A 57671-nucleotide genomic window follows, 5' to 3' on the forward strand; every position below is an offset into this window, starting at 1 on the left:
TTTGTTGCGGCGCCGCGGGCCCCAATCTCGTTGTAACAACGCCCATTTGGGCTTTGTTGCGGTGCCGCGGGCCCCAGGCTCTCTGCAACAACGCCCATTTGGGCTTTGTTGCGCTGCCGCGGGCCCCAGGCTCGTTGCAACAACGCCCATTTGGGCTTTGTTGCGCTGCCGCGGGCCCCAAGCTCTCTGCAACAACGCCCATTTGGGCTTTGTTGCGGCGCCGCGGGCCCCAGGCTCTCTGCAACAACGCCCATTTGGGCTTTGTTGCGGCGCCGCGGGCCCCAGGCTCTCTGCAACAACGCCCATTTGGGCCTTGTTGCGCTGCCGAGGGCCCCAATCTCGTTGCAACAACGCCCATTTGGGCTTTGTTGCGGCGCCGCGGGCCCCAGACTCGTTGCAACAACGCCCATTTGGGCTTTGCTGCGGTGCCACGGGCCCCAATCTCGTTGCAATAAAGCCCATTTGGGCTTTGTTGCGCTGCCGCGGGCCCCAATCTCGTTGCAACAACGCCCATTTGGGCCTTGGTGCGCTGCCGCGGGCCCCAGGCTCTCTGCAGCAACGCCCATTTGGGCCTTGGTGCGCTGCCGCGGGCCCCAATCTCGTTGCAACTACGCCCATTTGGGCATTGGTGCGCTGCCGCGGGCCCCAATCTCGTTGCAGCAACGCCCATTTGGGCCTTGGTGCGCTGCCGCGGGCCCCAATCTCGTTGCAACAACGCCCATTTGGGCCTTGTTGCGCTGCCGCGGGCCCCAGGCTCGTTGCAGCAACGTCCATTTGGGCTTTGTTGCGGTGCCGCGGGCCCCAATCTCGTTGCAACAACGCCCAATTGGGCCTTGTTGCGCTGCCGCGGGCCCAAGGCTCTCTGCACAACGCCCATTTGGGCTTTGTTGCGGTGCCACGGGCCCCTGGCTCGTTGCAACAACGCCCATTTGGGCTTTGTTGCGGTGCCGCGGGCCCCAGGCTCTCTGCAACAACGCCCATTTGGGCTTTGTTGCGGCGCCGCGGGCCCAGACTCGTTGCAACAACGCCCATTTGGGCTTTGTTGCGGTGCCGCGGGCCCCAGGCTCTCTGCAACAACGCCCATTTGGGCTTTGTTGCGGCGCCGCGGGCCCAGACTCGTTGTAACAACGCCCATTTGGGCTTTGCTGCGGTGTCACCGGCCCCAATCTCGTTGCAACAACGCCCATTTGGGCCTTGGTGCGCTGCCGCAGACCTCGCCTAACCTCCAAAGAAATAAAATACCGCCCAGCTTCATGAGCCGGACGGACATGGTTGACGTCTATCAACTATTAACCAGCACTAACGGCGGCGCCTGAAGCCCGGCAAGCTCATAGCACTGCGTACGGATGAGCACGGCTTGCGTACCGGCGTTCATATCGCCTTCGATCAAACCGAGACCCAGAGGTACAGGCTTCGGCATGTCGGGGTAAAACTCGCCTTCCTTGACCTGCGCCACATTCGGCGCCACCGGAGAATGGGCCAGCTCTCTCGAGAACCCTCCGTCCGGACGAAGCAAAGCTTTCATATTGCGCAGCGTGATCGAAGCGATCTCCTCCATCTCCGCCTCGGGAACTTGAGCGTTCATCGAAGACAGCAGATTGATCGGATTGCGGATATAACACATATCGATAGCTTGTTCGTTTCGCAATGTGTACAAAATACTGCGGTACATCGCTTCAGGCCTCGGCATCGGAACGTTGAACGTGCCGTAGAACGTATGCAGCTTGAACGTTCCTGAGATTCTCACGTACCATGAGCCTTCGCCCCACAAGCCGGTCTCCGGGTCCTGGATCCTTTCGAAGAAGCGAAGCGCCTCTTCCAAGTAAGGCTTGCGGGCTTCAGCATCCATTTGACGCAAATATGGTGCCGAGTTGCACAGCCGGTCGCAGCCCCGCCAGCTGTTCGAAAGCTCGATGCTCTCCAGCCAAGCAGCATAATCCTTCGGCGAACGCATATAGGCCGGCGCATCGCGGAACGGATCGGGCAGCGGATATAGGGGACGGCCCCCCAGCTGCCTCAATGCGTTGGAGGAATAGCTGATCGCCCGCCCGACCATGACGTCGTCTGCCCTCATATTCGGGTCTTCATCGTAAAAGTATCCGCTGGCCGCATCCTGTTTATTTTGAAAAAAACGAATCGCCTTCTCTTTGTAAGCCGGATTCCACTCTTCCAGCATTCCGACGCGCTGCAAAATATTGAGAGCCTGTGCCGTCGATTCGATATCGGGCGTAAATTTGCCGGACTCTTTCGAGCTTCGCGCATAGAAGAAGCCCCCGGTGTCCGGATCGTATTGATCGTCCAGCCAAGTGAAAAAATGTTCAAACAAGCCATCCATTTCCGTCAGTATTGCTTTCAACCGAACTCTGTGCTCACCTGTTGCCATTCCAGCCGCCTCCTGCAAGCGCATTCATAAGCCTGTCCAAAGCATGCTCCCAAGCCGTAACGAAGCAATTTCTTTGGCTTCTCTTATTGTAATGCATATAACGGTTCATTTCTTGCAGTATATTGTCCGGTTTATCGTAAAATTATCTATTTATGCTCTTCTACGATTTCCCGGGGAATATAAGTTGGCAGCGAGACCAGAAATTAAGAAACGGCTTTGCTTGTTCTACTGCAGTCATGCCCATTGCAAGCTTGAAAATATCCCATAAAATCAAGACGATGATCAGTAACAATAAACCCGTATTCGCGTGCCAATCGGTTTTCCAGCTCGCTCAGCCAGTCGTCCTTGATCTCTTTCAGTTTTCCGCAGGATGCGCAAATCAAATGATGATGCATATGGGCATGCCCTTCGCTGCGGAGGTTAAACCGGGCCACACCGTCGGCAAATATCATTTTTTCTACAATGTTGAGCTCGTTCAATAGTTCTAACGTCCGATAGATTGTCGCAAGACCGATTTCGGGAAACGTCTCTTTCTGGATCATAAATACATCTTCGGCGCTTAAATGCCCGTTCTCATTCTCCAGCAAAACTCGTACGACAGCTTCCCGCTGCACCGTTAGCTTATGGCCCTTGTCCTTAAGCAGCCGGCCAATGTTCTCCAGCCTCGTCGAAATACTCATATCCGGTCCTGCCCCTTTCTTCAATTGTTAAAGAGCCATTTTCATCCCTGCTTCGACAAGGAAAATATCGATAATGGTTATTATTTTATAATTATTATAATATAAGCGCAGCGTTTTGACAAGACAAGATTAGGAACTAGCCGAACGCACATACACCTCATTCAATAGAGTCGCCCGAACACTTGGGCAGTTGAAATTATGACGGGATACAGCGAAAGGAAACAAGTCTCGAGGGAATGCTCCGGAGAACTTTCTAATTGAGAAGAACAGATGCTCATGAAGCTGAAAGTTTACATTGCATGCTCTTCAATTCTTGCATATTATTTTCTTCATTCACAATTTCCAGAAAATGGTCCAAGACGACCGGATCGAATTGCGTTCCTCGTCCGGATTCCATGATATTCAGGGCCTCGTGATGCGGGATCACATCTCGGTAAGAGCGTTTCGAAGTTATGGCATCCCATACATCGCAGACAGCAATAATACGAGCTTGTAATCCGATATTGTCTCCCGACAGACCAAACGGATATCCTTGGCCGTCCAAGCGTTCATGGTGGTGGAGTACGCCGTCCAAGATCCGGTCTGCGTACGGGATTCCGGCAAGAATTTTCGCACCGAGCCTGGGATGCTGTTTCATCATATCGTATTCATAGGCAGTCAGCTTCCCGGTTTTATTGAGGATATCTTCCGAGATTCCGATCTTTCCGATGTCATGAAGCATGCTGGACCACTTGACATATAGCAGTTCCTGCTGATCTAACCCCATACGTGCTCCAATGCAAACGGAAAGATACGATACACGATGGCTGTGTCCGCTCGTATACGAATCCCTAAGCTCCAGCGACTGGGCAAGCGCTTCGATAATCCCGGTGCCCAGCGCTTTATTTTCTTCCTTCCTCAGCTTGAGATCGTTGCGCTGCTTCTCGATTTCATTTTTCTGTTGAACAATTTCTTTATGTTTGCGGTCCAATACAGCAAAGAGCCTTCCTGTAAAAATCCCAATACTCATAAAGAAAAATAAGCGGATAAACCAATCCATCGGCGCTTCATGAGTACCTCTTGAAACATCGTCCGGCATAATAGGGCCACAAATAATGCCTGCAATGATAGCGGTAATGATTCCGCCCTTCACTCCCCAAAACCGGCTTGCAAGAATAATGGGACAGTAAAAAATTGGTGCAATAGGAGTGCTTGTACCGTTCATCACATACACTGTTAACCAGTTGATGCATAGTAAAACACTGATCGCTGCACTCCGAAGCTTTCCCGATCGTATCGCCATCTCACTCTCTCCCGCCGTTTATCTCATAAGTAAACTTTAGCGGAGATTTGTTAGATAGTTTTCAGTAAAATATTAGGAATCATAAAGTTCCTATGAACAAACGTTAATTTTTCCATATCCAAAGCTCGTATGTTTGCCGACATGAATCCACTCGGCCAGCTGTAAATACGGGAGGACAGCGGAGAGCTCTTCTTCCTCTCCTTCCCATACCCATTCCCCGACAAGGCCGCCAATTTTCATTTTGGTATGTTTCCTATATGAAAATCGTTCGATGTCGACCCATTGAAAGTCCTGAGATTTTACCCGGATCCGCTGTGATGCCTGTTGAATATGGTCCGTATCGATTTGCAGTTCCCCCAACCCATACATATGATGAATCACTACAATTCGCTGCATCAGTAACTTTAGGAATTGTTCGATGGAAGGGGATTGAAGCAGCGTTCCTTTCTCCTGCAGCCGTACCGGAGTAACGAATTTCAAGCATAATGGGTTCGTCGCTAACGCCTTCGAATCTGGGGGCATGTACAAAGTGCGAACGGGAGCCGATAGAAGCTCCTGATCCCTGACCAGATACGTCCAGGTCGAAGTCTCGAAGGACCATTGTTCAACATGAACAAGTTCGGCCGTAAGCTGCTGCGGTCCCATTCCATATTGAACCATTCTGCGAAAAGTACGAAGAAACGGCGGGTACCATTCCAGTGCATGTGGACCGATACACTGAAACTCAAACGATAGCGTGTGACCCTTTTTCATAAATTCTTCATCGGATTCGCATAAAATCATGTACGGCTGCGGGGGGGTGGCGCCTCTCTGGAAATGATTCTGTCTCTTTTCGTTAGTTTCAAACACATGCGTATACATACATTCATGCTGAAGGCTGCATGTACCGCAATCTTGATGGTTTACGTCCAAGCAGACCGTCTCCTTCAAGGCACGTCCAAAGACGCCTCTAAGGAGAGATCCTTTATTCCGGGGTATGCCCCCGCTCTGATTCATCCGCATCGTTAGACGAAGCCGGAAAACTGGAAGCCTGATCAAAGAAGCACCTGCCTTAACACAAATAAGCCTCTAAAGTTCCCTGAGTCAGGCAACTTTAAGGCCTCGTGGTCACTGCCTCGAATCAATCGATGAGTTAACAATAAATAATGGGAGGAATCAAATGTGCTTTAATACCCTGAATCGGGTCAACGAAATAAATAAAATGGAGCATGTTTATATGTGCTTTAATACCCTATGACGGGTCTGCATATCTTCTAGTTTATCATATCTGCATGTACTTGCAAGAGGAAAGAACTGCATAACCGGGAAGCAAAGGAACAATCCCTCTGCTTCCCTTCTGCCGCTATTTTCCCGGGGAGCTTGCATCGTCATCGTCAGCGTCTGCATCAGCTTCAGACTTCGCGAGAGCGATCAGTTCCTCCACGCCGGGAAGAGGAGTCTGATTCTTCAACATGTGCGTGAATTCTTTTTTCTTTAATTCCATATACCGAATGACATCGTCCGGCAGTAATACGGACTTCATGGCCATCCATTCCTTCACGTTATTCGCTTGGGACAGATCAATACCGTCTCTGGCCTTTACCGTATCCTTATATCGAGTAATCAAACTCCCGGCATCGATCTCTTCCGCATATGCGGAACGCCCCTCTTCGAAATCGAATGTATCGTACCACTGATCGAGCTTGTACACTTCCACCTTTACGGCATCAACCCTCACTCTCCCATAGCCGTATGGCTTGCCCATGCCAATCTGATGATAGCAATGATCTTCTTGCATCAAAGCCCATAATAGCAAGCCAAGTTCATCCTCATACAAATTGGTGAAATGGATCTTCCCATGAAACACGGCCCCCTTCTCCAGCGGAACAAAGACGGTGTTGAGCTTATGGGGTTAACCGTCACGGTCTAAGACTGCTTCGGGAGCCTCTGCCTGCCGCATCCAATATTGTTTCATTCCACGCAGCTCAAAGCCGGAATCATTGTAAGAAGTCCAGACGTCATTCTGCTTGACGTACAACGGATAACTGGCAGCACGGGGTTCAAACAGCATCATGGACTGCTCCTTCATCGTTTTACCCTCTGTACAGTGCAAGTCCATCACGGAAATTCTGCCGCGGTAACTGGCCTTCTCATCCCCGCTCCGTCGATTGACAAAGCCGAATATGGACTGAGCATAATCCATCTGCTCCCCGCTAATCCGGGCCGCAGGAGGGACTCCTTCACGAACAGAATGATTATAAAACACTCTTAGATAAGGCATGAAGCCAAAATCGACCCGTTCGCCATTCGTGATATAAAATACGGGTTTCAGCATATGTTCATCTCTCGGCAATCGGTAATACTCTTTATTCCCCTTCTTCAGCCGCAAGTCCCGTTCATATGCTTCGATATCGGACTTATCGATAGGTATTCCCGGTACGTGAGCATCAGGTTCGCGAACTACATAATGGTGAATCTTCCTTTGCACAAACCCGGTACAAAGTATCGTACCTTGCAGCGGCAGCTTCGACGCTTCAGCCAAATCGGTAACTTTATCGCGGCCCGTATCAAAGGAATAACTGATGGAAGTCGAATACGGTTCAAACGTTTTTTGTTCGATCCTTTTCAGCTGTTCATACCATTCCCAGTCCTTGGCGATTAACCTTTTTCTTGCATGCACGTGATTGGCAATGTCCTTGGAATACATCCATTTAATTTTGTCTTGGATAGCGGCAATGCCGGGCATTCGACGCATTTCAAATTCTTTGACCTTATAATATTGGCGTCCTTGATGATCTACCTTCGCGGGAATAATGACATAAGAGTCTTTTCCCGTCTTTTTTATATATCCTGCCTTTACATGAGTCAGCACTGTTTTTGCAGACGTAAAGCCCCCTATATCTTGCTCCTCTACGGAAAAACCGATGTGCTGCTTATATTGATTGCCAAGAGACTTATTCGCATTGGAAAACATCCGGTACAAGTACCGCTGGTCTTCAATATCGGCGGAAATGTCGCACTGCCCCAGCACCTGTACCGCTGTACGCAGCAATCCCCGCATCGTATTGCCCGGAATGATAAAGTCTCCTTTTTCATTTCGAAGGAACTGCTTGGGGGAACTGATTCCGTTCGAAACCATGATGGGGGTTTCCGCGACAATCGAAAATTGTATATTGCCTGTATAGGCTCCCTCGACATATCGGTCATGTCTGGGCAATTGGCTGATGTCATCGTATCGAACGATTACCTTATCCGGAAAAGATACAAAGTTATATGGTGCACCTACGTAAGTCAATTTGTTCGCCCCCTACTTATTGCAAACCGCTGGGATGGGAATACGAAATATAGGCTTGCCCGTCGGAATCATGCTCTACATATTGCGTACTAACCAGGCTTTCCCTTCTTCCGAGCAGCCTTTGTTTCCTTGTGATTTGAACACGGGGAGCATCTTGAAACCGGCAGCGCGTTGTAACCCATTCCTCATCACGCTTCCAAACGAAGTAAGCGGCTTCTTTGCTTACGACATGCATTTGGATCAGATCTTCCATGAAGTACGGATCCTCCAGCATTGCCTTCCAGCTTTCATCATCTTCAATCAGTTGAATGCCTTTGCTATACCCCATAACAAGACGTAAACAACCTTGTTCGACAAGTTCGCCGATGTCAAGAGGATACACGGATAAAAAATTCATAGCTTCGTTACCTCCCGCCATGCATGAAGCAAGTTGTCGAGCAAGAACGCTTTGGAGCCGGTTACTTTCCCGTCATGTGTGACAACCACCGCATGTTCCCTATGAGTCATCGTCAATTGTTGTGCGGATAACCGGCCGAATCCTCTGGCTCCGCCGCCTCCTATGTTGACATGTCCGAACGCCAGATCCCTTATGGCGAACAGCAAAAGAGTCATCGCTGCGTGTTCAAGGAACGGAGAGATGCTGGTTCTCGCCGGCCGCAGAATGATCTCGATTGTACCCTCACCGGCAATTCTCTCTGACGTAAACATACCGCCTTTCATTCCTGTGCTTGTAAGTTTATTCATTCTGATCCCTGTGATCACCGTGCTCGCTTCATTACGGATCCTTACATCCCCGATAAAGACATGTCCGGCAACCGGTCTCTCCCCTGTGGTACTATTGTCAGCCCCAAACAGAAAATCAACCAGCTGCTCAGCGGTAGCTTCATTGGAGCACCTCGCGAATGCAATCCGTGTCGCTTGATGCCGCAGCAGCCCCTTTAAGGAGGAGCCCGGTATGATGGACGTTTGTCCATGATCCGTCCGCATATTGGCGGTATCCGTCTTGTTCGAACTGTTATCCTGCGCGCCTATAAGCACCGCCGGAATATGGACATCCAGCTGTACTTTATAAAACGCATGCGTATGACCATTACCAATAATTTGCTCGGTAATCTCATGTGTTCCTCCGATTTGCAATGAGCTTGCATAGGAGAGCAAATCGGCTTTGCTTCTCAAATCGTATTCCATATGGTGGATCTTACGAATGTGAAATCGGCCGGCACCGTTCGAGAGATCGCCCCCAAATCGAACCGTACCGTGATGCAGTGCGGCGAGGAGATTCGCTACCAGGCTTCTTTTCCGTTCATAATCCTCCTCATCGCGGGCAAAAAGCCGCAGACCGAACGTAAGCACGATGCCCGGTGACATGTATTCGCGTTCAAACCGTTTTCGATTGGCGGCGTTCCCCGTTACCGGATTCAGGCTTACACTAGGCCGAATCTCTTCCGAGATTGTGGACAAAGATTCATTGACTTCAGCGTCGTACACGTAAAGGGAGGACTGTACGTCCCGATTCGTACCATCCAATGACAAATAGCCGAACATTTCGCCGACTGCTTTAGTCTCGGCAAACTCCATCGTGGAGGCCGCCTTGCGAAGAGCGCCGGCAATCGTCGTACCGGGAATCCACGGCTTCCCATTCTCGTCATACAAGAGCTCATCGCCGTTTTTCACACGCCATACGGAATCCGATGCGATATCGACTCTCCATTCGCCTACGAAGGTTGTTCGTTTAAATAAGGGAACTTTGTCCTGGTTCTCCATCAAATTGTGCCCACCCCGTCACGAACATCTTGATGCTTGCGATTTCTTCGGACAAACCGCAAATAGTGCTGCAGCAGCCATAAAGACTGAATATACTTTTCATCTTTCGTCAAAGAGCCGTCGTGGCCGGTACCAAAATATTGATCGAAGATCGGCTCGTCTGCACCTTGAATGAAATTGATCATAAAATCAATGATGGTCTTATGATCAACCTTAAACCGTTCCAGCTGTTCTCTAGCCCTCTGATTGCTTCTTTCCGCGCCGTCGCGTCTTACAGTTAAATGCCGGAAGTAGTCCAGAACATCCTGTCGAGTGTTCTCAATCGCGGATTCCCCATGTAATTCCACCTTGTATAGAGCGGCATTGATCAGGTCAATCAATTTCGAAATTTGGGAGTTGTTCACTTGTTTGCCGATCACTGTTTTTCCCCAGAGAACGAGAACCCCTTCCTCCCTCTTCCCCTGCAACAGAACCTGCTGTCCCCGCTTCAGAATCCGCGCCAGGCGCATACGATCATCTTCATTTTTTTGCATCGTTAAGGCAGGCGAGCCTTCGAACGTTGCAGACGGGCTCGTTTGGGAGCGGATGCGGATGATACTGGAAACCGTTAAATCGGCCGCACTCCTCACCATGATCTCGCCATAGCCTTCAACCCGCCGATCGCCGATGCCTCGGAGAAGAAGACGATGAACTTTGGCCGGGTCAACGGTTCCCTGCACAATCTCATAAGCAAAAATAGAACCGCGCTGCACGCCGGTGACAATCGGCATAGGCGAACGCCACTTATCAATATATCCGCCAATCGATGCGGTTTGGACCGCAGACTGGCTTGCACGTAACACGAGATCTTCACTGCCGATGAGTTTTGCTGCCCGTTCAGCCGTTAAATCGGTGGCAGGCCGGCCGAATTCATCTCTCAGCAGCCAATCGGATACTGCATAGATGTACATTTTATTTCCTGCCGGCGAAACGGTGTCGATCGCCTGATCCCAACAAGTGACTTCACGAATGATGCAATGCCCGTACCCGCTCGTTCGGGATCCGCCAATAAAAAGAGGCTGCCCTTGCATAGTCGAAAGAAATTGGACAAGCGCATCATCCGCATTCACGACCATGCCCTGAAACGTCTGGTTAGGCTCTATCGTTTCAAATCGAAACAGCTGATACACTCGTTCCTTTAAACTGACGTGCAAATGAAACTTTTTTCGTACCGTATGATGAACCAACCGTCCGTCGCTTCCAAATTCAACGAACCCGCCGTAAGAAACCCGTTTATCGTTATCCTCCAGCCGATTCTCAAAAACATTATTCACTGGAAGCTCCATGCTGGAGCCCGAATCAAACAGTTTCATCAGAGGCTTCTGAGCATACAGATGGCAAGGCATCGGAATGGTGCGAGCCCCGTTCCGCTCCGGGTACGCATGTAAGAAGCGAGTGTCTCCGTTCAGCCAGCGTCTTCGCTCAGTCACATTGGTGTCTAAATCAAGTCCCATCTTCCGGGCATATACGGCTAATAAAGCACCTCTTATTGAAGTTCCGGGGAGGAAGTCGGGGGCATGCTGGACGTCCGTTTGGGAAGCTTGCGAGCCCACTTTAACGGGTTGTACGGTTTCAATCGTGTACGTAATGGTTTTCACTTCAACTCCCCGCCCCCAGCTTGATCTTATTCATATAGTACGGCGTCACATTTTGATCATTCTCATATAATTGCATCCAAACATGACCTTTGCCTCTGCTCTGCATTGAGCCAATATGCTTGGTCATCGATATGACCAATGCCATAAAGGCGATTTCCTCTTCCTGGAGCCGCTCCATGCCATGCAGCTGACTATAGAACACGGCATCCTTGGTTAAAACACGTACTTGTCTCGAGGAATTTTGAATCATAGTACCCGTCTCGGGATGAAGACTCGCTATGATACGGACAGCCGTTAGCCGTGCCTTAATTTCGTCATGCCGGAAATGTGCCAATTCCCGGTACCATTCATAGGGCAAATAAGCGTTTCCGAATCTAAGCCTTCCTTCCTGCATCGAGCTGCGCGAAGTGCTGCTTCCAAACAGCCGCTCGACCGTTGCGGTTTCCCCGTATAGCTGCCCCACCAGCTCCGCTTGCTCTCTTAATTTGCCCTTAAGCGTCTTGCCCTTATAGTACGGGATACCGTGCTCGTCATAGGTCAACTCCGTATCCGTTTCACCGGCCATCGCTTGGCCGCTGCCAAGCGCTGCCTCCGATAGAAGCGCTATCCGTATGCACCATGTCATGGTTACACTTCCTTCTCGATGTTTCTATCCCTCACACCCAATATGCTTAACAATTCAATCGCATCATAATAGATGGCGTACCGAATCCCGTCCCGGGTAACATGGAGCGAATGTTTAGGTAAATCTCTTCGCTGCAGCAAAACGGTTTCCATAGCTTCCTGAACGATAAAATAGCGCTGCTCCGACTCTGTCTTATGATGCACGTCAATCCATACCTTCAATTTCTTCGCACTCAATTTCATCGATTGAACACGATTACATATAGCTTCGAACAGCTCAATGTCCGGAAACGGCTTTACTTGATCAAATCCTCTCTCCATTTCCTTCATCAAGGCCTCCCGTGACGATCGCGGAAGCTGTTTCACACTGGCTCCATCAGGCAGCAGCGAATCATGCAGATATGTCGAGCCTTTTTCCGGAAGCGTTACGTAGTAAGGCTTTAAACACAAAGTCGTGTTGGCCGAAGGCGAATATTGCTGTTTGCGAAGATTCCGCAAGCTCTCATCGGAATCCCCGCTAAGGATGTGAAAATCAAGGGCGCTAAAGTCAAAATTTTGCTCCTCCGGTATTCCTGCAGCCCTGTTCTGTTCCAAAATGCGCGTCTTGGCATTGGTGCACAGCTGTTCCGCCAATTGATGCGCCCTGGAGAACGGATAGCCCTTCTTCACAAAAGCAATTCCTGCGCAAGCATGCATGGTCATATATTGAGAGCCCACATTAACCGCCTCAAGCTGCAATTCCTCCAGGAACATCCGGGCAGCTCTGATTCCGATTGGACCGCTGGTGACAAAAGAAATATCATCCCCCGCGGCAATCAAGGGGCGCAACGGAAAGATAGGCAGTTCGTTCGATTCCGTATCCGAATCGTTAGGCTGATTATTCAAGTATTTATGAAGCTTCGCGGTCATTCGGGTGAAAGCGCGCTTATAGCAGTCATCCACCTCTTTGCTGAATTTGCAAAACTCGTTTCGGTATCTTTCATTAAATTCGGGAACGGATTCCTCTTCCGTTTTCTTATAGTGATTTTGAAACGCCGTCAATTTTTTACCCATCTGATTTCCGTCGATATGAATAACAGCCAGATCGTCTAGTTGTTCTAACTCGGTTGGAATCTCATAGCCTTCCGGAATCAATGAAGCGTAAGCCTTTTTTTGTTCCCTCTTGGCAAATTGCCGCTTCGCATAGATTTCATCGCTGATGAATTCGTTGTCGTCCGTATGGGAAGCAGGCATCCCCGTGCGGGTGCACACTTCATGAAAGCCGTAGCTGGTCTGAACCGCAACGTTGCTGCGCTCCCCCTTCTTTACCGCCATCTTCCGAAACGCTTCGGCAAGCGCATCCGTGATTAGCGTCGATTCGTTATCGAAGGGATGCACAATACAGAACATCTCCACGCCCGGATAGGCCTGTAGAACAAAGCCGGTCACGTTTCGATTGAAGGCGACCGCTTCTTCCTCGCAGGGAAATACGTAAACGGCCTGTCCGCCGCCTTCCATAAGCGTATAGGAAGAGCACTGCTGAAGCGGATCGTCGCACTTCAGCCAATTCCGATCATAGGCCAATTCCTCACTGATATAACGTACAATCAATGAAGCGCCAATGTTGTCCTTTAATTTGTTGCTGTTAAAAATATAGGCTTGTTTCTTGGATACTTCCAGGATGCTGATACACTTCATTCCCATCACCGCGTCCCTGTTTAGTTTGCGTCTTCGAGGTCCATAAAGGAATTCGGCAAATCGTTATAGAAACGAAGCCCGATTTTCGCTTTCGACAAAGCTGCGTCAAGCGCATCGCATTCGGAAATAAACGACCAGATCGCTTCCTTGCATTCCAGATACTCATGTTCCTTAATCGGATTCATCCCGTGGGCCAGGAAGCTGTAATTTCGCAGCTGAAGCACTTGGATGATCTTCTTCTTCCATCTTTCCCATACTTCGCCGACAGGCTGACCCAGATCCTGAAGCAAGTCGTAGCCATCCTTCATCCCAATCTGGATTTTGCCTTTCTCGTTTCGTTTTTCCTCATAATAAGCTTTGCGTTCCGCAGGCAGCCCCGGCAATTCGTCCAGGTTCACGTCGGCTGTAATGACTTGGCAGCGCAAGAGTGCGAACTGCGCATACATTTCCGCCGCCCGGTATAGCCGCGACACGGCGTCGTCGTAGCAGCGCTCGGCAGCTTTGCGGCTGGCATTCATCAACAGGTCATTGATCAGGACAAATCCGTTGGCGATCCGCTTGGAGGAGTAGGATTGCTGTTTAAACTGGACATACATTTCTTTGGCGTCAACCAATCTTTCCAGCGTCATCTTGTATTGAACCAAATCCCGGTCCGGACGATACAGCTTGCAATAAACCTCCATCGTTTCGAGGGCCGCTTCGTACTCAAAGCGGTCCCAGTCCCGGTAAACGCTCACCAAGTATCGAATTTGATCCAGCTTTTCGTTTTCGCTGACCCCTTCCAAAGAAAGCATATCGTGAAGCAGCACATAGGCACTATCGTACTTTCTATCTGACAGCAGCGTTTTTGCCGATTGAAGCAGCCTTTTACCCAAAATGACATTACGCTCAAAGCGTTGTACCCGGCTATGCTCGCCTCTCACCTTTTCCAAATTGATCCGCGGCCCTTTCACGATAACCAAGCTGCAGTTGGAAACCTCGGTGCTTGCACCCCAAAGACCGGCCGACATCGATTTCGTTCCGCCGGTATAGTCGATAATGAAGTCTTCTCCCGGAAAATCCTCCATCCGCTTCAACGCTTTGTCATACGTATCAAACGGATTATCCGCCTCCACTTCCTCGACGTACACTTGGCTTGGATTCAACTGCGTTTGGACGACGATATTCGGTCTCGTGTTGACCCGCTTGCCGTCTTGAAAGTCCCCGCACACCAGGCCGTCCCCGTCAACAGTTACCCGGCTGCCAAGCTTGTCGCCTGTACAGAAGAAAATCACTTTATCGGGACGAATACTTTTAATGGAAGTGACTACCGGAATATCGCTGCCCCCAACGGAAATCAGCAAAATTTTCATATCAACATCCCCCTCGTCTCAGATCGGTTCCATCATCGATTTTTCGTCTAGAAAGCCTTGAACCAATATACCAACGAATCCAATAAGCAAAGATTGGTAGAACAAAACGAGTGGCGCCACATAAACGGTCTCATGCAGCAAGATGATATCATGAGGCTGAATCAACGGCTGCATGCCCAAATCGGTTACTGTCCTGACAGCACTCGAATAAAGAGAGGGAAACACAAACAATTGAGTCAAGCAGGTCACAATGAAGGAAGGAACCCATGCAATAAGCAAAAATCCTACCGGTGCACCGATCAAATCTCTCCAGCGGCGCTTCCGCTCGCGATGGACATGCAGCCGGCGACTTGCCTGTTCAAAATAAATCAAATTTATATATACGCACAATCCCAATAGAGCAATGAGGCAGGCGAGCCGGATATGGGAGGAGGAATAAAAAAATCTCCAATACTCATCTGCAAATAAAAGCAGCAAATTTCCCGCCATAATGGTCATCACGAGCCGGATATAAAGAAAATATTTGACCAGCGGCCCAACGTACCGATACATAACGACCAGCATCAAGACAGCTGCCGCAAGAATAACAAAGGCCAGGTTGGAGAAAACGACCGTTGCAGGACTGGGCTGCGCGTCTTGAAGTCCATGATAGGTCGGCCATAAGTGAAAGAAGCTTACACAGGCAAGGAGCAAGGCAAATACGAACAACCACGCTCGCGATAAGGACAAGGCGCGATAGTAGATCGAGAAGATGACTTCGATCATGTACTTCCCCATGACATGGTTTCCGACCATTTGGTGGATGATCTGTTCGAGCAGTTCGATGTTCGCGATGACCTCGGGCTCCTGAGACTTGGGCTTCGCCTTGATCATTTTTTTGATCAACGGAATCAAGCCGTCATGCTCAAACTTCATATGGCATCGTTCGCTGCCGTTTCCCGAGAGCAGCAGCCTGTACTCCTGCTTGATGTCACCCAAGATGGGCTTCTCCCCGAACCGGTTGCTCATAAAGTACTCTTTCCCGTATGTTTTGTTGAGCAGCGTATTGATCCATATAGGCAGCAGTTCTACCAAATAGGCAAGCTTCTCTTTCGTTTCCGCATGCAGCAGGAACCCGTCGGCCGAGGCGGATAGATCATTTTTCAAGCCGGCAATGAGGTAATGCACCCATATTTTCTTAACCGGATCGCCGCCCGCTTCAATCGTCTGCCGAAGGCTCCGATCAAGGTGAAAGAAATCGGGGTCCAGCCTTCTTTGATTCTGGTACATCCTCCGAATGTCGTCTTCCCGCATTACGCTCTACCTCTCCTTGCATTTTTCAAAATATACGGATAGAGCTCCCAAAAGATTTTCCCCTGCGTATTGAGGATGAATAGTTTATTTCCTTCTTCGTCGGTCATGTTTTGTTTGGTAAAAATGCTTTCCAAAATCAGCTTAATCGTTGGGTCGGTATTCATGTTGCTGCGCAGGAAATCTTCCGGTACATAGACGGCTTCGCCGCTCACGACAGGCTCCGTTTTTCTCGAAAATTTGGCGATATACCGCCCGATCAACGACCCGCGCTTCTCCATGCGGAAATCTTTCGCCATCACTTTCTCGAAAAAGTAAAGCAGCTCCGTCTGCTGCTTTTTCCCTAAATCGAAATTCAACAAGGTGTTCCACTGAAAATCTTCTTTACTCAAGTTTGGGTCAATGAGCGAAGAGCGTGCGCCTAGAATCGATTCAATATAAAAGAAATAAGGGAGATACTGCCGCAAGCCTGTCGCAATATGAAAGCCGATCGTATCGGGCCCTTCCCGGTTAATGATTCGAATCAGCTCGAGAATATCCCGAAATATCTTGTTCTCGTCCTTGGTTTCCGTATCAAGGCCAATTTCAATATGCATTACCGGGACTTGACATGTAAAATAATGCTTCATGATTGCATAGCAAAAATAGCACTCCGGCGATCGATTTAATAAACTGACAAAAATCAGCTTGTCCGGTTCTTTATTTTCGATAAAATTCAAGCAGCCCGTCACCTCAAACAAGGTCGGGGCTTGTTGAGCGCCGTGCAGGAGAAGCTCCTGATGCACTTTATGTTCCCACTGTTCATAATCCCAGTTGCCGGTTTGCTCCGTTTGCACGATTCGGTTGTATAGCTCTCTTATGTTGACTTGGTTGATCAGATTGATCCCGATCACCGTTGCATATAAATACACGTTGGACAACGTTCCCGCTCCCTCCTACACCGGCTGCATGTTCCTTCGGTACAGCTCCTCATCCAGCAAACAAACGATGGACCGGTTCAGCACATCAAAGAACCGAAGCGGCGGAATTAGCCCCCATTGATTCAACAGCGGCTTAATCTTGTCCAACGGGGCTTTCCCTTGGCAAAGCCTCACACATTCCGATAAGGAATAATCGGCAAAGCCATGTCCGCTGACCCCTTCATGCCGCAAGTCAAGGAGATCCGAAAATCCTTCATCCTTGAGAAGAACGTACAGCGATAGTAAGCGGCGCTCGGACTCCTGCAGGAAGGAATGCGCCTGCCAGCCGGTTTTGCTGATCGAGATCTTCTTTCTGCGCTGCAGCTGCCCGATTTGCTCCGACAATACCCGCAGCATGCTGGACAGCGAATATGTCATCATCGGAGGCACCGGAACCGAGTACCCGGATTGCGGTTTCGATTTCCGAACGGGCCGCCCATATTGCAGGTCCCAGCCTAAAGCATACAGCAGCCACTCTTCCACCAGCCGGTAAAAGAACACGAAAAATTCAACCAGTCGCTCTTGCTCGTAATACATTTCCGACATCGTGTATAAATAATAAATAGTGCTCTTGGCGTCATACCGGCAAAGTCCGCTCCATTCCCGGATATAAGCGAGCTCTGTCTCGTGAGATCCTTGCGACGATAAAACCGATTCCAGCAAGCGAAACTCCTGCTCGGCCTCTTCCAGAGAATAGCGCAGCACATTATCCCCCAGCTGCAGCAGGCGCCCGACTTCCGGCCTCAGCTGGAGCGATTTCGTCAGCTTCAGCGCCGCCCGATAGTTTCCCGACAAGACCCACTCCCGGCAAATGTGATACACCCGCTCATTCTCCATATATTCATCAACATCAACCTTGCTGCCGACTGAATTCGTGCCGCCGCCCGGAATGATCATCTCATCCAGATTCGATTGAAGGCATTCCTGGTGAAGAAGGTGAACCATGGCGTCGTTATGGTTTGCAAAGCCAAAATGAAGAATGCTTCGTTCACCCGCAGGCTGATCCGCCAGTAATGCCCGTATGCAGATTTGCTGTTGACGAATGTCCCGGTTTTCCAGCCTAAGGACCGTATAGCCGCCTCTCCAATGCTTCCCCTTGGCATGCAGCCAGTCTTCGATCCCGTCCCCGATCTCCGGAGCGATAATCCAACAAAGTCTTGTCGCTTCTTCGTTGAACGCTTGGAGGGACGTCCAGCCGTCCTCCAGAAAGGCCGGCAGCGCGATTTCATCCCGGCTATTCCCCGCTACGGGTAGCAGCAATCTCCTGCCCATCTCGTGCTCCCCCTTCCTTCAACCACTCCAGGAGGAAATGATTCCATTCCTCATAATGGGAGTCCCATTGAGCCCCCAAATCCTTAAGCATGAGTGCAGCGTCCCGTTCAAACCGGAGCTTGGAGCGGTATATCGCACCGCCGGCATATCCCGTATATTCGGTCCAGATCTCACGATCCTTGAAGCCTTTGCGCCCATGGCCCAATAAGGAACGATTGCGGAGCAGCAGCGTATCCGCGACGTTCTTGCTGCGGCTGTAGAAATAAGCGGCTGCAAAGCGCGAGATCCCGCCCGATGCATACTCTTCTTCCACAAGCTCCGCTAATTCATTCAGTGTCAGCCGCTCTGGAATGTCCCGTGGCGCCCCGTCCCGGCCGTAACGGTAAATGTATTGCAGCAAAGCCTCGCGGGATCTGTAGAAACGAATCATAAAGGACGGAATATCATCCAGCTCCAGATACAGATCCATCTGGCGAAACAATTCCTGAATGCGCGCCAAATCCCCGGCTTGCTCCCCTTCGACCCGTCTCAAATCCGTTACGATACGATCGGTGCTTTGCACCAGCTCCGTAGGGAACAACATCTTCCGCGCTTGCTGCCAATGCTCCCATGTATGCCCATCGTGAAAGTTTAACCGGTCTCCCAGCATTCCCACTACATGAAGCACAGGCTCCCATATGCTTGCATGGCCAGTGAGGCTCAGCTGCTCCCGCACCCATTCATAAGCAGCCCGATAATCGTAGTCCATAAGAAATTGTCGAAACACTTGGTACCAATTATGCGAATAGACATGGAGCTCAACCGGGCACTCGTAAACGTTGTCATGCTGCCAGTAGAGACTTACGTAGCGGTCCTCCCACTGCCGAAACCCTTCCAGCAAAAATGCATGAGCGAACAAGGAAGCCCCCTTTCCGGCTATTTGTCCAAACGATGCAAAAGGATGCCGCACCGACAACCGATGCATCATCGGCTCGAGCCTTGTCAGCCAATCGGTCAGCCGATTACCGGGGTTACCGACGAACATGACCTCGAGCCTGCCTTGCAGCCGGTTCCGGTCTTCTGCAGACAACTGTTTATGTACTTGCATGACGATTTCCGATCTTGCCGCGTCGGATATGGATTGCCCCGAGCTCACGATCACCCAAAGATAGATTCCGGAGGGGAATGATAAGGACCCCTGCTTCTTACAATGTGCAAGGAATCGGGCCAAATCTTTGGATTCTTCATCCAGATTCCACCGGGACTTCCCCAGCTCGAGCTTGGTTTGCATCAACCAATTCAGGATCATCCCATCTTCCATACCCGCAAAACCCCCACGAAAAAATAGAAAAGCCTTAGACACCGCCATATATTGGCATGCCCTAAGACCCATAAAATGTTACCAGCTTTAAATAAGTGTGTAAAAAATATAAATAAGGATAAATTATATGTGCTTTAATACCCTTTAGCGGGTCAGCTGTGACAAAATACGACATTTATCACAAACATATCTTACCTTTTCACGAACCGCTTTGCAAGAGAAAATTGTACATGGCGAATGTCACCAAACCGTACGGAACGGCTTCCCGGTACGGGCAGCCGTTAACTAAGCTCATCAATATACTATACGCCTATTTAATATGATGTTGTTACCGTATTTCGCCTTCATCAGTACAAGTTGTTCTTTAACATGTTTATATACATCCTTCAGGCTCTTATTGATCGGCTTGATCGTATGGATAATTTCGCCATTTACGACAACATCGTATACAACCATCATAAGCTCACTTCCTTTGCGGTTATCAATAAGGTAAGTGTACTGTCGATGTATTAAATGAGTATTAAAACAAATGGTCTATTCTGTGAACATAAAGGCAGCCTGACTCGATAACGAGGCAGGCTGTTTTTATGGAGAACTAAATTCTTGAACCGTAATCATAAACGTAATGTTATTTTGTTTGTGTTATAGTCAACGAATATGTATAATGTTTATGAAAACACATCACCCCGAACTATATACCGACGGAGGGAAACCGATGCAAATACCATCTGCGCGTAACCATAAGCCAGTGGTCGTCGCGGATCATTATGACCGGGTTGACGGCCGCTATGCAGGCCAATCCGATGCAAGCTGCGTGTCCTTAGGCCTAACGGCAGGCACCGGAGGAAAGGCAGAACTATCCGCCAAAGTCTGGATAAATACCCGCGAGATGCTGTCAGAGCCATCCGACGAGCTGCCTCTGCATCGAGTGCTTGACCTTTCTATCCTGATTTGCCGCGCTTTGGAGCATTTTAACGAAGCTTATATGTATGAACATCTCTTCAATCCGGAGAAGCCTTCGATTGACCGCATCGGCCTCCAAGGCAGTGCGCTGAATGTATCCATTTGCACAGACAATGAAGAGATTCGAGAGGACATCCAAGTGTTTAACCAGCTCCTTAGCAACGATGGAGAGTTGCTTGGAGAGCGATTGCGTGCGTTGTCCCGGTGCTTGAAGGAACTTGGGTTCTAAATGATCAACGAATGGAAGCGGTGAAAGCGTTGTACGGGAATCAACCTTATTTGTTATCGCCCGATCGGCAATTGTCGGATATGGAGAAAGCACTCGTATGGAAAAAACCTTCCTCTCACATCGTCAGCGATGCAGAGAAGCGAATTTGCGAAGAAGTGAAACGGAATTGGAACCGGGGGCAGATGAAAATCTCCACGATTTTGCTGGAAGGAGATGCGGGTTCGGGAAAAACGCAATTGGCGAAGGCGTTATCCGCAGAGTTCGGTTTGCCTTATACGAAAGTAACATGCTTCGCCGATATGGATAAATCGGATGTCATCGGCGCGATCCTGCCTGTCATGACATCAGATAAGAGCGAACGGACCGATGAGCGGGAGCAAGCTCCGGTCGAGTACCGCTTCTATCCATCCGAGATCGTAAGAGCTTATCAGAACGGCTACCTGCTGGAAATCCAGGAGCCGAACGTGATCCGCGACGCAGCCGTTCTGATGGCTCTGAATTCCGCTTTGGAGCCTGACGGCAGCCTCAACCTTCCGACCGAGATCATCCGCAGACATCCCGATTTCGTTGTCGTCATTACGACGAACCGGAGTTACGCCGGAACGAAGCCCTTAAACGAGGCGCTGAGAGACAGAGTCCAGCATACGGAAAGAATGGAGACGCCAACCAAGGAGGTCATGATCGAAAGGGCGAGCGCCATGGTAGGATATCAAGATCAGGCCGTTTTGGGCATATTGGCGGATGCCATCATCGCGCTGGATCAGGCAGCCAAAGCCAATGCGATCAAAGGCGTGGCGGGAATGCGTTCTTATTTTTACTGGACAGATGCCGTCTCGGCAGGGATACCTGTCAAAGAATCTCTCTATCATAAAGTCATCTACAAAATCACGACAGACCCTGATGAAATCAAGCTGCTGGAAGAAGCTCTTCAATCCCGCGGCCTGATGACACAATTGGATGGCCTGGAGGCTGCAGTAAAAAAAAACGAATTCTAGGGACACTTGATATCACCGCTTCGGATCGGCTTGACGGCATGGATTCGCACGATGACGCCGACGCGGAGGATGGGCTCGCGCTTACGAAGTCGGCAGAGAGCGACGACAATTTCAGCAACCACAGCATCCAATTCGAGAAGTCTGCTGAGGGGAACCGAAGCGAATTGGGGGCAAATATTTCTTACGCCGTGTCCAAGGATCAATATGATCCGGATAAGGAGCATAAACAGAAAGAAAAGGAATTCCGCAAGAAACTGAACACGGAAGCGAGAGAGGTGATTGCTCACTCGGTTCATAAGGACGTCAAGCTCATCGTACACCGGCCGGAGGTTACACCGGTGCTTCAGGCAGAATATGAACGCATGAGCCGCAATCTATTGCCTGTGGTAAGGGAAATCGCACGGAGAACGATGCCGCTTCTGGAGCATGAGATCTCCGTGGATTATGCAGGCCGTCACTGCTATGGGAATAAGTTCCGTACGGACAGCTTGGCCTATAAGGACTTCAGATATTTCTCCAAGAAGCGACCGCCGTCGGAATCCCCCACTTTGGTTGTGGGGGTACGGGTCGACGAATCCAAATCGATGACAGCCGCGGGAAGACTGGAGGCTGCCAAGCGTGCGGTTATCGCTGTTTATGAATTTTGTATGCTGTGCGATATTCCCGTTCTGATCTCCGGGGATACCGCGGACGTTTCCCGGCTGGAGCAGATGTCGATCTTTTCTTACGCGGATTTCGCCAAGCCCGATCGATACGACCGGTATCGGTTAATGGGGATTCGGGCCAGAGGCAACAATCGGGATGGGATGGCCCTGCGGATCATGGCCGACCGGCTGGCCGGAGCCCCGGGGCAGAGCAAGCTGCTCATCAGCATCAGCGATGGTCAGCCGAAAGCGCTGGAAGCTTATAGCGGGGAAACCGCGCTTCAAGACATTCAGCAAACGATCGCGGAATACGAACGGAGAGGCGTACGATTTTTGGCAGCCGCCATTGGCGATGACAAAGAGACGATCAGCCGTATTTATGGAGACGGAAGATATTTGGATATTACGGATTTAAATCGATTCCCTGCGGAATTGGTACGTTGTATCGCCCGGTATCTGTGAGTTGGGAGGTCAAGCCGACGCTTGACCTTCCTTTCTTTGCTCTATATCGCGAAATCCTTCTTGACGATCCGCTCAGCCGACACCGGTCTGCCCACCAGATAGCCTTGGATTCGATCGCAGCCTTGATCGCGGAGGAAACGAAGCTGTTCTTCCGTCTCCACGCCCTCGGCAACGACAATCAGGCCTAGTTGATGCGCCATGTCGATTACGGACGATAGCACCACCTGGTGGCTCACCGACTCGTACACTTGCTCCACCAGCGACTTATCGATTTTCATGATTTGAATCGGAAGCTTGCATAAATATTTCAACGAAGAATAACCAGCCCCAAAATCATCGATGGAAATGAGAATGCCGAGCTCGCTCAGCTGCATCAGCACCCTGCTCACTTCCACGAAATTCGTAATGGCGAAGCTTTCCGTCACTTCGAATTCAATGCGGCTTGGCTCTACCTCTTCCTCCTCAATCATGGTTCGTACTCTCTCCACAAAGTCTGGTTCCAGCAGCTGCATACCGGATATATTGACCGCAATGCTCCATGTGTTGCCCGGTACGGAAATTTGCCACTCCTTGTACTGGCGGCAGACCGATCTTAATATCCAATCCCCGATTACGGTAATGAGTCCCGACGATTCGGCGATCGGAATGAACTCGGACGGCGGTACCGCCCCAAGCTGAGAATGATTCCAGCGCAAAAGCGCCTCCACGCCGGTCATCTCGTTGCGCTTCAAGTCCCATTTGGGCTGGTAATGAAGCAGCAGCTCGTTATGATCAATCGCCTGCGGCAAGTAATTCTCAATGGTTAACCGTCGTTTTCTCGCCGCATGGATCGATTCGGAATACCACAGATAGCCTGCTCTTCCTGAATCCTTGACTGCAAGCATGGCCGTATCCGCATGCAGCAGCAGCTCCTCGCCATTCGTACCGTGTTCCGGATACAGACTGATCCCGATGCTGGCGGAGATGGATGCAGCTTGGCCTTCCAGGTGGAAGGGAGTGTCCAGCTTTGATTTGATCCTGCCAATCAGCTTCTCAATCGCGGTCGTGTCGACCTCGTTCTGGCATATGACACAGAACTCGTCCCCTCCTAACCGGAACAAGGCGTCCCCGTGTAGCAAACAATCCTTGATACGATTTGCAGCTTGGACGAGCAGCCGGTCACCGGCGTGGTGCCCAAACGTATCGTTTACATACTTAAACCGATCCAAATCGATAAACAGGACTGCGAACGGAACTTGATACTGTCGTCCGTAATCCATTTTTTCCTCCAGCATAAGGAAGAAGGACTTTCGGTTCGGCAGCCCGGTAAGTACATCATGATGCGCTTGATGATAGATTTCCAGCTGCTTCCGCTCCAGAGAAGCCATCATCCGATTAAACGTTCTCTCCATATCGGACAACTCGTCTTGGCCCGTTTCGGCGATCCTCAGGGAAAAGTTGTGCTCCCGTTCGATGCTGTTCATACCGGAGACAGCCCGATACATGCGGTGAAACACGTTGCGCTTGAGTACGATAATCACGACAACAAGCAAAGCGAGCCCGGATAAGGCGTAATACAGCGAATAGTAACGGATGCTTGCCAGAGCTTGCTTGGAAAAATCCCGTGGTTGCGCACATTCCAGCACGACGACCGGATTATTGTCTACGTCGTAAATCGCTGCAAATGAACGAATATAGTCCCGGTCTGTTTCAGCCCAGTACGACAGCTCTTTTGAATCCACAGTCATCTTGACAGCATGTTCCGGCAGCTTGAGCGAAGAATTTACAATCCGGTAAGATAGACTCATGTCCGCCTTTTCCGATACGTACCGGATGTAATGGTCATCGATATACCGCCCAAACACGAGAGAACCGTGAACGGGCCCTTTATTTTCACTTGTCAGAATCGGGTCCGAAACGGCCACGATCGGCTTGCCGTTAACAACGATGATCGCTACCTTTCGGGAGCTTTCATCCGCGTGCTCGATAAACGATGCGTGACGTCCGCGCAACTCTTCGATGAATGCGGCGGAGTCACCGGTGGCTTCATTTTTCATAAAGTCGTAGGACTTGCCTAGAAAAACCCGTTTGTCATTATCGAACAGAAGCGCAAAATTCAAACGGCTGGACGTAAACAAGGAAGGAGGATAGTTCGTTTGAATATAGCGCACATCGGCAGGAGGGATGTGAGCTTGAGACACAAAGTGATACGTATCGTCCCAGCCTGCATAATTAATGGCGATGGCCCCCAGATTACGGTTTTCATCAAAAAAGGAATGCAATGCGCGCTTTAGCCCTTCTTTGGCATAGGACATTTCCAGCACTTCGGAGTTACGAATAATTAACCTCTCGGACAACGTATACTGTATCGTAAGCAAGATAACGGTGCTTAGGCTGATGTATATCATAATTTTCGTTAGAAGTCTCATGCGCAGGCTCCTTTAATCGATCTTCATCGCCTGTATTCGACCCTAGCGGAAAGCAATCCTACTGAATAAATTCCAAGTGCAGCATTTTCACCTCATCACGTTCAGCGGTTATGTTCTTCCTTCAAGCTCAATCGGCTGCCTAACAAGCGGTTTACTTTCTCCGCACTCATCATCATGAGTATAAGAAAAGCGAGCACGACAAACGGGAACGTCGCTATACTCGTTTGTGCAAACAATCCGAATAGCGGCGGCAGAATCGTCGTTCCCGTATATGCGACAGCCATCTGATACCCCATCAGCTTGGCGGAATGTTCTCTGCCAAACCGGGCGGGAGTTTCATGAAGGAGGCCCGGATAGATCGGGGCAAGGCCGAGTCCAATCAAAATGAATCCCGTCAGGAACAGCGTGTGAGGCAGCGGAAGCAAAAGGACGATACCGCCTGCAATGGCAACAAGCTGACCTAAGCGAATTAACACCCGATTCGAAACTTTCATCGTAATAAACCCTGTAACCAGCCTTCCGACCGTTATGCCGCCATAGTATAGAGATATCCATCCGGCGGCAGTCTCTGCCGTAACCGCCCTTGCTCCAACCAGGTAGCTGGCCCCCCACAGCCCGACCGTCGCTTCAACTCCGCAGTAGAATAAGAAGGCGAATAAGGAATAGTTAACTCCTTTGATGCGGAGTACGTTGACGTTAGCTTGCAACCGCCCGGAATCGGCCTGGTCTCGCTGTTCTTGTTGATCTGCACGCTCCGGCTCACGATTCGAGGAATGCCGTTTCCATAGCGGAAGCGTCACAAGCAAAATCAGGACGAGCACGAACTGGATGATGGATACGGCTGCATAACCGCCCCTCCATGAGTTATGGTCGGCTATGAAGGATGACATGATCATGGGTCCCATCGTTGCGCCTACACCCCAGAAACAGTGCAGCCAATTCATGTGATGGGCTTTATAGTGCTCAGCTACATAATGATTCAACGATGCGTCGACTGCTCCTCCGCCAAGCCCCAGAGGAACGGCCAGTACAACTAACCAAAGGAACGACGGTGCTGTCGAAAAGCCGAACAGCGCTCCGGCGGTAAGGCAGCAGCTTATAAGGGTAACTTTTCCCGTTCCAAACCGCCTGACGATATTCCCGCTTGCCAGACTCGATACGATCGTCCCTCCCGCCACGACCATAGACAAGATCCCGGCGGAACCTAAGGATGCTCCGACGTCAGGCCACATCACAGGCCAAGCCGACCCGAGCAATGAATCCGGAAGTCCGAGGCTGATGAACGATAAATAGATAATCATTAAGAACAAGGTTGCCATCGTGCAGCTCCTTTGCAGAAGGGATTCTTCGTGCTAACCATCCGTAATCATCAAATTTAGCGCCAAATGCTGCAAACCGGTCAAATAATCCTGTCTCCAATTGCTCATCGTCAGCATCGGCAAATGCTCTAGCGGGAAATACGCCGAGCTTCGGTCCGCGATCTTAGCCAAAAGCGCTTCGTCCACTTCATCATCGCAAAATACGACCGCCCGCGGGTTGAGGATGGCGCCGAACGCGGCGATTAGACGGGCGACGGCATCGATCTGGCCGTCTCCGGCCAACATGATTTTGCGATTGCCCTGCCCCATCTGCAGCGCTTCCCGAAACGATCGGTTATCGTACTGAGGCACGAAAGAAATTTCACCCGAGAACGACGTGCTTCCCCGCACGACATCGCCATTGATCATAATTCCGGAGCCCGGTCCGTTCTGGCCGAAATATAAATAAACCAGCGATTCGTTCTCAATCTCGAAATTCGACGCATAGCCAAGCACCGATGCGTTCATATCATTCTCGACCACGACCGGAATTTGGAACCGGGCTTCGAATTCCCCTTTCAAATCATAGTCAAGGAATTGCTGATACGGCGGAATAAAGATGATTCGCCCGTTATTTACGGAACCGGGCACTCCGATCGCAATCGCACGAAGCCGTGGATATTTCTCGATCAGCTCTTCAATAAGCTCCGCCAGCAGCTCGGTGTCTTGCTGCAATACGCTCGGCTTCGTCCCTTGCTCCTTGATCTCCCCGACACAGGTGAATATCGAGTAACTCGTCTCGTTCTTCTCGATAAAGACGGCCAGCCCCAGCATGTATTCCGGATCGTACGTATACCGCTTTGCCCTCCTGCCGCCGCTGGAATTGTCATCGCCGGTATAGCGGATTTCTCCGTCCTTCTCCATCTGGGCCAGAAACTTGCTGATCGTCGGGAAGCTGATTCCGAGCCGCTGACTGAGCTCCGCTTTCGTAGCGCTGCCCATCATGATGAGCCCCGCGCGGATGCGATGAAGGATCGCCTCCCTCATCTCCTTTGGCTTTATGTACATCGTCATCTGGATCCAAGCCTTTCATCAAGAAGGTGTAGTCACTTATTAAATCAATTTAAAAAGTTAAAACCATCTTAGCAGAAGTTACCGTTACCGGCAACCGATTGCATATCATAGGCATTATCGAATAAAATAAGGATGAAGAATGATATTCATCTTATCAGGGGGGCAGAATAAGTATGGATGATATTTTTTTGATTAAGGACGGTAGAATTGTACGCTGGGACGGGTTAACTTTAGGAGGTACCAAAATTAGCACCGATGAACTCATTGAGTCTTTTGGTCGTAAGGTTCTTGACGAAATCGAACAATTTGGGTTTTACACCATTAAAAAATCTTAACGATACGCCGGATCTTGATCTGCCCTGTTACATATGCGCGCAAAAAAAATCCCTAGTCTTGTCTCTTCTTGGACAAGGACTAGGGATTTTTCCGGTATAACGTTAATCGTTCGAACGCTGAGGCTGAGCCAGACTCATCTCCACGCACATGAGGATGAAGGCGCCTGCGCCGTGCAAATCGTTTTCGCTGGTTGGGCGGGCAATATAGTGAGCATAGTCGCCGATACCGGTGCCGATACAGATCTGGCCGATGATCACATGACCGTTCTCATCGAACTTTAGCGTATCGATGACTCCCTGATATCCCTTCCAAGCATATTGCAAATACTCGGCGTCCAAGCAGCCGAATCGTACGGCTTTGGCGATGGCATGAACATACAGGGCGGAACAGGAAACCTCCAGCCAATTATCCGGCCGGTCTCCCTTGTCCACCACTTGATACCAGAGGCCGGTCGCCGGATCCTGGAATTTCGTCAGAGCGATCAAGAGATCTTGAACAATGCCGACCAGCGTCGCTTTATCCTTGTGATGCTCGGGAAGGTGCTCGAACATCTCCAGCAGGGCTACGGGATACCAGCCGATCGCGCGGCCCCAAAACTCGGGAGCCAGGCCTGTCACGGGGTCAGCCCACTTGGCCGCCTTCGTTTCATCCCACCCGTGATACAGCAGGCCGGTTGTGGGATCCTTCGTATGCTTCTCCATCAGAATAGCCTGATACGTCATCATATCAAAATATTCGGTTTCGCCGAACGCCTTGCCGAACTGAACGGCAATCGGCCCCGCCATATATAAGCCGTCCAGCCACATTTGATTCGGATAATGCTCCTTATGCCAGAATCCGCCCGACGGATTCGTCTTCCACGATTTTAACAGAGGAACGAGGTTGTACAACGCTTTCTTATAGCGTTCATCCCCCGTCTGCTCGTACAGGTTGAACAGGAGCACGCCCGGCTGAATATCGTCCAGCTCATCGGGCTTAAACTTCTTGATGCTGCCGTCGGCGAGCACTTGACTGTCTACCCACCGTTTGAGGTAGTCATAATATTTTTGATTCCCGGTCTCCCTCCAGCATTTCTCCATTCCGGACAGAAACACTCCCTGATGATAGTGAAACCGGTCCGGCGGCAGCATTTCCGGCTCAAATTTGGCCATCAACGCCTCGCAGGCCTTCTCCGCCCATTGAATTGGTGTAAGCGCTACTGACTGCATCTTGTTCATACCTCCTTCTTTTTCTAAGCTCATCTTAGCAAAAGAATATGTACAATATTTGCAGTTTTGAGCGAATTCTTCTTATATTTTGCCGAAATCGAATCGTCAGATATAATGAAAGATATAACGCTTGGAAAGGCGTGGACTCATGGGTGACATTTATTATCATAATGGAGACGGGACCTTCCAGGTATCGTACCGCAAGGCGCTTAGTCACCATATGCCGCTCAACCATTTTCACAGTACGTTCGAAATGTATTATTTGATGTCCGGCAAACGGGCTATTTTCATCAAGGATCGGACAATTGTAATCCATGAAGGAGATATCGTCATTATATCGCCGAATATTTTGCATCGGACCATCAATGCGGATTTGCCTGAGCATGAACGTCTGATCGTGAATATTCATGAGAGCTGCATGGCCTCCGTGAAGGGGACTTATGACGACATTCTGCAGCCTCTGTTTGAGAAGGAGTACTTGATCGTAAAATGTTCCCTGCAAGACCGGCTTTCCATCGAAGCGCTCGCTCAAAGCATACTGCAGGAGGTGCAGCATCAAAGGCCGGGCTTCGACCTCTATGCGCAAACGTCGGTTCTGCAGCTCCTTATCATTTGCTGCCGGCATATTAAACAAAGCAGCATGGAGCCCTTGGAATCCCCAAGCCCCATGCATGAAAGAATTTCGGAGGTTGTCCGTTATATCAACAGCCATTATATGCAGGAGCTGTCGCTCCATCTGCTGGCCGAGACATTTTACGTCAGTCCGTACTACTTAAGCCGTTTCTTTAAAGAAGCGACAGGCTTTACCTTTGTGGAATATGTCAACAGCGTCAGAGTCAAGGAAGCCAAGAAGCTTCTGGAGAGCTCGAAGATGAAGGCCGGCCAAATTGCGAAGAAGGTTGGCTTCGGCAGCGTTACGCATTTTGGCCGGGTATTCAAGTCGGTCACCGGACATTCGCCTTTATTTTATCGGCAGGGCAAATAAGGGGGTTACCTGGTTCCCCAGAGCTCCATTCTTTCCTTCAACAGCCCTTCAAACTGCGCTTCCAGCTTGTGCACGCCGGCTTTCTCCATATCGCTCTGGAACGCATCCCAAATCGCATCGAATTGGTCGGGAGACTTCATGATCATTTCCGGGACGCGTTTCCTCACAATTTCCTGCAGCTTCTTCATAATAACGGCACCGTCCGTATCTTGCGGAATGTTGATTTGCCACGCCGCTCCCCACGGTTTAACAGGAAACTCCGACGCGCTCGGGAATAAATCCCTCCACATCTTGGCGTTATATTTGGACAGCACTTCCTTCTCCGGCGCGGAGTAGCTGTCCATAATTTGCTGTTCGCTCTTGATCGAATACGTTTGTCCTGTCGGGTCTTTCACGCCGTCACCGTAGTAAGGGAACGGATATCCGTATACGCCGATCCCGGTTTTCTTGCCGAACTGCGGATCGTTGGTGCGAGCGGCCATGATCTCAGGCGGGATCACCCGTTTCCCGTTTTCGATCTTGTAATGAACGCCTTCAATGCCCCAGGAATTCAAAATTTGCGCTTCATCCGAGCAGAGCCAATCCAGGAATTTAATAATGGCGACTGGGTCTTTCGCTGATTTCGATATGCTCACGCCTAGAGATGCCGAGTAACCGGCATTCTGGAAATTCCGATTCTTAAAGCTTTCATTCAAGGTGACGGGATACATGCCGTAGGTCAGCTCCGGTTTGCCCGCCTGCTTCAGCGCTTGCTCCGGCTCCGTGTACTGCCACTTGGAATCGATAAGCGCCAGAACACGACCGGAGGCGATCTTCGCTTTATATTGATCGTATTTTTGCGTAAAGCTCTCCTGGTCCAACAGCCCTGTCGCGTACATATGGTTCAGCCATCTGAAATATTCCTTCTCTTCCGGACGCGTAAAGTGGAATACCGGCTTCTTCGTCTTATCGTCAATGTACCATTCGCCGTCATCGGAGCCGCCTGTGGCGAATAACGCCGGGTTCGTCACACTTTGGGCGATTCTCCAATCTTCCGCAATGAGCGTGAGACCGATGGTCGGCTGGCCGTTTACCGTCGGGTGCTTCTCTTTGTAGGCTTTAATAGCGCTCTCAAAATCCTTCAACGTCTTTATGCTCGGATAATTCAGCTCCTTCACGACCTGATGCTGAAGCATGAACCCGTCCTTCGGCTCCCACTGCTGTTCATTCACACCGTAGGTTCCCAAGTAATAGATGGCGGGATCTTCTTTACTCCACTTCAACCGATCCAAGTAAGGGCCGTACAGCTTCTTAATATTCGGACCGTATTTCTCGATGAGCGGAGCAAGATCGATAAGCGCCCCGGCATCGACAAGCATATTGACTTCGTTCTTGGCAAAGATCAAATCCGGATACTCGCCGCTTGCCGCCATCAAAGCGATTTTTTCTTTCGGATCGCCTACGGGATAATCGATGTTCAATGTAACGCCGGTAAGCTCCGTAATCTTCTTCCCCACCGGACTTTGCATATTCTCGTAGTTCGAATTCATATCGGCGCTGAACATCGTGAAGGTAACAGGCTTCTTGTCCCCTGCCGCCGTCTCGCCATTGCTATCCTCGGAGTTCTTGTTTGTACATGCGGTTGCGGCCATCATGACCACCGCAAGAAGAGCCGCCCCCCACTTTCTCTTCATGCCCATACGCATAACCTCCCTAGTTCATATGTGTATGTAGTAACAGAAGATCTCTGTTAGTACCGAATCCAATCAGCTCTTTACGGCGCCGAGCGTCAAACCTTGGACGAAATATTTTTGCAGGAATGGGTATACAAGCAGGATAGGCAGCGTAGCTACAATCGTAATTGCTGCTCGAATAGACTCCGGCGACACTCTTGTCGACAAGGCCGGATTGCCGCTTCTCGCCAGATCGGCGCTGCTGCTCCCCGCTGTCGTGTTGGCCAATATTTTCATAAGCTCGTACTGAAGCGTCGTTAACGAGGCTTTGCCGCTGTTGTACAAGTAGGTGTCAAACCAGGAATTCCACTGGCCTACGGCGATGAACAGCGCTACCGTGGCAAGTACGGGACTGCACAGAGGCAAAATAATTCGAAGATAGATCGTCAAATCGTTAGCCCCGTCGATTTTGGCGGATTCCTGCAAGCTGTAAGGCAATCCGTCGATGTAGGAACGCACCACAAAAATATTCCATGCGCTCACGATCCCCGGCAAAATGTATACCCAGAAGTTGTTCATCAGGTGTAAGTCTCTCATCAGCATGTAGCCCGGGATGAGACCGCCCGAAAAGTAGAGCGTGAGGACGAATAAGAGCGAAAGCTGCTTTCTGGCAATAAAGTCCTTTCGGCTGAGCACGTAGGCGACTGTCGCAGAGCTAAAGACGCCTAGCAGCGTGCCGATGACGGTACGCAGTACGGAGTTCTGGAAAGCCACGATCAAATTGTTATACATGAAAATTTCCTTGTAATTATTCCATGTGAAGGAGCGAGGCCATAAATAGATGCCTCCCCTTACCGTATCCGTCGCATCGTTGAACGATATGGCAAGTACGTTCCAGAACGGATAAAGAGTGACAATTCCCACCGCTATCATGAATAAGTAGAGAAAGCTATCAAATACGATATCTTTCACTCGCCCGCTCATTCTAGCCCCCATGCTTCCACCTCCTTCTTAAAATACGCTCTCTTGAGTCCAACGCTTGAAGAGCCGGTTGGCCAGCAGCAGCAGCGTAATGCTGACGATCGTGTTGACGATGCCGATAGCCGTGCCGTACGAGAATCTGCCTAGCTTGATCCCGTAATTCAGCACATAAAGATCCAGCACTTGGGAATAATCTTGAACAATCGGATTGCCGAGCAGGAATTGTTTTTCGAATCCGATACTGGTCAGCCAGCCGATGGACAAGATCATCATGATCATGATGGTCGAACGGATCCCGGGCAGCGTAATGTGCCAAATTCGCCTGATCCTGCCCGCACCGTCCACTTTGGCCGCATCATATAGCTCCGGATCGATCCCGGAGATGGCAGCCAAATAAATGATCGAGCTCCAGCCCATTTCCTTCCACAGATCCGATAACGTAACGATCCCCCAGAACCACTCCCCGATCGCCAGAAACTGAATCGGCTGATCGATGATATGAAGGGTCAGCAAAATGGCGTTGACCGTTCCGCCGTCTACCGCCAGCATTTTCGTAATCAAGCCTGCCACGACGACCCAAGATACAAAATGCGGCAAATAGGAGATCGTCTGCATCGTACGCTTGAACGCAACCACTCGAATTTCATTCAGCAGAATCGCGAAGATGATCGGGGCGGTATAGCCGGCTGCAAGCCCCATGAAGCTCATAGCCAAGGTATTTCTTAAGACCAGGTAAAATTGCGGATCCGAAAATAACTGAATAAAGTTGTCCAGCCCCACCCACTGCTGCTCGCTGAAAGGCACGCCCGGGCGAAACTTTTGAAACGCCATCACCCAGCCCCAGAGCGGAACGTAGTTAAAAACAATGATCCAGCATGCAAAAGGCAGCGACATCAGAAATAAATATTTTTGATCCAGCGCTAGCGACCATACGGATCGCCTTTTTAATTGTTTTTCGGAAGATGTGATCATCGTTGAATCTCCAGCCAACCCCATTCAACCCCTTTCATGTGCTGCTGTCATACCATTAGGTGGATGCACATGCTTGCAAAGTCGCCTTTCAGGCCAGGTATCGCAAGCCCCGCGTACATCAGCCGGTCGCCGCTGACCTTCTCCTTCGTATCCGCCAGCTGATAGATATAATCCGGCTGCAGCCCTTGCAGCTTCAGCTTCGCAGACGGCATATTGGCTTCCGCCAATACCCGGAAATAAAACACCAGGGCTTCCTTCCGGTCATCAGAGACGAACATCCAGGAGGTCGAATTCCCTTCAAACGGGCTAAGGAGCCGGTAAAATTCCCCTCTTTGCACTAACGGTCGGTGCCGTTTGTAGCTCTCCACCTGAAATCGAACGATTTCCTTCTCTTCGTCCGTCAGCTTCGTCAAATCAAGCTCGTAGCCAAAGTTGCCGGACATCGCCGCGTGGCCTCTGGTCATGAGAGGCGTAATGCGGCCTACTTGATGATTCGGTACCGCCGACACGTGGGCGCCAATCGAACCGGCGGGGTAAACGAGGCTGAGCCCGTATTGGATTTTCAACCGTTCGATCGCATCCGTATTATCGCTCGCCCAAGTTTGCGGCATATAATACAGCATTCCCGGATCGAACCGGCCGCCGCCGCTGGCACAATTCTCAAATAGGATGTGAGGGAAACGGGCCGTTAAACGCTCAAGCAGCTGATACAAGCCCAGAACGTAACGGTGGGCGGTCTCCTGCTGCCGCTCCGGCTCACGGCCGGCCGAGCCGATCTCCGTCAAGCCGCGATTCATATCCCATTTGACATAAGTCACCTGGGCTCTTATGAACACATCGCTTAACGCCTCGAAGATGTAGTCCACAACCTCTTGTCTGGAGTAATCGAGCACGAGCTGCGTCCGCGCTTCCGTCCGGCGGCGCCCCTCCGCATGCAAGCACCAGTCCGGGTGATTTCGATACAAATTGCTGTCGGGGGAAATCATTTCGGGTTCCACCCACAGCCCGAACTGCGGTACGTGCTTTTGGATGCGGTTGGCCAGATCCTTCAAGCCAAGCGGCAGCTTATCACGATGCTCCACCCAGTCTCCTAGCGATGTTTTATCGTCATCGCGCTTGCCGAACCAGCCGTCATCCAGGACGAACAGCTCAATCCCCAGCTCTCCTCCTACTTTGGCGATTTCCTCCAGCTTATCCGCATCAAATTGGAAATATGTCGCCTCCCAGTTGTTGACCAGAATCGGACGATTCTGATCGCGGTACGCCCCTCTGCAAAGCCGTGTTCTATACAAGCGATGATAGGTTCTGGACATCTCCCCAAGTCCTTCCCGGGAATACGCCATAACGACTTCAGGGGTTTGAAGCTTCTCCCCGGGCAGCAACTTCCAAGAGAAATCAAATGAATTGATTCCAACCGTAACACGCGTCGTATTCATGGAATCGACTTCAGCATCGATCGAAAAATTGCCGCTGTACACAAAGCTGAATCCGTAAACTTCACCGTATTGTTCATTGGCAGCAGGAGAGACAAGAGCGAGAAAAGGATTCAGCTGATGACTGCTCATGCCTCGGCGGCTTTCAATTCTTAACGTGCCGGGGTTCAGCCTGCTGCGCCGAATCGTCGCTTCTCTCGTCCACGCCCCCGACAAATATACCGCATCGTATTCCCCGCCCTGGAAATCAACACTCGCGCTGTGAGCCCGGAGAAGTTTAAGCGTTTTCACTCCTTTGTTAAGAAAGCGCGCTGAACGGATGATCACATCGAACTCGGCGAAAACCGTATAAGAGAGCACGACGTTCAAGCCCGAATAAGCATCCTCGAGCTCAAGCTCCAAGGTCATCGCTTCGGAATCGCTTTCCACATACGTTGCCGGCAGCCCGGATAGCGGCTGCTTCCCATTGTACAGCCGAAACGTTTGGTACGTTAGCTCCGTTATTCGACTTCCGTCCTCAAGAAGCGCTTGGTAAGCCGGATTTCTAAAATCGCCGGAACCGTACTGCGGATATTCCTGCGGAAGCCTATCCAGGTTCGTTTCGTTAGCGAAATTCGGAAGGATCGCTTGTACTTCAATGGGAGCTTGCAGCCTCGCCCCCCAATATACGTGAAGAGGATAGCCCAAGGGATGAATTTGTATCATATAGCTGCTGTTCTTCGAGTGTAGGTGAAACCACCCTTCCTTCTCATTCACGTCTATAAGCTCGTTCCAGGTTTCCGTAATGTCCATCGTTTGCACGCTTATGACTCCTTTTTCTATTCAGGTTTGATGATCTTGTCACCTTCATTCTAACATCATATTAACTAACTTGTAAATAACGTTTTTCTATATATATTCACTTTTTGTTAGCCACAATCGCATAACGTTTTCTTTTTTTGTTTGCAATGGCTCAACCAGATTTTGGGGATAAGAAAAGAGAGGCCTCCGCTCGGCCTCCCGCACATGCACTCCATATTTAAATTTTTCTGACAGACTGTCGGAGAAGTAAATCCCCATGAATTAATACTTTTTCGAACGGGCGGTCCGGGTGCTCGAGTCTTTGCCTGAGGATTTCTACCGCACGAATGCCCATCAATTGATTAGGCACATTCACGGTCGTCAACTGAGAGAAATCATCGATATCCGCAGCGTTATCAAATCCCGTGACGGAAATATCCTCGGGCACTTTCATATTCCGCTGCTGTAATATCCGAATCATCACATTGGCATAAAAATCGTTAGCGCAAACAAAAACAGTCGGCAGCTCATCTCGGTCAATCAGAAGATCAACATGCTTTTCCAGCCATCCGGCTGCATCTTCATCGTTCGCAATGAACGGATCTTCCGCCGGAGGCAGTGGCAGCCCGTTCTCTTCCAAAATCATTCGGAAACCTAGCCATCTGTCATGGAAGCTTCGCGAATAGGCAGGGGGACCGACAAAACGCATACGGGTATGCCCCATCGTATACAGATGCGTTGTCAGCTTTCGTAACGAGTCGTAGTTATTCATCAGGACCGAATCGCAGGGAACCAAAGAATCTTCATGATCGACCAAAACAATCGGAATGTCTGAATTTCGAATCTCCAGTAACAACGGCCTTGCGATATAACCGATTCCGATAAGCCCTAAGATAGCGTCGGGATTAATGATTTTCGTTAGTCCTTCGGCATTATGCTCCGTAAGCATCAATATCCGTGTACCCAGCTTTTCCAGCTCGGAAGATACGCCGCCAATGATTTTCCCCCAAAAACCTGTTTTACTATCTTGAAACCGGACGTTTGGCATCAGGATCATGACCGTATTCCGATCCCCTTTGCCGCTTGCATCGAAATCTCCGGTTTGCTTTACCTGTTTAGCGGACGGCAGCGAATGGGCAATCCGGTAACCTAATGCCGCTGCCGTTTGCATGATTTTGGCGCGAGTTTCCTCGCTTACGCCGCTCTTTCCCGATAACGCCTGGGATACAGCAAATTTGGAAACACCCAATTGATCCGCGATTAGCTGCATCGACACTTTTTTTGTCTTCACTGCTTACTCACTCCATACGTAGGCTTCTCCTCCTATATTAGCACACCGTCTCTATGTTTACCTAACAAAAGAGGACGTCTATCAATCATGCATTTGAGCTTACTGAGAATTGTTGTTCAGCACTTTCGCACGGCTGTGGCGTATTCGAAATCCGCTTGGCGCACGGCATACACGGATGATTTCCGGCTTTTTCTCGCTTCCGTTAGCAACAGAGGAAAAACGATCAGATATTCACAGCATAACATTTAACGAAAGTTAAGCTAACAGATTTCACAAAATATATTAACTTTCCGAATAAAAACAAACTCCTATGTTCCGGAAAGAACTTGGGAGTTTGTTTGTCGTTAACGTATCAGCCCTTCACAGCCCCGATCGTCATCCCCTTCACGAAATACTTCTGGAAGAACGGATACGCGATGAGGATCGGGACAACGGCAATGACCGCGATGGCCATTCGGAACGTTTCGCTGGGCAGCTGGGCAACCTTCTCGCCTGCGCTCGCGCTCAGCTCACCGTTGCTGGCGAGAAACTGAATATCGCTCATAATTCGGTTCAGCACATTTTGCAGACTGAACAGTTGCGGATCGGTAACATAGATTAATCCGTTGTTCCAATCGTTCCAGTAAGCCAGCCCTTGAAATAAACCGACCGTAGCGAGAATCGGGAGCGACAGCGGCAGGACGATTTTGTAATACATCTTGAATTCCGACGCTCCGTCCATACTAGCCGATTCGAGAACAGGTACGGGGATGGTCGTCATGAAGAAAGTCCGCATCAGAAGTACGTTGAAGCCGTTCATCAGCAGCCCCGGCACGATAAGCGCCCAGAGCGTATTCTTCATTTCCAGGAGCTGTGTATAAACCAAGTACGTGGGGACAAGGCCTCCGTTAAATAATAAGGTAAAGAACAGAACGAATGCGAAGAACGTCCCCCCCGGCAAATCGCGGCGCGAGAGCGGATAGGCCAGCATCGATGTGATCGCCAAGCTCGCGGCTGTCCCCACGATCGTGATCAGAACGGTGATCCCATAAGCGTTAAATACAAGCGATGATTGCTCCCATAAATATTCGTAGGCCGACATGCTGAATTGCTTCGGAAAGAAGGAATAGCCGTTCTGCACAATGGTTGTCTCATCTGTGATGGAGGACATCAGGAGCAGCACAAACGGAAGCAGGCAGCTTAGAGAAAATAAGATCATCACCGTATGAGCGGCCCACTGCCAGGCAAGATTTTCTTTATTCATGGTGATCCCCCTTAGAACAAAGCGTTCTCTTTATTGATTTTCCGAACGACATAATTGGATACGATGACGAGCACGAAACCGACGATCGACTGATAGAAGCCGGCCGCAGACGACATCCCGATATTGCCCAGCTGGAGGAGCCCCCGGAACACATACGTATCGATTACGTTCGTCGTACTGAACAGAGCGCCGGCATTCATCGGAACTTGATAGAACAGACCGAAATCGGAGTAGAAAATGCGGCCGATCTGCAGCAGCGTCAGCATGATGATGACCGGTGTGATCAGCGGAATGGTGATCGTGCGGATTTGCTGCCACTTGGAAGCGCCGTCCAGTGTCGCCGCCTCGTAATACTCCGGATCGATGCCGATGATCGCCGCCAGGTAGATGATGCAAGCATACCCGGCTCCCTTCCAGGTGTGGACCAGCGTAAGGATGACCGGCCAATATTGCGGCTCGTTGTACCACGCTATCGGCTCTATACCGAACGCCGGCAAAATCGTCTTGTTCATAAATCCGCTCTCCATGCTCAGCATGGAATACACTAAATAACTGACCAGAACCATGGAAATCAAGAACGGCAAAATAATCAGACTCTGGTACAAACGGGATGCGATCTTGCTTTTAATTTCGTTGAGAAGAATCGCAAAGGCTACGGCAACAACAAGGCCGATCACAATGAACGCCGCGTTGTACAAAATCGTATTCCGCGTAATGACATAGGCATCCGACGTCTGGAACAAGAACTTAAAGTTCTCAAATCCGACCCAGTCGCTGCCCCAAATGCCTTTGGCGAAGTTAATGTCCTTGAACGCAATCACGAGTCCGAACATCGGCAAATAATTGTTGATCGCCAAGTAAATCAGTCCCGGTACCATCATCAGATAGAGCGGACTGTATTTCCATGCTCTCTTCATCGCCATGCTCTGCGTGCGCTTTGTCATTCGTAGTTCCCCCTTCTGTTTCAACGAGATGTGGATGTCTTTGTTGTAATTTCATAGTACTCAATCGCATGGCCCCCAACTACCGTTCCAACGACTTCTGAATTGCACTTTGCCGACCACCCGCTCCACTTCGGAAAGAAATGTACCCCGTTCGGCCGGAATGGCCGAAACGGGGTACATTTCTCTAGCTTTCTTTCTTGATGGCGCTAAGCTCCCTGTTGATGACCGGCAGCAGTTCCGGAGGAATCCCGTAAAAGACGAGCTGGGACATTTTCTCGATCGACATGACCCCTTGGGTCACCTCAAAGAACGGATTGCTCGTTACATGTGCGAAATATTTGAGAAATACCGCCTTCGCAGCATCGTTGCCGTACAAATCCTCGATCGTATCATAGATGGAAAAACAGCCGTCCTTCAGCTCGATCTGCCCGGCATCGGTCAGGTCGAACTGTTCGAACCAATTGACGACATGCTTCGTTTTCTCTTCCTTCACATGAATGTAGCTCGGGTCCGCTTCCGATACGAAGCGCAGCACCATTTCATCCGTAAGGACCGTACCTTGGTCTTCAATACCTTCCGCTTTGATGCGGTTATCCCCCGGCAAGAGCGAGACGTCCTTCACGATGTAAACCGGCCCGCCGCCGTCCATTTCCGAAAGGAGTACATCATTAAGATATACCCGGACCCGGTTCATGTTGGAGAAAATAGCAATATCGTTCAGCTCCTTGTGTCTATGGACAAATCGGCGCCCGGACAGGTGAACGAACGGAACGGAGGACCAATAGGCCTTGCACAGATAGAAGGCGTCCTTCTTCAAGCTCCGGTCGATCGTCACAAGCCCCTTCAGATTTTTACCCTTTTCCCCGCCTTCATTGCGATTCGCGCTTCCGAAATCAAACATGTTCCACACATATCCGCCAAGCACGAAAGGCCTCTCCCGGAACGTTTCCAAAGCGTTATGATGGAACTTCAGCTGGTATTCTTCCGTGTAATCCTGAACCTGCGGGGTGTACGAATGATAGGCCGGGTTCGTATCGACCCCGTATTCCGAAACAAGGACAGGGACGTCAGGCCTCGTACGATGGAATTCGTCCAGTCTCGTTCCGAGATCCTTGATCTCTCCGTAATACCAGCCGTAATATAAATTGTACCCGACAAGATCGGTAAAGGTGTTGATGACACTGTCATCCGCAACGCCGTTGATATTCGCTTGGGCGACATAACGGCTCGGATCGAGCCTCCTGGCAGCCTTCACCAGCTTTTGAATCGTTCGATACGTGTGTTCCGTCTCGACGGCTATCGTAATTTCGTTCTGAACGCCCCAGCAATAGATCGAGCTGTGATTATAAGCTTGTTTGATCAGACGCTCCAGCTGCTCGAAGGCATTATGGCTTTCCGGATCTTTGGTCGAAGGGATGCTAATATACGGAATTTCTGCCCATACTAATAATCCGTGACGGTCGCAGAGGCTGTAAAAATAGTCATCGTGCTGATAGTGGGCGAGACGGATGCTGTTGGCGCCCACTTCCCGGATCAAGTCCATATCCAGATCCATATGTTCCTTGGTAATGGCGTTGCCGACCCCGCCGAAATCCTGATGCCTGCATACCCCATTAATTTTGATCGGCTTCCCGTTCAACAGCACGCCCCGATCGGAAGTGAGCTCAACGGTGCGGAAGCCGATGTCGATTTGCCGGGAATCGCGTACTTCTCCCTGTACATGGATGGAAATCACTGCCGTATACAGATACGGCTGCTCGATGCCGTTCCATAGAATCGGATTGCTGATCCGGCCTTTGATGGTAAAATCACTTTCACCGGATAACGTTAGGTCCAATTTGTCTTCCCAAACCGCAGCGCCCTCCCGGTCCCTAAGCTGTACTTGTAAGCTGCCTGGCGCCGTTACGCTCGATTCATTCACAACCCGGCCGCGAACGTCCAGCTCGAATACCCCGTCCCCGGTGCTTCGCTGGGTCAAGTATACGCCGTCTCGTCCGTTGTCCATCACATCAAAATGAATGTCATCCATAACAAGCAGCTTTACTTCCCGATATAGACCGCCGAAGAACGTAAAATCAGCCATGAGCGGATACACTTCGTTGTCGTAGCTGTTGTCCACCCTAACAGCGATTACATTGTCTCCTGACTTCAAATACGGATGCAGGGGCGCACGAAACATGGCGTACCCGCAGCGGCTCTCCGCGACAAGATGCCCATTGACATACACCTTGCCCATATTACCGGCTGCCCCGATCTCCAAATAGAAGCGTTTCCCCATATCTTCCGCAGAGATTTCCAGCCGTCTTTGATACCAGCAAGCTCCCCTGTAATACGGTTCACCTCCTCCTTGACCGTCGACATCGTTCCAAGTATGCGGCAAGGTGACGGGCAGCCCTTGTTCAATAGACACGCTTGCATAAGCAGGATCGTTTTCTTTGGTGAACGTCCAGCGATCATTTAGCGGAATTGTATTCAACATGATGTAACCTCTTTTCTCAGGATGGTTGAGCGGCAGTTGCGGGTAAAAAAATGCCCGTTCAACCGGCAAGTTGACGGGCAACAGAACGAGAAGCCGCTTATTTCTTACTTTGCGCCCATGCGTCAAGCTGCTTCTGCTTCTCCGCGATAATCTTCTCGATCCCGGCGGATTTAAGCTTGGACATAAATTCCGGCAGCACCTTATCCGGGTCGACGCTCCCCGTTTCAAGCGGAAGCTTGTATTGAGTAATGACGTTGGAAACCGCAGCATACTCCGCCTTCACCGCAGAGGCGTCGAAGGTAAAGCCAAGCGCCTTCGATTTAACCGCCGATTTGTTGAATTGGTCCATCTTCTCCCAAATCTTCGGGTCCTCACCGTTAAACACATAAGACAGGAATTGATTGCCGAACAAGTAGCCCATATTTAAGCTGTAACCTGAAGTTTTCGCATCTATGCCTGCAGGATAGTCGATCACGTTATCGGATTTGACAACGTAATGCTTCTCGGCAATGCCCCAATCCAACAGATTCACGATATCCTTGTCGGTATACATCAAATTCAGGAAGTCCATCGCTTTGTCCGGAGTCTTGGAGTTGATCGGTATGCCCCACATGATATTCGTCACATTCGTCGTTGTGGACACCGGCTGTACCAGATTCGCCGTCACAACCGGCACCCCGCTGCTCTTCGACTCCTGCTGCTCAAATCCCGGCTTCATATTCGATAAATAAGCGAACCCGCGATTCGACTTCAGCAAATCGAACTGAGACGTTTTGTTGGTTGCCGCGTCCTTCAGGATCAAACCGGCGGAATACCAGCTGCGCATCTTCTTGACGAACTCGGCATATTCCTGCGTTTCGTATAAATTCACGACCTTGAGGTTATTATCGTAATTAGGAAGTATACCCATCGAGTCGCCCAGCATATCAAACCAACGGTAGGAGTCAAGCATCGTTCTGCCGATGTTGCCCGGAACGAGAGGAGTGAGATTCGGCTCCTTTTCTTTGATCAGCTTCAATGTCGCTTCTACATCGTCAAGCGTGCGGATTTTGCTGACATCAATATTGTACTTATCGACGAGATCCTTCCGCATCGTTAAGCCTTGGCTGGCAGCAAAGTCTCGAATCGTAGGGATAGCGTACGTTGACCCGCCGATTTGCGCAGCATTCAGATAAGCCGGATCCATCGATTTCTTAATCCCTTGACCGTTACTCTCAAGCAGCTTATCCAATGCGACGATCTGGCCCTTGGCAACCAAGCCGCTATAGAGGTTACTCGTGATGACCATGAGATCGAGCTTCTCGTTACTGCTTAGCATCAAATTCACTTGCTGCTCCCAGTTCCCGAAGCTGATCGGTGTCAGCTTTACCGTGGCATTGATTTTCTGCTGAGAGATCTTATTGATGGCCTCTTGCACGGCGGACAAATCTTTCGGTACCGAACCGAAAATCGGGTAGGCAACGTTCAATTCCGCCGTCTTCCCCGATTGGTTCGCTGCAGCATCTCCCGCCGCAGTAGCTCCGCCTGTGTTATTCCCGCCGCAAGCGGCTAAGAAGAGCATAGAACCGATAACGAGTGCGCTTGCCGCAGTAAATCTCTTCTTCATATTACTCCCCCATTAGCATATTGTGTTTCACTCTTTGAAACCGGTCATCCGGTGCCAGCAGTGAAGTTATTTATATTTTACTTTCGCTCCGGCTGCGGCTCTGCTCCGTTAACGACTTTTCGCTATGCATTTGCCGACTACCTAAACCCGCCCGGATTGCTGGTGCGCTTGACGATATTCATTCGGATTCATATCGGTATGCTTCTTAAACATCCGGGAGAAATGCGAGAAGTTCGCATACCCGATATGCGATGCGACGGCGCTGATCGGCATATCGGTCTTGGCCAGCAGCTCCTGCGCAAGCTTGAGCCTCTCCTGAAAGAGGTAATCGGAAATCGCCATTCCCGTCTCTTTCTTGAAGATTCGCGTTAAATAATCCGGATTCAAGAATACGTGGCTTGCGATGTCTTCACGCGACAAATCCTCGGCGATATGGCGTTTAATGAAGCTCATGACCCGGTTGACCACACTTTGCGATTGCTCCACCGTTTCCACATATGCCACGGCCCTGCCGACAGCATGATCCATCCATGAGACCAGATCGGTCACGGTACGAGTCGCATGTGCGGAGTAATCCAGCGATAACGGATCGCTAAACAATTGATGCGCTTGAATGCCTTTGTCCTGAAGACCTACATAGATCATTTGTTGAAAATCCTGATAAAATTGTTGAAGCCACTTTGCATCCATGGCGTTCTGTTGAACCATGCGGTCCAAATAAGTGGTCGCTTCGCGGAGCACCTTCCTGTATTCCCCTTCCTTCAGCATGACGGCCCATACCCCCATATCCGGGAGCTCTTGAAGGGAGGCTTGTAATGGAACACCGGAAACTTGGAAAACCTTATTATTGTAAGCCACATTGTTTTTCTCATCATCACGCAGCCGGTTGACCATCCCCACCATGTCGTGACCATGCACGGTTTCCCCGATATAGCAGGAAAGATCGCAATAAAAGTACCGTTTGCAGGCCTCAATATAGCGTTCACAAGCTTGTTTCAAGGACCGTTCATAACCGGCCCCGCTTTCTTCCGCGTGTAATATAACCAGCAGCCTTCCGCTGCCCAGCGATATGACTTGTCCGCTTCGATTGCGTCCCGCCATCGATTCTTCGGCGGCATTCTTAAGGGCATACTCCATAATTTTCTCATCGCGCAAAGTTAACGGCTTATGCCATCTCTGAACACTTATGAGTACAGGTACAAAAGACATGGCATCATCGTAGGGAATGTTGCGTTCCGTCGCGGCACTTCTGATGGCTTCCGCCCGGGGAGGAATCGCCTGGTGGATAATGTCGAGCCAAAACCGTTCGATCAGCATCGGCTGATGCTGAACCCAGAACTGCCCATATTGACTGAACTGAACGATTTCCGAATCCTTGTGAATTTTTTCTATCGCTTTGTGTATGGTCTTCTCCAGCTCGGCGAACGGGATCGGCTTGAGAATGTAATCCAGGCTCCCCAGCTGGAGAGCTTGCTTCGCATATTTGAAATCGGCATGGCAAGTAAGGAATATCGTTGCCGTACGAGGGTACCTCTCTCTCACCCACTCCGCCAGCTCCAGGCCGGTAGCCTGCGGCATCTCAATGTCGCAAAGCATAATATCAATACGTTCGCTTTCGAATACGTCCTTGGCCTGTTTAACCGTAGAAGCCGAGTATACGGCCGTGATCCCCAGCTTCTGCCAGTTAACCCCGGAGCGGACACCCTCAATGGCATGAATTTCATCATCCACGATGAGAAGCTGCATCATCTTCGCTGTCCCCTTTCAAACGTTCCGAATCATAAGGCAGCCTGATCTCCACTACCGCACCTTGCGGAAATCCGTTATAGCAGGAGATCGACGCTTTTCCCCCATACAATAGCTGCAGCCTCTTCCGGACGTTCCAAATTCCGATATGCTCCCCTTGCTCGTCGATCACGGTATGACCGGACCGAATCTCCGATAATACGTGTTCCGAGAACCCTTTTCCCGTGTCACGAATGACGATCTCAAGGAAAGGCTCAACTCCCGTTTCATTGAGATCGATGGAAACGGAAATATGAACCGCTTCATCCAGCGTTACACTATGCTTGATCGAATTTTCCAGAATCGATTGAATCACAAGCGGCGGTATGAGAACGTTCCCCAAAAAATCCGGTGCATCAATCGAGCAAGTGAGGCTGCCCGGAAACCGCAGCTCTTGAATTCGCACATAGTTGCGAACGTGCTGGAGCTCCTCCTGCAAGGATACGAACGTTAAATTGCTCTGAAACATGAACCGGAAATAGCGGACCAAGCATAGGGTCATTTCCTGAATCAATTCGTAATTTTTCACTTGAGCCAAGTTGAACAAAATGTTCAGCGAATTCATGAAAAAATGCGGATTGATCTGAAGCTGTAAATGTTGAAGCTCCGCCTTTTGTTTATTCAGCTGCTCCTCATACACATGAATTTTTAATTCCTCGATCTGAGTCATCATATTGTTGAACGTTTGGTTCACCAGTTGAATTTCGTCGGAAGTCCGGTAAGGCTCAATGCGAACGTTGACATTCCCGTCGTTAATCCTCCTCATCACCGCAATCAAACGCTTTAACGGAACAAGCAAAATATGACGAAGGAGGAACAGGCTGATCGGCAGCAATCCAATGGATATGATTGAAATTAATAAGGTAAGCCGCGATAAATTCGGCAGGTTCTGCAGCATCTGTCTTTCCGGAATGACTGCAGCCAGGCTGAAATTTCCTTCCTGGGAAGATTCCCCGACGACAAGCCAACTATTCTTGCGGCCGGTCATATAATATTGGCTAAATCCCTTTGCGAAATCGATTTCCGTATCGGCTAGCGCCTTCGTACTCACCATGGGCACCCCCGCCGCAGTCACGAGCAAGGCACTTCCTTCCTTGCCCAAATCAATCAAATTAAGCGGTATGAGCAGCGTCTTCATATTGACCCAAGCCCCCATATATAGATCGCCGGACCGCAGAACTCGCAATGCATAGTAGTCTAGCCCGACTTTGCGTACAAACCAACGGCTGCCGTCCGTCTCCGAAAAGCTCGGATTGCCGCTTAACAATTGCTGCAGCTCCTGCTCCACTTGATCTCTCTCGGCAAATTCGATATTCGATTTAAAGACATTCAACAAGTCACGCCGGGAGCGGGAATAGACAAAAAAAGCATCGATGGATTTATATAGAATAATATCGCTCGATAATTTATTGGAAATACTATGCTTGGCGAGCTGATACTCATCTTCCGAATTAGGGGTGTTCATGGATTGAATATCGTAATCGGAAGTCATTAGGCCGATGAGATTGCGGTCTGCGTCTCTGAGCTGCGTGTCGATCTGCCCCATATATAAAGAAATTAAATTTTTATTGGATAAAGCCACTTGATTGTGCACGACGCTAATTCCATAAAAATTATTGTATAGCATCAGCGAAATGAGCGGCACCGTCACAAGCAATAGTCCCGCTACGAGCTTGAAACGAATCGAATTCCATGAAATGCGCGGGACCTTCATAGCTTCTCTCCTCCATGTGTAATGAAAAGACTGTCGAAGCAGGCTCGACAGTCCAACTCATCATCTTATTGTCGGTTCTTTTTTGCGATTCCTAAATCGAATTGTATCCCTACTGATATGGTACCAAATTCAGCGATGTCACACTACCGTTTTGACGACAATAAATTATGCATTTCCCGACATCTTTACCGTTCATCGTCCCGTTTACTCGCTCCGGCTCACCCGAAAGCCTTGATCGGGGCCCAAGCCGCTAGCCTCGAACTTGCCCCGGAAGGATACCTCGCTGTTGCTGACGTCGCCCATCCATCCGCCGCCCTTCACAACCCGCCAAGCACCGCTGCTGCTATCCAGGTCTCCGTACCAATTCCAGCACCATTCCCTTACGTTGCCTGACATATCGTAAATCCCTAACTCGTTGGGCTTCTGGAGACCGATCGTTTTTGTTTTATTTTTGTTGTTTTCTATGGCAGGCCAGCTCCAGTCTCCCGTTAGGATGTGATCTCCGGCGTTTTTCCAATACCATGCGACTTCATCCGCTTGATTGCTGCCGCTATAGGTGTAGCTCTTGCTCAGCTGGCCTCCGCCTGCCGCATATTCCCACTCCGCTTCCGTCGGCAGCCGGTATCCGTTAGCTCCTGCACGGATCGTTACCGTCCATTGGATAGGATCGAATTCACTCCGGTTGTTCGGGTCTTTGTTATTCTTGTCTATGTGGTAATAAGGCTGTAAGCCCTCTTTGATACTCCTCTTATTGCAGTACTCAACAACGTCATACCAGCTTACCATTTCTACCGGCAAATGGTCGCCTTTGAAAGCCGACGGGTTGCTTCCCATGATCTCCTTCCACTCTTGTTGAGTAACCTCATATTGGCCGATATAGAAGCTCGATACGGTTGTACTTTTTCCAAAGTAGTTGGACTTGGTGTTCATGAATGTCCCCCCTTTCACAAACACGAGGCCCTTAAGATGTTCAGAATTTCCGTTTTCGTTTTGCGTACAAGCGCTGGCAATCACCATCATGGCGAATATGAGGCAAATGAATAGCTTTCTCATATAGATCTCCTTTTATGCGAATAGGAAAAAGTTGTAGGCCGTATCGGCCTACAACCCGCCTCCGGCAACGTCAGAGGCCTTTCCGCAGCATGTAGGTTGCAGCGTAACGATATCAATACTGTTTACGGTTTGTTGTATGTCCGTTTTCCTGCTTGCAAGCGGCCTGTTACCACACCGTTACATTCGATCTTCCGCTGCTTTGATATCCCTCTGTCGCCAGCACCTGGTAGGACCAGCTGCTTCCCAGATTCATTCCTTTACTCTTCCATGCGTTCACGTGGTTGCTGAAGGTGATCGCGGCGTTGCTTCCGGTCGGTCTCTTTGACTGACGGACACTCCAGAACTGTTGGAACGTCTGTGTGCCGTCAATGGAAGGGGCGTTATATCGCATAGTCGTATAAATGTCATAGGTGCCCCCGTCGCTCGTTACAGTGCCTTTAAACGTACCGGTAGGCCGATAAGTGCCCCAGCTATCAACGACGTAATATTCAATGAGGGAATTTCGCGTCCATCCGTAGAGAGTCAAATATCCGTTGCCGGACGGCTCCCAGATGCCCGCATTGTAATTAATGACCCTGGTTGGCGATCCGGTGTTCCAGCCTTTGCCGACAACAAAATTCCCCGTGTTCGACCAAGTGACGCTGTAATTGCCGCCGGAGCCATTGACTGCATTTACGGTCCCGCCGCCATCGGTCCAATTTTGCCAGTAATCTGTCGCTGCATTGGAGGTTGCCGCAAACAAGCTCATACTCATTGAAGCTGCCATCAATACCGTTAAGAGTTTCTTCTTAAACTTAAACATAACTTACCTCCTCGTATAATTGGGTTGCCGCAACCCTACACGCTGCTTGACAGGTGAGTTTCTTTTCACCTCCTCTCTAGGAAAATTATAGAAGGTAAGCGATTTCATTTCACTGAAGAAAATAAAGATAAAACCTTAAATTCTTTACATCCGTTGAAAAGAAAGAACGCCAATCGCAAGGATGTAGCGTTCCGGCACGGCTATGATCGAACTGTTATCGAGGCGGAAGCGCACCTACCACCGGATGTGGTACGTACAGCTCTTCCAGAGACACGATTTCTTCAGGCGTTAATGTAACCGACAGCGCAGCTACCGCATCGTCAAGATGCGATGTTTTCGTTGCCCCGATAATAGGAGCAGTAACCGGTTGTTTCTGCAGCAGCCAGGCCAGCGCAATTTGGGCACGGGGAATGCCGCGTTGCCCGGAAATCCGCTCAAGCCGTTCCACAATCAGCCGATCTATATTCGCAGTCGCATCATATTTGCTTTTCTGGGCTTGATCGGTTTCGGAACGATGCGTTGTTTCCGACCAGCTGCGCGCCAATCGGCCGGAGGCGAGCGGACTGTATGGAATGACGCCGATTTTTTCTTCCATGCATAGCGGGAGCATTTCTCTCTCTTCCTCACGGTACATGAGGTTGTAATGGTTCTGCATCGATACGAACCGGGTCCATCCATTCTTCTCAGCTACATGCAGAGCCTTTAGAAATTGCCAGGCGTACATGGCGGAGGCCCCTATGTATCTCGCCTTGCCCGCCTTCACCACATCATGCAAGGCCTCCATCGTTTCTTCTATGGGCGTATCGTAATCCCAGCGATGGATTTGATACAGGTCTACATAATCGGTTCCCAGCCGCTGTAGGCTCTTATCAATTTCACTCATAATGGCTTTGCGGGAAAGTCCGGCACCGTTAGGACCTTGATGCATGCGGAAATGAACCTTTGTAGCAATGACAATTTCATCCCGGTTGGCATAATCCTTTAAAGCCCTACCGACAATTTCTTCGCTTGCTCCGACCGAATAAATGTTTGCCGTATCAAAAAAATTGATTCCGAGCTCCAACGCTTTTCTAATAATAGGGCGACTCTGCTCTTCGTTAAGCACCCATGGATGAGTCCAGCGTTCGGCCACGCCAAAGCTCATGCAGCCAAGGCATATTCTGGATACATCCAAGCCGGTATTTCCAAGCTTCACATATTGCATATCCGTTCTCCCCGCTTTCGTTTGGATATTCCCACCATGTACAGTTTACTCATTGGAGTTAACTCCAAGTCAATAGTAAAAAAGGAGAGGCGCTCCGCATTGTAAATATTTGTTTGGCAGACCTCCATCCCCCGCTGTATATAAACAAAACGCAATCTTCTCATAATGAGAGATTGCGTTTTTACCGGTAAGCTAAACTTCATTTTTGTAAATACCGTTTAAGTTTGGAGGAAATTCGGCAGCTTTCGTACTTGTCAATGACTGAGCTTCTTCAGTGAAATGATCATCGTTTTGCAGATTGTCTTTCTTATCCGCACGATTATCCGCTCGGTCGTGCTTCTCATCGGCGCTGTTTTTTGGCAAGACACTCACCTCCATCATCTCCACCATAGTATGAGAAGGCGATTAGCATTTTATCCAAGCCGTGGTAAATGAATCGCATCGTTTACTTAGGAAGCGAACTGGCTTTTATACAAATCGGCATAGAAGCCGTTCTGACGCAGCAGCTCCTGGTGCGACCCCATCTCGATAATATCTCCCTGATTCATCACGAGGATGACATCCGCGTCTTGAATGGTCGAAAGACGGTGCGCAATCACAAAGCAGGTGTGGCCCTTCATCAAGCTGCCCATAGCCCTCTGAATTTGCATCTCCGTCCGCGTGTCCACGCTGCTCGTCGCTTCGTCCAGTATCAATATTTTCGGCTCGGAGATAATGGCGCGGGCGATCGTAATGAGCTGCCGCTGACCCTGGGAAATATTCGTGGCATCCTCGGTGAGCAAGGTGTCATAACCATCGGGCAGCGTCCGGATAAAATCATCCGCATGAGCCTGCCGCGCCGCCTCCACAATGTCCGCTTCCGTCGCGCCTTCGCGGCCGTAAGCGATATTGTCGCGAATCGTACCGTGGAACAGCCACGTATCCTGGAGCACCATCGCAAACATGCTGCGCACTTGCTCCCGGGACAGGTCGCGCAGATCGACCCCATCGATCGAAATTCGCCCTTCGCCCACATCATAGAATCGCATCAATAAATTGATGATCGTCGATTTGCCCGCTCCCGTCGGACCGACAATCGCAACGGTCTGACCTTCCTTCACGGCAACCGACAGGCCGCGGATGACCGGCTCGTTCGGCTTATAGCCGAAGCGAACCCGTTCGAATTCGATGCTGCTGCCGAGCGCGTTCAGGTCAATCGGAGCCGCTTCCTGCCGCAGCTCTTCCGGCTCATCAAGCAGCACAAAGATGCGTTCCGCCGAAGCGAGCGCCGTCTGAAGCAGGGAAGAGACGGACGCCATTTGGCTCATCGGCCACGTCATTTGCTGCGAATATTGGATGAACGCTTGAACATCGCCAATCCGGATATAACCCATCAGCACCATAATGCCGCCGGCAATGCTCACGAGCACAAATCCGAGGTTACCGACGAACTGGGTCAGCGGCATCATCACGCCGGAAATAAATTGCGCCTTCCAGCCCGCTTCGTACAGCCGCTCGTTCATCTTGTCGAACGCCTCGATCGACTTCCGCTCCTGTCCGAACGCCTTCACGACCTGATGCCCGGAGAACATCTCCTCGATGTGCCCGTTGACTGCCCCAAGCTCCTTCTGCTGATTGACAAAATGCTTCTGGGAATACTTCGCAACGCGCTTTACTACTAGTAAGCTAAGCGGAATCGTAATCAGCGTTACCAGCGTGAGCAGCGGACTGATCACGAGCATCATGACGATAATGCCAAGCACCGTGATCGTTGAAGTGATCAGCTGCGAGATCCCTTGCTGCATCGCATTGCTGATGTTATCCACGTCATTCACCGCGCGGCTTAACAAATCGCCGTGAGGATGCCTGTCAAAATACTGGATCGGCAGCCGCGACAGCTTATCCTGCACTTCGCTTCGCAGCTCCGCGACAGTCGATTGCGATACGCTGGTCATGATATATTGCTGAATGAACGAAAAAAGCGACGATAAAAGGTACAGACCTCCCAAAATCAAGGTCAGTCGAAGGAGATAAGCGTAATGGATTCCCGTACGGTTCACAAAGCTCTCGAAAATGGAGGATGTCGCATCCCCAAGCAGCTTCGGGCTAATGACGTTAAACAGCGTCGACAACAATGCGGTAATCAATACTACGAGGAGAGCACCCTGGCGCGGCTTTAAATACCGGGTCAAGCGGCGCAGCGTCCCCTTGAAATCCTTCGGCTTCTCCGGAGGCATCATCGGTCCCCGGTGACCCGGCATGGGCGACGGATCCGCGGGCCGATCCCTGCGTATGCTCATGCAATCTCCTCCCCCTCCGGCGACAGCTGGGACGCCACAATCTCTTGATAAATTTCATTGCTCTGCAGCAGCTCCGCATGCGTGCCGATCCCGGCCATTCGCCCTTCGTTCAGCACAATAATTTGATCCGCCTCGACGACCGTACTGATCCGCTGCGCCACGATGATCACGGCCGCGCTGCCGGCTTCCCGCTTCAATGCCTTCCGGAGTCGCGCATCCGTTGCATAATCCAGCGCCGAGAAGCTGTCGTCAAAAATGTAAATATCAGGCTTGCGGACGAGCGCCCGCGCAATCGACAGCCGCTGCTTCTGGCCGCCGGATAGATTGGCTCCGGATTGCTCGATTTTGGCATGGAGCCCGCCTTCTTTTTCCTGCACAAAGTTCAGAGCTTGAGCCGTCTCCAGCGCCGCCAATAACGCCGCATCGTCCGCATGCTCGCTGCCGAACCGGAGATTTTCCGCAACCGTGCCGCTAAAGAGAACCGCTTTCTGGGGAACGTAGCCGATCGAAGAGCGCAGCTCCTCCTGTGTTTGCAGCCGAACGTCAACGCCATTCACGAGCACTTCCCCGTCTTCCGCTTCATAAAATCGCGGGATGAGCTGGACGAGCGACGTTTTGCCTGCGCCGGTACTGCCGATGATCGCCGTCGTCTGTCCCGGCACCGCGCGGAAGGAGATGCCTTCAAGCGCCGGCTTCTCCGCACCGGCATAACGGAACGTCACATTGCGGAATTCGACATGCCCGCGCTGCAGGTTTGCTTGTGCGGACGAACCCGGCTTGGGATCGACAATCAGCGGAAGCTGCTCCAGCACCTCATTAATCCGGCGGGCGGATACTTGCGCGCGCGGCACCATCACCAGCATCATCGAAAGCATAATCAAGGAAAACAGAATCATCGACGCATACTGGAGGAATGCCATCAAATTGCCCACCTGCATCAGGCCGGCATCAATCCGTGTCGCGCCGATCCATATGATAGCGATTTGCGTAAAGTTCATGATGATCATCATTACCGGGAACATCAACGCCATCGATTGTCCGACGCGGATGCCGGTGTCCCGGAACGATTCATTCGCTTCCTGAAACCGCTGCTTCTCATAAGCCACCCGATTGAAGGCTCTAACGACCCGCACGCCGATAAGTCCTTCGCGAAGCAGAAGATTCAGCTTGTCAGTTCGCCGCTGAAGCTCGCCGAAGAGCGGAATCGATTTGCGCGTGATTGCATAAATGGTACCCGCCAGCAGAGGCAGCGCGATTAGAAAGATAAGCGACATGAAAGCGTCCCGGGACACCGCCATCATGATTCCGCCGATCAGCATGAGCGGCGCTCTCGTCATCATCCGCATCATCATCGTCAGGACGTCCTGAACTTGCTTGATGTCGTTGGTCGTTCTCGTAATCAGAGAGGAAGGCCCGATTCGTTCGAACTCCTGCAGCGAGAAGCTCTCCACGTGGACGAACAGCTTCCGGCGCAAATCACGGCCGAATCCCATTGAGGCTCTCGAGGAGAAGAACATGACACTGATCGTAAGCAGGATGGAAGCGATCGAGCACGCGATCATCAGCCCCCCTGTCTTCAAAATATAAGGAATGTCCCGATTCACAATCCCGATATCGATGACGTTGGCCATTAGGGTCGGCAAATTCAGCTCCAGCAAAATCGCGGCCATCGTCAACACGACGACGAGAATGACGTACAAGCGGTATGGCTTTAAATTCTTCATTAAGGAGATCATTGCGGCTTAGTCCTCCTCTATCCGGTCTGTCTGCTCTGATGAATCGCTGTTCTCTTTCGCCGTTCTTCCGAACATACCGTTCTTCTGTTCCATGATATCGAAGGCCTTATTCAGCAGCTGCGTTAGCGTCCTGGCTTCATCCTCCCCCAGCTCCTCTACAAGATCGGTGAAACGCCTGTAAAATATACGCTTCAATTCTTTCGCTTCATCTAATCCTGACGGGGTGGGCACAATTCGCACAATTCGTCCGTCCTGCGGATCCTGCCTGCGGATAACCAAGCCGCGCGCCTCCAGCTGGTTCACCAGCTGGGTTACGAACGGCGAAGTTACCCGCATCAGCTTCCCAAGCTCCGATACTTTCAAACCGTTGTCGCCGTGATCGCTGAGCATCAGCAGGATCCGCGCTTCAGTGCGCCGGCAGTCATTGTTCGTAGCTGCCTCCCTGTTCCGAAATCGATGGAAAGCCAGCATGAGCCCTTTCGCCGTATCATTGACCTCCCGTGACATTGGATGTACAACTCCTCTTATGCAGCTTCACTATTAGATAAGTAAGTAACTTAACTAAATCATATTGGAAAATGCAGGCAATTGTCAAGCGATATCTTCATGCAGCTGGACCGGAGCGCCGGTGATGCCGGAAGGATTGTTGCGGCCTTGATCGCCGCTTACAAACTCCAACAATGAACTATCACAGCAAAAACTGATCTATTGTGCTAAAACTATTACCCGAGTCCTTCGCAGCGTTCATTTGTGTATTTGCATGCTGTGCTATATAATGCTATTGAATTTCTCATACCATTCAACTAAAGGAAACTGATCTTATCATGCAAATGAACGATGCCCAGTATTGGATCACAAAGCTCGATCTTGCAGCTCACCCCGAAGGCGGATACTACAAAAGAACTTATCAATCGGAAGAATCGATCACGGATCAACAATTGTCCGTCCGGTTTAACGGCGAGCGGCTGCTTTACACCAGCATTTACTTCCTCCTGCAATCCCATGACGTATCCCATTTTCATCGCCTCAAATCGGATGAGCTCTGGTACTTCCATGCCGGCAGTCCGTTAACCATTCATGTCATTCTTGAAGACGGCACCTACAAGGAAGTCAAGCTGGGCCTTCATTTGGACAACGGCGAAACACCTCAGTATTTGGTTCCCAAAAATTCCATTTTCGGTTCCTCCGTTATGGAAAAGGACACATTTTCACTAGTAGGCTGTATGGTTGCACCGGGATTTGATTTTCAGGATTTTGAATTATTCACACAGGATGATTTGCTTGCCAAGTATCCCGAGCATCATGCCGTTATTCAAAAATTAGCCTACGATAAGCTTCCTGTATTCGTTTAATTGGATAAGAAGCACCGGCTATCGCCGTCTTCCGACGCGCGTGTTTTCCCGCAATATTTAAGCCAGCTTATGTGCTCAGCGATGGACTCGTCTTTTTTTAGAGGGCTCTTGGCGTGGCTGACGCGGTTCGTTTACGGATCTGGAGGGCTTTATTTTACCGCTATCGCACTTTTCATTCAAAATAGAGGACTTTGGCGGCGCTATCGAATGTCAATTCATCAAATTGGGCTTGATTTTTCTCGATTGCTGGAAAATAACGCCACCAAAATCCGCTAAACTTGTAAGATATCATGTCTCGATTCAAATAACGGTTTCGGGAACCGTTAGCGGTTTATCTACGGATAAGCTGCTTCAATAATTTCCTGACTAATCATAAAAAAGAAAAAACCGCCATATGGCGGTTTTTCTTATTCATTACCTTAATCCGCTTTGTTTTGAGCGTTGTTGTCTTCATCGCCCATGACTTGATTCACCAGGTTTTGCGTGGCGTCCTTCGAAGTTTCCGCGACGTTCTCTACGGCATTTTGGACGTAGTTAAGTGCGGATTGATATCCGTTTTTGAACATGTTCGTTTTGTTTTCGACTGCGTTGTTCTGATATTCGTGCTTTTCGTTCTGATCCGCCATCTCAGTGTGCTCCTCCTTTTGCTTGAATCATCAATAAGATGCGAGTAAGGAAGGAAAAATATGCATTCACTTTTGATCCCAATATCCATGTTGGGGTGCACCATGATTGGGCCCGATCAGCCTGCAAGACTACGATGCCATAACCGTAATCCCCTTGGGAACCTGAATATCCGAATGGATGGTGCCATCCGCTTGCTTCGTATGTTTGACTTTAACGATTCCATGTGGTGTCGGGAAGGTGCCTTCCGCCCACTCCAAGTCGCCCAGCTGCGGTGTCACGCGTATCGTCCGGCATCCGGGCTCCACCGGGCGAATGCCTAGTACGTATTCGGACAGCCAGGCCGTTGGACCGGACGCCCAGCCGTGGCATAGGCTATGCCGATAACCTTCGTAACAATAACCTCCATAAGTGCCGTGTACATCGATCTTACCTTCCGTTGTCAGCTCGTCGATACGCGCTGCATCTTTCAGCCACTCGATATCGAAATCCTCCCAGAACGTAGTCGCTCCAAGAGTCAGCATGCCGCCCCAATAAGCCCGGATACTATCCAGACTGCCGCGTATATCCCCCGCCTCGCCGCGCGCTTTCAGAATATAGTAGCCGTAGAAGGTAGAATAGCCTTTCGGTGAATCCGGCGCAATGACCTCTTCGTTCGCCTGCTTCGGATCGAGCTGACCGACTAAAGCCAGCAGCGAGGCAGCCTGCTTGCTATGATTATGATCGGGAATAACCTTGCGGAGACTTCCCTCGGTTCGCCGGCACAGCTGTTCCGCATCGTGGTCTCCCATCACCGTGCACAGTCTGGCACCGGCCTCCATGCACCAGATGAACAGCGCATGCACACCGGCCTTGACCCCTTGCAGATTCGTGGAAGACGGCCAATCCAGGAACGGATTCGGAATGTCCACGGTGCCGTCCTCTCGAACGCAAGCTGCGAGCTGGCGGAGAAGCTCTGTCATATAAGGCTGCTGCTCCAGCAAATAGTTCAGGTCCCCGTTATACATATACCAATCGTGATGGATCAGAACCCACCAGATCGAATAGGTTGGAAAGGTCGTCATCCAGCCCGGCAACGGGCTCTCGTCCCGGATAAAATCCAAACTCCTCGGCACCACGTCATGATAACCGAATACAGCCTGAAGCGTCGACGTTTCCGGATGCATATCGCCCGTCCACACCAGCCGGTCCCGCTTAATCCCATCCCACAAATAATCCTGCATATTCAAGTGTACCGTGTAAGCCCCCGTGTCCCAAATCCGATTGAGCAAATCGTCGCTGCAGCGGAAGCTTCCTTTGTATTCTACTTCATGCATGACAGCAACAGCGCGGACGCTTAAGAGCTGTACGAAATGCCCTTCATCCAAAAAATCGATCCGGACAAAGCGAAAGCCCGTATTTCCGATATGCTCGGCCCCCATATAGCTAACTTCAAACACGCCGTCTCGCACCGCATGATTGTTTGTCGCATTCGTAGTCCCGCCAAGTTCGCTCATCGCTTCCATGGCCGATTCTCCGAACCGAATGCGCAGCTTTGCCGTTCTGCGATCCTTGCTGCTGCCTCCGGCGATGCAAATTTGCACCCCGCCATGCAGCTCCGTGCCAAAATCAAACAATACGCCTGGCGCGCTCCCTTCGTTGCGTA

46 protein-coding genes (1 of these 46 running past the window's edge) are annotated in these 57671 nt (G+C 50.3%); 6 read left to right on the forward strand and 40 right to left on the reverse strand.

Annotation, left to right across the window (positions count from 1 at the left end):
• Nucleotides 1-1282 precede the first annotated feature (1282 nt).
• The 16 genes from ACFFK0_RS26575 to ACFFK0_RS26650 form a co-directional block, all read right to left on the reverse strand.
• Entirely contained in the window at nucleotides 1283-2383 is a 1101-nt protein-coding gene (locus ACFFK0_RS26575; RefSeq protein WP_377473674.1) for a prenyltransferase/squalene oxidase repeat-containing protein, read from the reverse strand.
• A 203-nt stretch (nucleotides 2384-2586) separates the two neighbouring features.
• Complete coding sequence (locus ACFFK0_RS26580; protein WP_377473676.1) at nucleotides 2587-3063, reverse strand: Fur family transcriptional regulator; 477 nt, start codon at nucleotides 3061-3063, stop codon at nucleotides 2587-2589.
• A 274-nt stretch (nucleotides 3064-3337) separates the two neighbouring features.
• Nucleotides 3338-4345, reverse strand: a complete 1008-nt coding sequence (locus tag ACFFK0_RS26585) for an HD-GYP domain-containing protein (protein ID WP_377473678.1) — start codon at nucleotides 4343-4345, stop codon at nucleotides 3338-3340.
• A gap of 90 nt (nucleotides 4346-4435) precedes the next feature.
• On the reverse strand, nucleotides 4436-5383 hold the full coding sequence (gene cas6, locus ACFFK0_RS30710) for a CRISPR system precrRNA processing endoribonuclease RAMP protein Cas6 (RefSeq protein ID WP_512700682.1): 948 nt from the start codon (nucleotides 5381-5383) through the stop codon (nucleotides 4436-4438).
• A gap of 304 nt (nucleotides 5384-5687) precedes the next feature.
• Entirely contained in the window at nucleotides 5688-6191 is a 504-nt protein-coding gene (locus tag ACFFK0_RS26595) for a hypothetical protein (RefSeq protein WP_377473682.1), read from the reverse strand.
• A 45-nt stretch (nucleotides 6192-6236) separates the two neighbouring features.
• Entirely contained in the window at nucleotides 6237-7619 is a 1383-nt protein-coding gene (locus ACFFK0_RS26600) for a TIGR03986 family type III CRISPR-associated RAMP protein (protein WP_377473685.1), read from the reverse strand.
• Between the two features lie 16 nt (nucleotides 7620-7635).
• On the reverse strand, nucleotides 7636-8016 hold the full coding sequence (locus ACFFK0_RS26605) for a hypothetical protein (RefSeq protein WP_377473687.1): 381 nt from the start codon (nucleotides 8014-8016) through the stop codon (nucleotides 7636-7638).
• A complete protein-coding gene (locus ACFFK0_RS26610; RefSeq protein WP_377473836.1) occupies nucleotides 8013-9383 on the reverse strand; it encodes an RAMP superfamily CRISPR-associated protein in 1371 nt (456 codons plus the stop codon). The genes ACFFK0_RS26605 and ACFFK0_RS26610 overlap by 4 nt, the downstream gene beginning before the upstream one ends.
• Nucleotides 9383-11020: an RAMP superfamily CRISPR-associated protein gene (locus ACFFK0_RS26615; protein WP_377473689.1), complete on the reverse strand. Its 1638-nt coding sequence runs from the start codon at nucleotides 11018-11020 to the stop codon at nucleotides 9383-9385. The genes ACFFK0_RS26610 and ACFFK0_RS26615 overlap by 1 nt, the downstream gene beginning before the upstream one ends.
• A 1-nt stretch (nucleotide 11021) precedes the next feature.
• Nucleotides 11022-11645: an RAMP superfamily CRISPR-associated protein gene (locus ACFFK0_RS26620; protein WP_377473691.1), complete on the reverse strand. Its 624-nt coding sequence runs from the start codon at nucleotides 11643-11645 to the stop codon at nucleotides 11022-11024.
• 2 nt (nucleotides 11646-11647) lie between these two features.
• The gene (locus tag ACFFK0_RS26625) at nucleotides 11648-13321 is read right to left on the reverse strand and encodes a hypothetical protein (protein WP_377473693.1); all 1674 of its coding nucleotides are present in this window, start codon (nucleotides 13319-13321) and stop codon (nucleotides 11648-11650) included.
• A gap of 20 nt (nucleotides 13322-13341) precedes the next feature.
• Nucleotides 13342-14673: a TIGR02710 family CRISPR-associated CARF protein gene (locus ACFFK0_RS26630; protein ID WP_377473695.1), complete on the reverse strand. Its 1332-nt coding sequence runs from the start codon at nucleotides 14671-14673 to the stop codon at nucleotides 13342-13344.
• An 18-nt stretch (nucleotides 14674-14691) separates the two neighbouring features.
• Entirely contained in the window at nucleotides 14692-15966 is a 1275-nt protein-coding gene (locus ACFFK0_RS26635; RefSeq protein ID WP_377473697.1) for a hypothetical protein, read from the reverse strand.
• Complete coding sequence (locus ACFFK0_RS26640) at nucleotides 15966-16883, reverse strand: hypothetical protein (protein ID WP_377473699.1); 918 nt, start codon at nucleotides 16881-16883, stop codon at nucleotides 15966-15968. The genes ACFFK0_RS26635 and ACFFK0_RS26640 overlap by 1 nt, the downstream gene beginning before the upstream one ends.
• 15 nt (nucleotides 16884-16898) lie before the next feature.
• Nucleotides 16899-18194: a hypothetical protein gene (locus ACFFK0_RS26645; RefSeq protein ID WP_377473701.1), complete on the reverse strand. Its 1296-nt coding sequence runs from the start codon at nucleotides 18192-18194 to the stop codon at nucleotides 16899-16901.
• Entirely contained in the window at nucleotides 18157-19494 is a 1338-nt protein-coding gene (locus ACFFK0_RS26650; protein WP_377473703.1) for a hypothetical protein, read from the reverse strand. The genes ACFFK0_RS26645 and ACFFK0_RS26650 overlap by 38 nt, the downstream gene beginning before the upstream one ends.
• A 715-nt stretch (nucleotides 19495-20209) precedes the next feature.
• On the opposite strand from ACFFK0_RS26650, the gene ACFFK0_RS26655 reads away from it, so the two are divergent.
• From ACFFK0_RS26655 to ACFFK0_RS26665, 3 genes are read left to right on the forward strand one after another with little or no spacing between them, the layout of a single operon-like run.
• Nucleotides 20210-20686, forward strand: coding sequence for a DUF6530 family protein (locus ACFFK0_RS26655; protein ID WP_377473705.1), 477 nt, complete (start codon nucleotides 20210-20212; stop codon nucleotides 20684-20686).
• 29 nt (nucleotides 20687-20715) lie between these two features.
• Entirely contained in the window at nucleotides 20716-21681 is a 966-nt protein-coding gene (locus ACFFK0_RS26660; RefSeq protein ID WP_377473707.1) for an AAA family ATPase, read from the forward strand.
• 38 nt (nucleotides 21682-21719) lie between these two features.
• Entirely contained in the window at nucleotides 21720-22787 is a 1068-nt protein-coding gene (locus ACFFK0_RS26665; RefSeq protein WP_377473709.1) for a vWA domain-containing protein, read from the forward strand.
• 41 nt (nucleotides 22788-22828) lie between these two features.
• Here the strand turns inward: ACFFK0_RS26665 and ACFFK0_RS26670 are convergent, their stop codons facing one another.
• From ACFFK0_RS26670 to ACFFK0_RS26680, 3 genes are all read right to left on the reverse strand, one after another.
• Nucleotides 22829-25195, reverse strand: a complete 2367-nt coding sequence (locus tag ACFFK0_RS26670; RefSeq protein WP_377473711.1) for a bifunctional diguanylate cyclase/phosphodiesterase — start codon at nucleotides 25193-25195, stop codon at nucleotides 22829-22831.
• 101 nt (nucleotides 25196-25296) lie between these two features.
• Nucleotides 25297-26514, reverse strand: coding sequence for an MFS transporter (locus tag ACFFK0_RS26675; RefSeq protein WP_377473713.1), 1218 nt, complete (start codon nucleotides 26512-26514; stop codon nucleotides 25297-25299).
• Nucleotides 26515-26547: 33 nt separating this feature from the next.
• Entirely contained in the window at nucleotides 26548-27561 is a 1014-nt protein-coding gene (locus ACFFK0_RS26680) for an ROK family transcriptional regulator (RefSeq protein ID WP_377473715.1), read from the reverse strand.
• A gap of 179 nt (nucleotides 27562-27740) precedes the next feature.
• Between ACFFK0_RS26680 and ACFFK0_RS26685 the strand changes: the two genes are divergently transcribed.
• On the forward strand, nucleotides 27741-27902 hold the full coding sequence (locus ACFFK0_RS26685) for a hypothetical protein (RefSeq protein WP_377473717.1): 162 nt from the start codon (nucleotides 27741-27743) through the stop codon (nucleotides 27900-27902).
• Nucleotides 27903-28004: 102 nt separating this feature from the next.
• Here the strand turns inward: ACFFK0_RS26685 and ACFFK0_RS26690 are convergent, their stop codons facing one another.
• Nucleotides 28005-29111, reverse strand: coding sequence for a glycoside hydrolase family 88/105 protein (locus ACFFK0_RS26690; RefSeq protein ID WP_377473719.1), 1107 nt, complete (start codon nucleotides 29109-29111; stop codon nucleotides 28005-28007).
• A 148-nt stretch (nucleotides 29112-29259) separates the two neighbouring features.
• Here ACFFK0_RS26690 and ACFFK0_RS26695 point away from each other — a divergent pair, with 148 nt between their 5' ends.
• Nucleotides 29260-30096 carry an AraC family transcriptional regulator gene (locus ACFFK0_RS26695; protein WP_377473721.1) on the forward strand — a complete coding sequence of 279 codons (837 nt, stop codon included), beginning with the start codon at nucleotides 29260-29262 and terminating at the stop codon, nucleotides 30094-30096.
• Nucleotides 30097-30101: 5 nt separating this feature from the next.
• Here the strand turns inward: ACFFK0_RS26695 and ACFFK0_RS26700 are convergent, their stop codons facing one another.
• From ACFFK0_RS26700 to ACFFK0_RS26785, 18 genes are all read right to left on the reverse strand, one after another.
• On the reverse strand, nucleotides 30102-31775 hold the full coding sequence (locus ACFFK0_RS26700; protein ID WP_377473723.1) for an ABC transporter substrate-binding protein: 1674 nt from the start codon (nucleotides 31773-31775) through the stop codon (nucleotides 30102-30104).
• 66 nt (nucleotides 31776-31841) lie between these two features.
• On the reverse strand, nucleotides 31842-32744 hold the full coding sequence (locus tag ACFFK0_RS26705; RefSeq protein ID WP_377473725.1) for a carbohydrate ABC transporter permease: 903 nt from the start codon (nucleotides 32742-32744) through the stop codon (nucleotides 31842-31844).
• A 15-nt stretch (nucleotides 32745-32759) separates the two neighbouring features.
• Nucleotides 32760-33701 carry an ABC transporter permease gene (locus ACFFK0_RS26710; RefSeq protein WP_377473727.1) on the reverse strand — a complete coding sequence of 314 codons (942 nt, stop codon included), beginning with the start codon at nucleotides 33699-33701 and terminating at the stop codon, nucleotides 32760-32762.
• Between the two features lie 47 nt (nucleotides 33702-33748).
• Entirely contained in the window at nucleotides 33749-35926 is a 2178-nt protein-coding gene (locus ACFFK0_RS26715) for an alpha-galactosidase (protein WP_377473838.1), read from the reverse strand.
• A 226-nt stretch (nucleotides 35927-36152) separates the two neighbouring features.
• A complete protein-coding gene (locus ACFFK0_RS26720; RefSeq protein ID WP_377473729.1) occupies nucleotides 36153-37205 on the reverse strand; it encodes a LacI family DNA-binding transcriptional regulator in 1053 nt (350 codons plus the stop codon).
• Nucleotides 37206-37557: 352 nt separating this feature from the next.
• Nucleotides 37558-38448, reverse strand: a complete 891-nt coding sequence (locus ACFFK0_RS26725) for a carbohydrate ABC transporter permease (protein WP_377473731.1) — start codon at nucleotides 38446-38448, stop codon at nucleotides 37558-37560.
• A gap of 11 nt (nucleotides 38449-38459) precedes the next feature.
• The gene (locus ACFFK0_RS26730; protein WP_377473733.1) at nucleotides 38460-39392 is read right to left on the reverse strand and encodes an ABC transporter permease; all 933 of its coding nucleotides are present in this window, start codon (nucleotides 39390-39392) and stop codon (nucleotides 38460-38462) included.
• Nucleotides 39393-39576: 184 nt separating this feature from the next.
• Nucleotides 39577-41871, reverse strand: a complete 2295-nt coding sequence (locus ACFFK0_RS26735) for a glycoside hydrolase family 2 protein (protein ID WP_377473735.1) — start codon at nucleotides 41869-41871, stop codon at nucleotides 39577-39579.
• 97 nt (nucleotides 41872-41968) lie between these two features.
• Nucleotides 41969-43477 (reverse strand): ABC transporter substrate-binding protein, encoded by a 1509-nt coding sequence (locus ACFFK0_RS26740; protein ID WP_377473737.1) that lies wholly within the window; start codon nucleotides 43475-43477, stop codon nucleotides 41969-41971.
• Between the two features lie 141 nt (nucleotides 43478-43618).
• A complete protein-coding gene (locus ACFFK0_RS26745; RefSeq protein WP_377473739.1) occupies nucleotides 43619-45226 on the reverse strand; it encodes a response regulator in 1608 nt (535 codons plus the stop codon).
• Complete coding sequence (locus ACFFK0_RS26750) at nucleotides 45201-46976, reverse strand: sensor histidine kinase (protein ID WP_377473741.1); 1776 nt, start codon at nucleotides 46974-46976, stop codon at nucleotides 45201-45203. The genes ACFFK0_RS26745 and ACFFK0_RS26750 overlap by 26 nt, the downstream gene beginning before the upstream one ends.
• 204 nt (nucleotides 46977-47180) lie before the next feature.
• Complete coding sequence (locus tag ACFFK0_RS26755; protein ID WP_377473743.1) at nucleotides 47181-48029, reverse strand: formylglycine-generating enzyme family protein; 849 nt, start codon at nucleotides 48027-48029, stop codon at nucleotides 47181-47183.
• 166 nt (nucleotides 48030-48195) lie between these two features.
• On the reverse strand, nucleotides 48196-48831 hold the full coding sequence (xynA, locus tag ACFFK0_RS26760; RefSeq protein ID WP_377473745.1) for an endo-1,4-beta-xylanase XynA: 636 nt from the start codon (nucleotides 48829-48831) through the stop codon (nucleotides 48196-48198).
• 214 nt (nucleotides 48832-49045) lie between these two features.
• Nucleotides 49046-50035 (reverse strand): aldo/keto reductase, encoded by a 990-nt coding sequence (locus ACFFK0_RS26765; RefSeq protein ID WP_377473747.1) that lies wholly within the window; start codon nucleotides 50033-50035, stop codon nucleotides 49046-49048.
• A gap of 192 nt (nucleotides 50036-50227) precedes the next feature.
• Entirely contained in the window at nucleotides 50228-50398 is a 171-nt protein-coding gene (locus tag ACFFK0_RS26770) for a hypothetical protein (RefSeq protein WP_377473749.1), read from the reverse strand.
• A gap of 86 nt (nucleotides 50399-50484) precedes the next feature.
• Complete coding sequence (locus ACFFK0_RS26775) at nucleotides 50485-52314, reverse strand: ABC transporter ATP-binding protein (RefSeq protein WP_377473751.1); 1830 nt, start codon at nucleotides 52312-52314, stop codon at nucleotides 50485-50487.
• Nucleotides 52311-54050 (reverse strand): ABC transporter ATP-binding protein, encoded by a 1740-nt coding sequence (locus tag ACFFK0_RS26780; RefSeq protein ID WP_377473753.1) that lies wholly within the window; start codon nucleotides 54048-54050, stop codon nucleotides 52311-52313. The genes ACFFK0_RS26775 and ACFFK0_RS26780 overlap by 4 nt, the downstream gene beginning before the upstream one ends.
• 6 nt (nucleotides 54051-54056) lie before the next feature.
• On the reverse strand, nucleotides 54057-54557 hold the full coding sequence (locus tag ACFFK0_RS26785) for a MarR family winged helix-turn-helix transcriptional regulator (RefSeq protein ID WP_377473755.1): 501 nt from the start codon (nucleotides 54555-54557) through the stop codon (nucleotides 54057-54059).
• A gap of 317 nt (nucleotides 54558-54874) precedes the next feature.
• Between ACFFK0_RS26785 and ACFFK0_RS26790 the strand changes: the two genes are divergently transcribed.
• A complete protein-coding gene (locus ACFFK0_RS26790) occupies nucleotides 54875-55402 on the forward strand; it encodes a cupin domain-containing protein (protein WP_377473757.1) in 528 nt (175 codons plus the stop codon).
• Nucleotides 55403-55821: 419 nt separating this feature from the next.
• On the opposite strand, the gene ACFFK0_RS26795 is transcribed toward ACFFK0_RS26790, so the two are convergent.
• Together ACFFK0_RS26795 and ACFFK0_RS26800 are read right to left on the reverse strand one after the other, a co-directional pair.
• Entirely contained in the window at nucleotides 55822-56028 is a 207-nt protein-coding gene (locus ACFFK0_RS26795) for a hypothetical protein (protein WP_377473759.1), read from the reverse strand.
• Between the two features lie 129 nt (nucleotides 56029-56157).
• Nucleotides 56158-57671, reverse strand: partial view of an alpha-L-rhamnosidase-related protein gene (locus ACFFK0_RS26800; protein WP_377473761.1) — the 3' portion only. 184 nt of this gene lie beyond the right edge of the window; the window shows 1514 of its 1698 coding nt (coding positions 185-1698); its start codon lies beyond the right edge, outside the window; the stop codon is at nucleotides 56158-56160.

This window comes from Paenibacillus chartarius, assembly GCF_042432825.1.
Classification (GTDB): Bacteria; Bacillota; Bacilli; order Paenibacillales; family NBRC-103111; genus Gordoniibacillus; species Gordoniibacillus chartarius.

Bases quoted from the DNA above. Each gene is read 5' to 3' on its own strand.
- ACFFK0_RS26575 (WP_377473674.1), bottom strand. From the start codon at position 2,383: ATGGCAACAGGTGAGCACAGAGTTCGGTTGAAAGCAATACTGACGGAA.
- ACFFK0_RS26580 (WP_377473676.1), bottom strand. From the start codon at position 3,063: ATGAGTATTTCGACGAGGCTGGAGAACATTGGCCGGCTGCTTAAGGAC.
- ACFFK0_RS26585 (WP_377473678.1), bottom strand. From the start codon at position 4,345: ATGGCGATACGATCGGGAAAGCTTCGGAGTGCAGCGATCAGTGTTTTA.
- ACFFK0_RS26605 (WP_377473687.1), bottom strand. From the start codon at position 8,016: ATGAATTTTTTATCCGTGTATCCTCTTGACATCGGCGAACTTGTCGAA.
- ACFFK0_RS26610 (WP_377473836.1), bottom strand. From the start codon at position 9,383: ATGGAGAACCAGGACAAAGTTCCCTTATTTAAACGAACAACCTTCGTA.
- ACFFK0_RS26620 (WP_377473691.1), bottom strand. From the start codon at position 11,645: ATGACATGGTGCATACGGATAGCGCTTCTATCGGAGGCAGCGCTTGGC.
- ACFFK0_RS26625 (WP_377473693.1), bottom strand. From the start codon at position 13,321: ATGAAGTGTATCAGCATCCTGGAAGTATCCAAGAAACAAGCCTATATT.
- ACFFK0_RS26630 (WP_377473695.1), bottom strand. From the start codon at position 14,673: ATGAAAATTTTGCTGATTTCCGTTGGGGGCAGCGATATTCCGGTAGTC.
- ACFFK0_RS26635 (WP_377473697.1), bottom strand. From the start codon at position 15,966: ATGCGGGAAGACGACATTCGGAGGATGTACCAGAATCAAAGAAGGCTG.
- ACFFK0_RS26645 (WP_377473701.1), bottom strand. From the start codon at position 18,194: ATGGGCAGGAGATTGCTGCTACCCGTAGCGGGGAATAGCCGGGATGAA.
- ACFFK0_RS26650 (WP_377473703.1), bottom strand. From the start codon at position 19,494: ATGGAAGATGGGATGATCCTGAATTGGTTGATGCAAACCAAGCTCGAG.
- ACFFK0_RS26655 (WP_377473705.1), top strand. From the start codon at position 20,210: ATGCAAATACCATCTGCGCGTAACCATAAGCCAGTGGTCGTCGCGGAT.
- ACFFK0_RS26665 (WP_377473709.1), top strand. From the start codon at position 21,720: ATGGATTCGCACGATGACGCCGACGCGGAGGATGGGCTCGCGCTTACG.
- ACFFK0_RS26670 (WP_377473711.1), bottom strand. From the start codon at position 25,195: ATGAGACTTCTAACGAAAATTATGATATACATCAGCCTAAGCACCGTT.
- ACFFK0_RS26675 (WP_377473713.1), bottom strand. From the start codon at position 26,514: ATGGCAACCTTGTTCTTAATGATTATCTATTTATCGTTCATCAGCCTC.
- ACFFK0_RS26680 (WP_377473715.1), bottom strand. From the start codon at position 27,561: ATGTACATAAAGCCAAAGGAGATGAGGGAGGCGATCCTTCATCGCATC.
- ACFFK0_RS26685 (WP_377473717.1), top strand. From the start codon at position 27,741: ATGGATGATATTTTTTTGATTAAGGACGGTAGAATTGTACGCTGGGAC.
- ACFFK0_RS26690 (WP_377473719.1), bottom strand. From the start codon at position 29,111: ATGCAGTCAGTAGCGCTTACACCAATTCAATGGGCGGAGAAGGCCTGC.
- ACFFK0_RS26695 (WP_377473721.1), top strand. From the start codon at position 29,260: ATGGGTGACATTTATTATCATAATGGAGACGGGACCTTCCAGGTATCG.
- ACFFK0_RS26700 (WP_377473723.1), bottom strand. From the start codon at position 31,775: ATGGGCATGAAGAGAAAGTGGGGGGCGGCTCTTCTTGCGGTGGTCATG.
- ACFFK0_RS26705 (WP_377473725.1), bottom strand. From the start codon at position 32,744: ATGGGGGCTAGAATGAGCGGGCGAGTGAAAGATATCGTATTTGATAGC.
- ACFFK0_RS26710 (WP_377473727.1), bottom strand. From the start codon at position 33,701: ATGATCACATCTTCCGAAAAACAATTAAAAAGGCGATCCGTATGGTCG.
- ACFFK0_RS26715 (WP_377473838.1), bottom strand. From the start codon at position 35,926: ATGGACATTACGGAAACCTGGAACGAGCTTATAGACGTGAATGAGAAG.
- ACFFK0_RS26725 (WP_377473731.1), bottom strand. From the start codon at position 38,448: ATGAATAAAGAAAATCTTGCCTGGCAGTGGGCCGCTCATACGGTGATG.
- ACFFK0_RS26730 (WP_377473733.1), bottom strand. From the start codon at position 39,392: ATGACAAAGCGCACGCAGAGCATGGCGATGAAGAGAGCATGGAAATAC.
- ACFFK0_RS26735 (WP_377473735.1), bottom strand. From the start codon at position 41,871: ATGTTGAATACAATTCCGCTAAATGATCGCTGGACGTTCACCAAAGAA.
- ACFFK0_RS26740 (WP_377473737.1), bottom strand. From the start codon at position 43,477: ATGAAGAAGAGATTTACTGCGGCAAGCGCACTCGTTATCGGTTCTATG.
- ACFFK0_RS26745 (WP_377473739.1), bottom strand. From the start codon at position 45,226: ATGATGCAGCTTCTCATCGTGGATGATGAAATTCATGCCATTGAGGGT.
- ACFFK0_RS26750 (WP_377473741.1), bottom strand. From the start codon at position 46,976: ATGAAGGTCCCGCGCATTTCATGGAATTCGATTCGTTTCAAGCTCGTA.
- ACFFK0_RS26755 (WP_377473743.1), bottom strand. From the start codon at position 48,029: ATGAGAAAGCTATTCATTTGCCTCATATTCGCCATGATGGTGATTGCC.
- xynA (WP_377473745.1), bottom strand. From the start codon at position 48,831: ATGTTTAAGTTTAAGAAGAAACTCTTAACGGTATTGATGGCAGCTTCA.
- ACFFK0_RS26765 (WP_377473747.1), bottom strand. From the start codon at position 50,035: ATGCAATATGTGAAGCTTGGAAATACCGGCTTGGATGTATCCAGAATA.
- ACFFK0_RS26775 (WP_377473751.1), bottom strand. From the start codon at position 52,314: ATGAGCATACGCAGGGATCGGCCCGCGGATCCGTCGCCCATGCCGGGT.
- ACFFK0_RS26780 (WP_377473753.1), bottom strand. From the start codon at position 54,050: ATGATCTCCTTAATGAAGAATTTAAAGCCATACCGCTTGTACGTCATT.
- ACFFK0_RS26785 (WP_377473755.1), bottom strand. From the start codon at position 54,557: ATGTCACGGGAGGTCAATGATACGGCGAAAGGGCTCATGCTGGCTTTC.
- ACFFK0_RS26790 (WP_377473757.1), top strand. From the start codon at position 54,875: ATGCAAATGAACGATGCCCAGTATTGGATCACAAAGCTCGATCTTGCA.
- ACFFK0_RS26795 (WP_377473759.1), bottom strand. From the start codon at position 56,028: ATGGCGGATCAGAACGAAAAGCACGAATATCAGAACAACGCAGTCGAA.